Below are 43,400 nucleotides of genomic sequence, written 5' to 3'. Positions count from 1 at the left end.
CCGGCGACTGTCTAACAGGAAAAGTGTAAGACTAAATGCTGCATTTGTGGAAGTGGAAATAGATGTAAGACTAAAATCCACTTTCCCTCCTTCAAAGTGGAAATAAACTTTTCACTTCAGTACCTGTATAATATTTATATACCTCAAAAAAGCTTCTTTCCAAATACTTTATATTGGTATAAAATGTAAATAGGGACAGGGGATTTTTAATTTGGGACGGAGGATTTTTAAAAATTCCCCGTCCCAAATTAAAAATCCCCTGTCCCCAAGGAGGTTAATATGACAACAAATATCAATATGGAACAATTACAAAAGGATGCAGTAGATATTTTTAATCAGGGTTTTGCCTGTTCCGAATCTGTCATCTATGCGATCCGCAAGAACTTTGAACTTGAGATGTCTGATGATGCGATTGCGATGAGTTCTGGTTTTCCGTGGGGACTTGGCGGAGGCGGATGTATCTGTGGTGCTCTTGCCGGCGGTACCATGTGCATCGGATACTTCTTCGGACGCTCTACTCCGGGTGATGCAAAGGTAACACGTTGCTTTGCTCTGACGAATGAATTACATGATTTCTTTAAAGAAAATTGCGGTGCAACCTGCTGTCGTGTTCTGACTAAGGGTAAAGAAAAAAATTCTCCGGAAAGAAAAGCGCAGTGTACTGAATTTGTTGCACTTACTGTGAAAAAAGTCGCAGAAATTATCATTCGTGAATTAGAAAAGGATAATTCTTAGGATAAACCACAATACCGATTCATAACGACAGAATATTATCTCAATACATAAAAAGACTGATATATGACGGAAAATATCGTCGTCATATATCAGTCCTTTTTATTACTTTACTACTTTACTCTTATTCTACGTCCTGTCCTTCTTCCTAATCTGTTTCTTCCGGTGTTTCCAAAGTTTCCAAAGCTTCTTCCACTTCTTCGCTCTCGTCACCTTTTCTTACTTTCGCAATACTTGCGACTACTTCTGTGTCCTTCAGATTAATGAGCTTCACACCCGAGGTTACTCGTCCCAGTACGGAGATTCCATCACATTTCATTCGGATGATGATTCCTCCGGTATTGATGATCATAATCTCATTATCTTCATTTACAGCTTTTACACCTACTACGTTGCCGGTTTTTTCGGTAATCTTATAACATTTCACACCTTTTCCGCCACGGTTCTGTACAGTGAATTCATTGATAGATGTACGTTTTCCCATACCTTTTTCAGATACAATCAGAAGATCACTTCCCTGAGAATTAATCTGCATTCCGATTACTTCATCACGGTCTGTGAGATTCATACCCCGAACACCCATAGAAGTTCTTCCTGTCGGACGAACGTCTCTTTCATCAAAGCGAATACACTGTCCGTATTTTGTTACCATAAATACATCTTTATCATTATCCGTATATTTAACTTCAATCAACTCATCATCTTCCCTGAGCGTGATTGCTGCCAGTCCTGTTTTTCGAACATTTGCATATTCTTTAATCGGTGTCTTTTTGATCAATCCCTTCTTGGTTGCCATCAGAAGATATTCTCCTTCTCGATATTCTTCGATCGGAATCACTGCACTGATCTTTTCTCCCGGCATCATCTGAAGAAGATTCACGATTGCGGTTCCTCTTGATGTACGGCTTGACTCCGGAATCTCATATGCTTTCATACGATATACACGCCCGGTATTCGTAAAGAACATCAGATAATGATGTGTATTCGTCATGAAGAGCTCCTCTACATAATCTTCATCCAGCGTCTGCATGCCCTTAATTCCTTTGCCGCCCCGCTTTTGAGATTTGAATGTATCATTGGACATTCTCTTAATATATCCGAGCTTTGTCATTGTGATCACAACATCTTCTCTCGGAATCAGATCTTCCATGGATATATCAAATTCATCAAAACCGATAGAAGTTCTTCTTTCGTCTCCATACTTATCACGAATTACAAGAATCTCTTCTTTGATGACTCCAAGTAAGAGCTTTCTGTCTGCAAGAATTGCTTTCAGGTGTTCGATCTGTTTCATCAGTTCCTGATATTCTGCTTCCAGTTTCTCTCTTTCCAATCCGGTCAGAGCACGAAGTCTCATATCCACAATTGCCTGTGCCTGTACTTCGGTAAGACCGAATCGTTCCATTAATTCTGTTTTGGCAATCTGAACCGTCTGAGAGCCTCTGATAATCTTGATCACTTCATCGATATTATCAAGCGCAATTAACAGTCCTTTTAAAATATGTGCTCTTTCTTCTGCTTTATTCAGCTCGTACTTTGTACGTCTTGTGACAACTTCCTCCTGATGCAGAAGATAATACTTCAGCATTTCCATCAGATTCATAACCTTTGGCTGGTTATCTACCAGTGCAAGCATAATAACACCAAAAGTATCCTGAAGCTGTGTATGTTTGTACAGCTGATTCAATATTACATTGGCATTAGCATCTCTTCGAAGCTCAATGACCACTCTCATACCTTCACGGCTTGACTGATCACTTAAGTCTGTGATTCCATCTATCTTTTTATCTCTGACAAGTTCTGCAATTTTCTCGATCAGGCGTGCTTTATTTACCATAAATGGAAGTTCTGTAACTATAATTCTGCTCTTCCCATTTGGCATGGTTTCAATATCCGTCACTGCACGCACACGAATCTTCCCACGTCCGGTACGGTATGCTTCTTCAATTCCTCTTGTTCCGAGAATCATACCTCCTGTCGGAAAATCCGGTCCTTTTACGATCTTCAGAATCTCTTCTATCGTTGTCTCTTCCTTATCTTCCACCTGATCATCAATAATCTTTACAACTGCATTGATAACCTCCCTGAGATTATGAGGCGGAATATTGGTTGCCATACCAACCGCAATTCCGGAAGTACCATTGACCAGAAGATTAGGAAATCTTGCCGGAAGTACCGTCGGTTCTTTTTCTGTCTCATCAAAGTTCGGAACAAAATCAACGGTATTTTTATTGATATCGGCAGTTAACTCCATGGATATCTTACTCAGTCTTGCTTCTGTATATCGCATTGCGGCTGCGCCGTCACCATCTACAGAACCAAAGTTTCCGTGGCCGTCAACAAGTGGATACCTGGTAGACCATTCCTGTGCCATATTTACCAGTGCACCGTAGATCGAGCTGTCACCATGCGGATGGTATTTACCCATGGTATCACCGACAATACGCGCACATTTTCTGTGCGGCTTGTCAGGACCATTATTCAGTTCGATCATAGAGTACAGAATTCTTCTTTGTACTGGTTTCAGACCGTCTCTTACATCCGGCAATGCTCTGGAAGCAATCACACTCATCGCATAGTCGATATAGGAGGTTTCCATTGTTTTTTTCAGATCCACTTCGTGGACTTTGTCAAATATATTATCTTCCATTTTTTATCCTCCTACACATCCAGATTCTTCACGTATTTTGCATTTTCTTCTATAAATTCACGTCTTGGTTCTACTTTATCACCCATCAGAGTCGTGAATGTCAGATCCAGCTCACTGGTGGATTCTTCATCCATCTTTACGCGAAGCAGAATTCTGTGTTCCGGATCCATGGTTGTCTCCCACAGCTGTTCTGCATCCATCTCACCAAGACCTTTGTAACGCTGAATCTTGTTATTTCCATCTCTTCCGACTTCCTTCAGAATCTGATCCAGTTCTTCATCGCTGTATGCATACCACACTTTTTTGTTCTTCTCGAGCTTATAAAGCGGTGGCTGTGCCAGATATACATATCCTTCTTTAATCAGATCCGGCATAAAACGATACAGGAATGTAAGAAGCAGAGTACTGATATGTGCTCCGTCGACGTCGGCATCTGTCATAATGATAATCTTGTGATATCTGAGTTTTGAGATATCAAAATCATCATGGATCCCTGTTCCGAATGCTGTGATCATAGCCTTGATCTCAGCATTTCCATATATCTTATCAAGTCTTGCTTTTTCTACGTTCAATATCTTTCCGCGGAGAGGAAGGATCGCCTGTGTTGCACGGTCTCTTGCAGTCTTTGCAGAACCGCCGGCAGAATCTCCCTCTACAATATAGATCTCGCAGTTTTCTGGATTCTTATCTGAACAATCTGCAAGCTTTCCGGGAAGAGACATACTGTCAAGCGCTGATTTTCTTCTGGTAAGATCTCTTGCTTTTCTCGCTGCCTCTCTCGCACGCTGAGACATGACTGATTTTTCCACAATCACTTTTCCGACAGAAGGATTCTGTTCCAGGAATATCTCAAGCTGTTTACTTACAATATTATCTACAGCTCCTCTTGCTTCACTGTTTCCAAGCTTCTGCTTGGTCTGTCCTTCAAACTGAGGATCTTCGATCTTAACACTGATGATCGCAGTAAGTCCCTCTCTGATATCCTCACCGGACAGATTCGGCTCACTGTCTTTTAATAATTTATTTTTTCTTGCATAATCATTAAATGTTTTTGTAAGGGCATTACGAAATCCTACTACATGTGTTCCACCTTCCGGAGTCGTAATGTTATTGACAAAACCATACGTATTATCACTGTATGCATCATTATGCTGCATGGCAACTTCTACAGTCACATTATTAACTACACCTTCACAATAGATAATATCCTCATAAAGAGCTGTATTACTTCTGTTCAGGTATTGTACGAATTCCTTGATTCCACCTTCATAATGGAATGTCTTTTCAACCGGCTCTTCCGGCCTCTCATCCCTGAGGATGATCTTAAGTCCCCTTGTAAGAAATGCCATTTCCCGGAAACGCTGTTTCAGTACATTATAATCAAATACGGTATCTTCAAAGATCGTATCATCCGGAAGAAATGTTACTTTTGTTCCTGTTTTATCCGGTGCACAATCCCCGATTACCGTTAACTTTTCCACAACTTTTCCACGCTCATAGCGCTGCTTATATATTTTTCCTTCGTGACAGATCTCTACTTCCAGCCAGTTGGATAACGCATTTACAACAGAAGCGCCAACACCATGAAGTCCTCCGGATACCTTGTATCCTCCACCACCAAACTTTCCGCCTGCATGAAGAACCGTAAATACGACTTCTACTGCAGGAAGTCCCGCTTTATGGTTAATACCTATCGGAATTCCACGTCCATTATCCACAACTGTCACTGAATTATCTTGATTAATATTTACATGGATTGTATCACAGAATCCTGCGAGCGCCTCATCCACAGAATTATCCACAATCTCATATACCAGATGATGCAGACCCCTTGATGAAGTGCTGCCTATATACATACCAGGGCGTTTTCTTACGGCTTCAAGTCCTTCCAGTATCTGAATTTCATCGGCACCATATTCGTGCTGTACTTTTTCTGTACCCATTCTAATCCTCCTAGTTTTCTCCTGTTACCTGTCCATTCTGGACATGGAACACTTTGTTTATAGAAAAACGATGATTTACAAAATCCTCTACACCTGTACATGTAATGAGCGTCTGTATATCATGTATACTGTCTAACAGATAGTTTTGCCTGTGTTTATCAAGTTCAGACAATACATCGTCAAGTAATAATACAGGTGTGTCATGAATCATTTGTTTTACTAACTCTATCTCGGAAAGCTTCAGCGAAAGTGCAGCTGTTCTCTGCTGTCCCTGAGATCCATATTTTCTGATATCCATATCTCCTATCATAAAACAGATATCATCTCTGTGCGGTCCTACAGACGTGCTTTTGATCCGAATGTCTCTCTCCCGGCTTCTGTTCAATGCCTGTTCCAGTGTCATTTCTCCATTGCTGGGTTCATATATAACACGAAGTTCTTCTTTTCCTCCTGTCAACTTTTTATGTATAGAAGAAATTATTTTATTAATATCTTCTACGAACCCTTTTCTTCTTTCAATAATTTTATCTCCATACTGTATCAACTGCATTTCCCATATATCAAGCATATCTCTCAGATTATCCTGATTGTTGAACCCGATCTCTTTTAATAAATGATTTCTCTGATTCACAATCCGATTATAGTTAGACAGATCATTCAGATATACTTTGTCCAGCTGTGAAAGCTCAAGATCAATGAATCTTCTTCTTTCTGCAGGTCCATTTTTTATGATATTCAGATCTTCCGGAGAAAAAAATACAAGATTTACAATACCAAACAGTTCACTTGCTTTTCGAATCGGAATCTTGTTAACAGCAATCCCTTTTGGACTGTTCTTTTTCAAATGCATATCCAGTTGATAACTGATACCATTTTTTTCTACGATCATCTCAATATGAGATTCATCATGCTTAAATTGTATAATATCTCTGTCTTTTGCTCCCCTGTGCGACTTTGTAGTCCCGGAAAGATATACTGCTTCCAGTATATTTGTCTTTCCCTGCGCATTATTTCCGTAAAAAATATTAGTAGAACCGTCAAAGTCTAATTTCAAAAGATCATAATTCCTGAAATTTTTTAATTTCAAAGACTTAATCTTCAATTCTTATTTCTTCTCCGTCAAATATTACAATATCTCCACCATACAGTTTACGGCCTCGTCTGGTATCTGTCTCCCCATTGACCATAACCAGCCCTTCCTGAATCACTTCTTTCGCTTCAACTCCGGATTCTACCAGACCGGCAGCCTTAAGAGCCTGCCCAAGTTTAATATAATCTTCTCTCAGTCTTATTGTTTCCATCTCTTATCCTCCATCTGACTCTTAAGCAACTGCATTAAAGTTTACAGGCAGTATCAGATATATATAACTTTCATCATCATCTCTGATAAAGCATGGTGCTTTTGCATTCATCAGATAAAGTGTTACTTCTTCATCATCAATCACACGAAGCGCATCGATCAGGAACTTTGGATTAAATCCGATCAGAAGGTCTTTTCCCTCTTTTGTGATCATGATTTCTTCATTCATGGAACCAATCTGTGACTTTATCTTAAGCTCCATCAATTCATCTCCGATATTGATTATAATCGGTTTTTTATCTCCTTCTTTCACCAGAAGAGTCGCACGGTCAATACAGCTTAACAATTCTTTTTTATTAATTCTTACCTTGGTCTCATAATCATTGGACAGCATCTGATCGATCCTGAAATATTCTCCTTCGATCAGTCTGGATACCACAATCGTATGATCGAACTCAAATACTATATGATTGTTGGTATAAGAAATCTCAACCACACTGTCTGCTTCACCGGATAAGATCTTACTGATCTCAATCAGTGTCTTTCCGGGAACCACAAGTTTTTTGTCAGCTACATCATCCTTCAGATCAATACGACGTATGGAAATACGGTGTCCATCCAGGGAAATGACTCTCAGTCTGTTATCCTTAATTTCAAATAATTCACCAGTCATTAATTTGTTGCTTTCGCTGTCTGATATTGAAAATATCGTCTGGCGGATAATTTCTTTTAATGTAAACTGAGAAATTCTGATAGAATCCTCTTTTTCGATAACAGGAAGATAGGAAAATTCATCTCCCGGCTTACCTGCAATATCAAATTTTGCTTTTTCACAGGTAATCACTGTCTGAAGATTTTCTTTTGTTTCAATAACAACTTCACTGTCAGGAAGCTTACGTACAATTTCAGAAAAAATTCTTGCATCAATGGCAATCATTCCTCTGTCAACGATCTGTCCATCAATCTCTGTCTGGATACCAAGTTCCATATCATTGGCAGTTAATCTGATGATATCAGTTGTTGCATCAATAAGGATACACTCAAGGATCGGCATTGTTGTTTTGGAAGGTACTGCCTTGGATACAATGCTGACTCCTTTGACAAGATTTGATTTATTGCAGATTATTTTCATGTGTATAACTCCTTTCGCGCGGTGTGTATGTATAAAATATATAAAATAATTACGTCTTCTTATTATTAGGGCATGTGGAAAAGAGGAAAAGTACCTCCAGCCCTCTGAATATCAGCCTTCCGGCTTTTGATATCTTTGTGGAACAAGAAAGAATTTTGTGTGGATATGCTGTTGAAAACTTTGACTTATCCATATTATTGTTTCCGAAGAAAAAGTTTTCCAATAGTTTTCCATAACTTATCCTGAACTTGTCCACATAGTTATTCACATTATGCCGGATTGATTTTTTTCTTTATAATACCGATAGTATTCGATAATGTTTCATCGGTTGAAAGTTCTGAATCAATCTTCTCTATTCCATGCTTGATCGTAGAGTGATCTTTTCCACCAAGCATGACACCGATTGCCTTCAGAGAAGTATCTGTCATACTGCGGATCAGATACATGGCTATCTGACGTGGATATACAATCTCTGCATTTCTTTTATTGCTTTTTAAATCAGATAAAGATACTCCAAAATGTTCGGATACGATATCCAGTATTAATTCAGGAGTGACTTCTCTCTTATTTTCAGAAGAAATAATGTCTTTTAGGGCTTCTGCAGCAAGCGTGATGTCAATTGGCCCGTTATTATTCAGTTTAAATAACGCAATCAGCTTGTTCAGGGATCCTTCAAGCTCACGGATGTTGGTTTTTACATTCGTGGCAATGTATTCCAGAACATCATTCGGAATATTATATTTTTCAAGATTGTCAAGTTCGATCTTCTTCTGAAGAATCGCCATACGAGTCTCATAATTAGGAGAAGAGATATCTGCAATGAGTCCCCACTCGAAACGGGTTCGAAGTCTGGCTTCGAGCGTTTCGATGTCCTTTGGAGGCTTATCACTGGAGATAATGATCTGTTTTCCTGATGTATGCAGGTGATTAAACGTATGGAAGAACTCTTCCTGTGTACTTTCTTTTCCTATTATAAACTGTATATCATCAATCAACAGTACATCGTTGTTTCGATATTTATCACGAAATTTCGACATCGCAGATTCATTTCCTGCGGTTTTACCGTTCTTCAATGCTTCAATCAGTTCATTGGTGAATGTCTCACTGGTAACGTAGAGAACATTCTTTTTTGGATTCTTGTCCAATATGAAATGAGCGATGGAATGCATCAGATGCGTTTTTCCAAGTCCAACTCCTCCATATAAGAAAAGGGGGTTGTATACTTCCCCGGGAGATTCGGCAACGGCCAGCGAAGCTGCGTGAGCGAAGTTATTATTTCCGCCTACTACAAAAGTGTCAAATGTGTACTTTGGATTCAATCCTGCTTTTTCTGCAGCAGATTTGGTACGTTTCTTTTGAGTGGCTTCAATGGCCATATTCTGAATTTCGTTTATCTTGTCATCATCTTCAGATATAAATACAACTTCATATTCAATACCTGTTATTTCAGCAATGCATACCTTTAATGGAAGAAGATATTTTTTTTCAATATATTCGACGCTGGCATTCATATTTACTAATATAAATACGGTATTATCTATGACATCGTATACTTTTAAAGGCTGTATCCATGTATTAAAAGATACATTGGATAATTCATGTTCTACCCTGAGATGCTCTATGATTTCTGGCCATTTTTCCTTCACTATATTCATTACAACAAACTCCTAATCTATCTGATTCATGGATTTTTACATATAAACCCACTCTTCTTTATTCTACATCAAAATGGTAATTTAAGCAATCTTTAATCCTTGTGGATAACTTTATACACAGGATGAAAGTGCCTGTATTAAAGAAAAAAATGAAAAAATATTATGATATCCACATGTTTTCCACTTAAATCCCGCATGTTATCCACATTTTGTGGATAAATTAATTTATAAAAATCCAGGTTTTGCTTGACGTACGGGCTTTTTTTGCATATAATCAGAATTGATGTCTTAAGAAAAAATCGGGATATAATCCCTTGAAAAATATGAGGAGGTGGATATCTATGAAAATGACATTCCAGCCAAAAAAGAGACAGAGAGCTAAAGTACATGGCTTTAGATCAAGAATGAGCACAGCAGGTGGAAGAAAAGTACTTGCAAGCAGAAGAGCAAAGGGAAGAAAGAGATTATCAGCGTAGGCCGCATGTATGTGGCCTTTTCTTCTCTGAAAATTAGGAGAAACAGGCAATGAAATATTCCGAATCACTGAAAAAAAATAAGGATTTTCAGAATGTATATAAGAAGGGAAAGTCTTATGCCAATAAGTATCTTGTCATGTATATATTGGAAAATCAGACAGATCAGAACAGATTGGGAATATCTGTAAGCAAAAAAGTAGGAAACAGTATAGTACGTCACAGATTGACAAGATTAATCAGAGAAAGCTATAGATTACAAGAAGAACGATTCAGATGTGGATATGATATAGTTGTGATAGCAAGAATAGGCGCTAAAGGAAAAGGTTATAAAGATATTGTCAGCGCAATGCTCCATCTGGGTCATCTTCATGAAATTATAGATTAAGTGGTAATGTATTATGAAAAGAATTCTGTTAAAAGGCATCAGATTCTATCAAAAATATCTTTCTCCATTAAAAGGAGGATCCACCTGTAAGTTTTACCCTACCTGTTCACAGTATGCAATAGAAGCAATTGAAAAGTACGGTGCAATGAAAGGCGGATATCTTGCAGTGAGAAGGATATTGCGTTGTAATCCGTTTACCATGGGAGGGTACGACCCTGTTCCTTAAAAGATTTACAACTACATATGGAGGAAAAAAGCTATGGTACCAAGTTTATTGACTGCCGCTAACTGGCCGATTGTAGGACAGATTTGCTGGCTGTTAGGTAAAGTAATGAACTTTATCTACAACTTTCTGGACAAAGTGTTGCCAAGTGATGTTGGACTGGTAGGATTATCTATCATTTTATATACATTTTTTGTATATACTTTGATGCTTCCGCTTACTTTAAAGCAACAGAGAACATCAAAAATGTCTTCTGTTATGAATCCGGAGATCCAGGCAATTCAGAAGAAGTACAAGAATAAGCGTGACGAGGCTTCTATGATGAAGCAGCAGGAAGAGATTCAGCAGGTATATGATAAGTATGGAACTTCCATGACTGCAGGATGTCTGCCAATGCTGATTCAGATGCCATTGTTGTTTGCGTTATATCCGGTTATTTATAGTATCAAAGATTACGTTCCGGCAATCAAGACAGCTCCGGATGCTGTAAATACATTCCTTACCATTCCTGATCTTACGATCGCGCCTATTGCGATGATCAAGAACAGTGGAGATTATGGATTTGCTCCTGTAATTATCATAATTACAGCAATCGTTCTTCCGGTTCTTTCAGGTTTGACACAGTATCTGAGTATCAAGCTGTCACAGGCTGTATCCGGACAGCAGATGGATAAAGATAATCCGATGGCAAGCACGATGAATACGATGAATGTAACAATGCCGTTATTCTCTGTATTCATGGTATTTACACTTCCAACAGGTATTGGTCTGTACTGGATTGTCAGTGCTCTTGTAAGATGTTTCCAGCAGGTACTGATCAACAGACATCTCAAGAGTATCTCTGTAGAAGAAATTCTTGAAAAGAATAAAGAAAAAGCTGCTGAAAAGCGTCAGAAACGTGGAGAAAAAGCCGAAAGAATCAATGCAATGGCTCAGGCAAATGCAAAGAGTATCAAAGATTCTGCAAGAAGCGGAAAGTCAGCCATGTCTGATAAAGAGAGAGAAGCAAAAGTAGAACAGGCTAAGAAAAAAGCAGAAAATGCAAAGGCCGGAAGCCTTGCTTCAAAAGCAAATATGGTTAAGAAGTTTAATGAAAATAATTAGGGGGCGTCTGTTATGGAAGAGTACATTACTGTATCGGCAAAGAATTTAGACGATGCAATTACAGAAGCATTGGTCCAGTTAGGTGTAACGAGTGATCGCCTGGATTATATAGTGGTTGAAAAAGGCAGTGCCGGATTTCTTGGAATCGGAATGAAACAGGCAGTAATAAAGGCTCGCAGAAAAGTAGAGGAAAAGCCGGTAGAAGAGATCGTAAAAGAGGAGCCGGTCAAAGAAGTAAAGAAAGAAAAAGCTCCTGCAAAACCTGCCAGAGAATGGAAAGAAAAGAAGAAAAAACCGGAAAGAAAGGCTGAAAAGCCCGTAAAAGAAGAACCGGTAAAACCTGTAAAAGAAGAAAAAGCAAAGGTTGCGGAAGAGCCGGTAAAAGAGGCAGAAGTTCCTGAGAAAAAAGAGCCTGAGCTTGTAAAAGTTGAACAGCAGACAATTGAAACCTGTGAGAAATTCATCTATGATGTATTGAATGCAATGGATATGACGGATGTAAAAGTTACATCTACGATAGATGAAGAAGGTGCTCTTTCTATTGATATGGAAGGAAGCAATATGGGTATTTTGATTGGAAAACGTGGACAGACACTGGATTCACTTCAGTATCTTACCAACAGAGTAGCTAATAAGATGCAGGATGGTTATGTAAGAGTAAAATTAGATACGGAAGATTATCGTAGAAGAAGAAAAGAGACTCTTGAGAATCTTGCGAAAAATATTGCTGCCAAGGTAAAGAGAACAAGAAGAACCGTATCTCTGGAACCTATGAATCCATATGAAAGAAGAATTATTCACTCAGCACTTCAGGCAGATCCTGCAGTGTCCACACACAGTGAAGGAGAAGAGCCATACAGAAGAGTTGTTGTAACTCTGGTTCGCAACAGAAATAATCGTTAATGAGTAAAATGGACTGTTACATAATACAGATAGACAACTGATTATTATGAAACAGTTCATTTTTTTTCTGAAAGGAGCATGATATGAGGAATCATTATAATTCTACGATTGCTGCGATATCTACAGCCATGAGTAATTCCGGAATTGGAATTGTAAGAATGAGTGGCCCGGATTCTTTTGAGATTGCTGACAGAATATACAAAGGAAAAAAAGAAAAAAAATTATCAGATCAGAAATCACATACCATTCACTATGGATATATTACAGACCATGAAGAGACGATAGATGAGGTTCTGGTGATGCTGATGCGTGGTCCGCACAGTTATACAGGAGAGGATACGGTAGAAATCAACTGTCATGGCGGTGTATATATTGTTAAGCGTATTCTGGAAATCTTAATAAAAAATGGAGCTGTTCCGGCGGAACCGGGTGAATTTACCAAAAGAGCGTTTTTAAATGGAAGGATCGATTTATCCCAAGCGGAAGCAGTTGGAGATATGATCATGTCCCAGAACGAATATGCATTGCAAAGTTCTGTAAATCAGTTAAAAGGCAATATCAAGTCAAAAATTAGTGAAATTAGAAATAAAATAATTTACCACACAGCATTTATAGAAACTGCTTTGGATGATCCGGAGCATATCAGTGTAGATGGATATGGGGAAGAACTTCAGATCGTGGTAAATGAGCTAATTGCTGAAATAAAAAAATTGCTCAGTACATGTGATAATGGAAGAATCATAAAAGAAGGTATTCAGACTGTAATCGTAGGAAAACCAAATGCGGGAAAATCTTCTATATTAAATGTATTATTGGGAGAAGAAAGAGCAATCGTGACAGATATTGCAGGTACTACCAGAGATGTACTGGAAGAACACATCAATCTGCAGGGAATATCTCTCAATATTATGGATACGGCAGGAATCAGAAATACAACGGATGTTGTGGAAAAGATAGGCGTGGATAAGGCAAAGAATTATGCAGATACTGCAGATCTGATCATCTATGTTATAGATGCTTCCTCCCCTCTTGATGAAAATGATTATGAGATATTCCATATGATTGAAGGAAAAGAATCAATTATCTTGCTAAATAAGTCAGATTTAGATATGATAGTAACTGAGAAAGATGTAGAAAAAGCATATTTTGCAAGTAATCCTTCATGTAATCGTAATCAGAAAATAGTTAAAAACCTTGAAATTATTGAGGTTTCAGCTAAAAAAAGAGATGGAATCGAAAAAATTGAAGAAGCAATAAAAAATATGTTTTTTGCAGGAAATCTTTCATTTAACGATGAAATATATATTACAAACATACGGCACAAAACTGCATTGCAGGATGCCTGTGAGGCATTAAATCGTGTAAATGAAAGTATCGATGCCGGAATGCCGGAAGACTTCTATTCCATCGATCTTATGGATGCGTATGAGGCACTTGGAAGTATCACCGGTGAAACGATAGGAGAAGATTTGGTCAATGAGATATTCAGCAAATTCTGTATGGGAAAATAGTGATAAGTACGATGTGGCTGTCATAGGTGCCGGACATGCGGGCTGTGAAGCTGCACTTGCAACAGCAAGACTCGGATTTCGAACGATCATGTTTACCGTAAGTGTAGACAGTATTGCATTGATGCCGTGTAATCCGAATATAGGAGGAAGTTCAAAGGGGCATCTTGTCCGTGAACTGGATGCTCTTGGAGGAGAGATGGGAAAAGTAATTGACCGTACATTTATTCAGTCAAAAATGCTGAATAAGTCGAAAGGTCCTGCTGTTCACTCTCTTCGCGCACAGGCAGATAAGGCAAGATACAGCAGAACCATGAGGCAGGTACTGGAAAGTGAAGAAAATCTGGAGATCAAGCAGGCAGAAGTTGCCAATATTATGACAGAAAACGGTCAGGTGACAGGTGTGCAGACTTATTCCGGTGGGATCTATCATTGTCGTGCAGTCATACTCTGTACGGGTACTTATCTGAAAGCCCGTTGTATATACGGAGATGTCAGCACTTACACCGGTCCGAACGGACTTCAGGCTGCAAATCATCTGACAGACTGCCTGAAAGAGCTTGGAATAAAAATGTACCGGTTTAAAACAGGAACACCGGCAAGGATAGACAGAAAGACGGTTGATTTCAGCAAGATGGAAGAACAGTTTGGTGATGAAAGAGTCGTTCCATTTTCCTTTACTACGAATCCCGAAGATGTTCAGATCGATCAGGCGTCCTGCTGGTTAACTTATACGAATGAGACGACACATGATATCATCAGAGCCAATCTTGACAGGTCACCTTTATTTTCTGGAATGATTGAAGGTACCGGACCAAGATACTGTCCTTCAATCGAAGATAAGGTGGTAAAATTCAGTGATAAAAAAAGACATCAGGTATTCATTGAACCGGAAGGACTTGAGACAGATGAGATGTATATCGGAGGTATGTCAAGTTCACTCCCGGAAGATGTACAATATGCAATGTACCGTTCTGTGCCTGGACTTGAACATGTTAAAATCGTCCGGAATGCTTATGCAATTGAATATGACTGTATCGATGCAAGACAGTTAAAGCCATCTCTGGAATTTCGTAATATCAGTGGGTTGTTCAGTGCAGGACAGTTTAATGGAAGTTCCGGATATGAAGAAGCAGCTGCACAGGGGCTGGTAGCGGGAATTAACGCAGCCAGAAAGCTTGAAGGAAAAGAACCTATGATCATCGACAGATCAGAAGCATATATAGGTGTATTGATCGATGATCTGGTCACAAAAGAGAGTCATGAGCCTTATCGTATGATGACTTCCAGAGCAGAATATCGGCTGCTTTTAAGACAGGATAATGCAGATCAGAGATTAACAAAAAAGGGGTATGAAGTAGGACTGATATCGGAAGAACGATATCAGAGACTTCTGAAAAAAGAAGAATTCATACAGTCTGAAATTGAGAGGCTCAGTCATGCACATGTAGGAAATACGGAATCTGTGCAGAAGTTACTTGATTCATATGGGAGTACACCTCTGAATTCAGGAACCAGCATTGCTGAGCTGATCAGACGTCCGGAATTATCTTATCTTGCTGTAAAAGACATTGACAGTTCCAGGCCTGAATTACCGGAAGAACTTGAGACAGAAGTTATAGAACAGATAGATATTTCTCTTAAGTATGAGGGATATATTAAACGTCAGAAAAAGCAGGTAGAGCAATTTAAAAAGCTTGAAAATAAAAAAATTCCGGATGATATTGATTATGATGATGTAAAGAGTCTTCGCATAGAAGCAGTTCAGAAGCTGAAAGAATATCGCCCGATTTCGATTGGCCAGGCTTCCAGAATATCCGGAGTATCCCCTGCAGATATATCTGTTTTACTTGTATATTTGAGCAGTGCTGCTCATCACTCATAAATAGTTAATATTATCATATCGACGGAGAATATTATGAATCAGAATATTGTTGAAAAACTTGAACACCTGGGTGTAGTTCTTGACCAGAATCAGATCCGGCAATTTGATACTTATTTTAATCTTCTGGTTGAATGGAATAAGGTTATGAATCTCACAGGAATTACTGAGTATAATGAAGTGTGGGAAAAGCATTACATTGACAGCCTTTCAATTATTAAAGTTATGAATATGAAACAGATCGGAACCGTAATTGATATTGGAACAGGCGCAGGGTTTCCTGGACTTCCGTTAAAGATTGCCTTTCCTCATCTGAAGGTTACATTATTGGATTCTCTGAATAAAAGAATTAAGTTCTTAGATACTGTGATTGATTCTTTGGAATTAAAAGATGTTTACACAATCCATGGCCGTGCGGAAGACTTTGCAAAACAGGCAACATACAGAGAGCAGTATGATCTGTGTGTATCAAGGGCAGTAGCAAACCTTGCAACTCTGAGCGAATATTGTATTCCGTATGTAAAAGAAGGTGGATACTTCATTCCTTATAAATCAGGAGAAATTGATGAAGAAATAGATCTTTCAAAAAAGGCTGTTCAGGTACTCGGTGGAAAGATCAGAAAGATTGAAAAATTTGAACTACCAGGAACGGATATTGGCAGATCATTGGTTCAAATTGAAAAGATCAAAAGTACCGGAAAAAAATATCCGAGAAAAGCGGGCCTGCCATCGAAAGAACCTATAAAATAAAGGGATTATTGGAAATTCTTTTGTTATCCTCCTGACGTATGTAATGATTACAAGAACGCTTCGACGCTCATTCGCTTACCTCAGCTTTTCTTGTAATCATTGCATACTGACAGGGTGATATGAATATATTTTCAATAATCCCTTTATTATGATTCGTTTAGTAAAATATCAATCTGTTCCATGAATTCTTCTGGATTCTCTAATTGTGGCAGATGATTGGTGTCATCTATTCCTATTATCTCTATCGCAGGAACAAGTATCTTGTATTCATCTGCAATAATCTCATTTTCATAATTTCCTTTACCAATAATCATATAAATACTATTATTCAATGATTTCAGACAATGTGATATATTAATCGTTGTGTATCTTCCAATCATACTGGAATACAGATACTTGCAGTCGGCATGTGATGTATGAGCATTGCTGTAGTACTGATCAACGAGCTTATTATCAATGTTATTTTCTTTGTAATAGTATTGTTCACGAAAGAGTTTATTTACCTGTTCTTTTTTGGTTACTGTGTTATAGAGGAAAGTTCCGAATACAGGAATATTAATTAAAGCAGCTCTTGTTTTTGATAATCTGGTTGGGATTTTTGATAATTCATGCTTACTTTCCGGATTAATCCATATAATACGGTCAATATTGGAAGGATTATTCTGACATGCAGACGCAGTAAAAGTTCCGGAAATACCGGTTGTAATTATATCAGTTTTCTCTTTGATTACATCTTTTATAAAATCGTTAATCAGCTGAACATACATGTAGCATGTATATGTAATGTTAGGCTTGTCTGATTCTCCACATCCTAAAAGATCAATTGCATATACAGTATGTGTGGATGAAAGTTCATCAATTATCTTATTCCATTCTATGTGAGAACTATAACAGGATAAGTCATGAATCAATAATACAGGACTACCTGTTCCCTGTTTTAAATAAAATATATTTCCAAATTTCCATTTGTAATTATTTCCTGTAAGATCAGTTTCTTTATCAGATGCTTTATTATATATAAACTTATTTATCATATGTAATGTGAGTGTGGTGATACCGATTGCTGCGCCAGCAATAGTCAATTTTTTCTTCCAGCTCATAATGTAACCTCACTTTCTTTATTTGTTATAATTATACTATATCTAAAAAATTATGTAAATGTTTCACGTGAAACATTTACTACACTGAAAATATGGAGATAAGTTCGTCTGGTTAGAGTTAGTATCACAATGTTATGTGTTGAGAATGAGTATAGATAATTTACACATTGCCATATATTATAATCCAATACATAACAATAATGTTTCACGTGAAACATTTATAGAAGTAGTAATATAAAATAAGAACTAAATATCTATGAGAATATGGAATATATAAGTATCGTATATATAAGTGTGTAATATAGATAAGGTAGCCTTAAATGTGAATAATTGAAAATCGAAAATGTTTGTAAAAATAATAGAATGTTTCACGTGAAACATCTTGTATATCAGCACTATAAAATGATAAAAAAACAAAAATATATTATGTAAAACAGAAAATATATGTTTCACGTGAAACATTATGTAGATAACTAAATTAAAAAGTGATATACTAATATCATGCTAAAAAAGAAAGGTGATAGATAAATGGGAAGAATTATAGCCATTGCGAATCAAAAAGGCGGGGTAGGAAAAACGACCACAGCAATTAATTTATCTGCATGTCTCGCTGAAAAAGGGCAGAAAGTTCTTGCTATTGATATGGATCCACAGGGCAATATGACAAGTGGATTAGGTCTGGACAAAGATTCAATTGAAAAAAATATTTATGATCTGATGATTGGGGAATCTGATGTAAAAGAAGTACTTCAAAAAGATGCACTTGATAATCTGGATGTAATCCCGACAAGTATTGATCTATCAGCAGCGGAAATTGAGTTGATTGGTGTAGAAGATAAGGAATATATCATTAAGAATGCTATTGAGAAAATAAAAGATAATTATGATTATGTGATTATTGATTGTCCTCCGTCACTGAATATGCTTACAATTAATGCTATGACAACTGCTGACTCTGTATTAGTACCAATTCAATGTGAATATTATGCTTTGGAAGGATTAAGTCAATTAATACATACGGTGGAACTGGTAAAAGAACGCTTAAATCCAGTACTTGAAATAGAAGGCGTTGTATTTACCATGTATGATGCGAGAACAAATCTGTCATTACAGGTTGTAGAAAATGTAAAAGATAATTTACAACAAAATATTTATAAGACAATTATTCCAAGAAATATCCGCCTTGCAGAGGCACCAAGTTATGGAATGCCGATTAATCTGTATGATTCTAAATCTGCCGGAGCGGACAGTTATATGCGTCTGGCTGATGAAGTTATGAACAGGGAATAGGAGAATATTATGGCGGTAAAAAAGAAGGGGTTAGGGAAAGGACTGGATAGTCTGATTCCCGATAATAAAAATATAAAGACAATTACATCAGAAAAGGCGGCAGAAGAAAAAAAAGAAGATCAAGTGAAATCTGGCGTACAGATGCTGAAGATTAATATGGTAGAACCCAATAGGGACCAGCCACGTAAGAGCTTTGAAGAAGATGCACTTCTTGAGCTGGCAGATTCTATCAAACAGTTTGGAATTCTTCAACCATTGATTGTTAGAAAAAGAAAAGACTATTATGAGATTATCGCTGGTGAAAGAAGATGGAGAGCAGCAAAGATTGCCGGGATCAAGGAAGTACCTGTCATTATCAAGGAATATACCGATCAGGAAATTGTAGAAATAGGACTGATTGAGAATATTCAAAGAGAAAACCTGAATCCGATTGAAGAAGCAATGGCTTACAAAAGGCTTCTGGAGGAGTTCAATCTGAAACAGGATGAAGTGGCAGAAAGAGTATCAAAGAGCAGAACAGCTGTAACAAATTCAATGAGACTTTTGAAATTGGATTCAAAAGTACAGCAGATGATTATAGACGATATGATCACTACAGGACATGCAAGAGCATTACTTGCGATTGATGATCCGGAACTTCAGTATACACTTGCCAGTCAGATTTTTGATGAAAAACTGAGCGTAAGAGAAACGGAAAAACTCGTAAAAGAAATTAAAAATCCGAAGAAGCCAAAAGAGAAGAAAGTAGTTGAAAATTCGTTTATATATCGGGACCTTGAAAACAAAATGAAAGATATATTTGGTACAAAAGTAAGTATATCATCAAAGGGAAAAGGCAAAGGTAAGATTGAAATAGAATATTATTCAGATGATGAATTAGAACAAATGTTCGAAATGATAATGAGCATTAAAAGAGGAGAGTAAAAATAATGGATAGTAAGATACTTAAGGCACTGGGAATCGATCCGGCGTTTATATTCATATTTCTGTTAATATTAATCATAGTACTGTTTGTGTTATATGTAAATGTAACCATGAAATATAATCGTTTGAAAAGCAGTTATATGACGTTTATGCGTGGAAAAGATGGAAAAACTCTGGAAGAGAGCATGAAGGAAAGATTTGCTGAGGTAGAGGCGATTTTGAAATATACAAAACAGAATCGTCTGGATATTCAGAAAATCAATAAAAGACTGGAAAGCACCTATCAGAAAATAGGAATTGTAAAATATGATGCCTTTAATGAGATGGGAGGAAAACTCAGTTTTGCGCTTGCAATGCTCGACAATAACAACAATGGTTGGATAATCAATGCAATGCACAGCAGAGAAGGCTGTTACACATATGTAAAAGAGATTGTGAAGGGAGAAAGCTATGTAGAACTGGCCGAAGAAGAAGCTGAAGCATTGGATCGGGCTATCTTTCATGATGCTTATAACATGGAGACTGAGAAAAAGTAATAAAGGATAACATGAGGAGGATAAAAAATGTTAGATATTAAATTTGTAAGAAATAATCCGGATGTAGTAAAAGAGAATATTAAGAAAAAATTTCAGGATGAAAAATTGCCACTGGTAGATGAAGTATTAGAATTAGATAAAAAGAACAGAGATATCAAGCAGGAAGTAGAAGCACTCCGTGCAGATAGAAACAAAATATCAAAACAGATCGGTGCATGTATGGCACAGGGTAAAAAAGAGGAAGCAGAAGAATTAAAGAAAAAAGTTCAGGAAAATGCAGAAAGAGTAGAGTCATTATCTGCTGAAGAAAAAGAAGTAGAAGCAAACATTAAGAAGATCATGATGACAATTCCTAATATCATCGATCCTTCTGTTCCAATTGGAAAAGATGACAGTGAGAACGTAGAAATCCAAAAATATGGTGATCCGGTTGTTCCTGATTATGAAATTCCATACCATACAGAGATTATGGAATCTTTTAATGGAATTGATCTTGAGAGTGCCGGAAAAGTAGCCGGAAACGGCTTCTATTATCTGATGGGAGATATTGCAAGACTTCATTCGGCAGTTATTTCCTATGCACGTGACTTCATGATTAATCGTGGATTTACTTACTGCATTCCTCCATTCATGATCAGAAGTAATGTAGTAACCGGTGTTATGAGCTTTGCAGAAATGGATTCTATGATGTACAAGATCGAAGGAGAAGATCTTTATCTGATCGGAACCAGTGAACACTCTATGATCGGTAAATTCATCGATACCATGCTGGAAGAAGAAAAACTTCCACAGACGTTGACCAGTTATTCTCCATGCTTCCGCAAAGAAAAAGGGGCACATGGTATTGAAGAACGTGGAGTATATAGAATTCATCAGTTTGAAAAACAGGAAATGATTGTTGTATGCAAACCAGAAGAAAGCAAGATCTGGTATGATAAATTATGGCAGAACACAGTAGACCTGTTCCGCTCTATGGATATACCTGTTCGTACACTGGAATGCTGCTCCGGTGACCTTGCAGACCTGAAAGTAAAATCATGTGACGTAGAAGCATGGTCTCCAAGACAGAAAAAATACTTTGAAGTAGGAAGCTGTTCAAATCTTGGTGATGCTCAGGCAAGAAGACTTGGTATTCGTGTGAAAGGTGCTGATGGAAGTAAATATTTTGCACACACACTGAATAATACAGTCGTTGCACCTCCGAGAATGCTGATCGCATTCCTGGAAAATAATCTTCAGGAAGATGGAACTGTAAGAATTCCGGAAGTTCTTCAGCCATACATGGGTGGAACAACAAAGCTTGTACCTAATAAATAAACGGGGTTTTCATATAAGGAATATGCGATGCATCAATATCTGAAATCAATTGGATTTGGCAATATAAATAATAAACGGGAATTACATGGAATATTGTATCAGGTTGAAGAATCGTACACAGAGCATCATCTGATAACTCTGGATGAAGAAACAGATTTCTGTGAGTATGTAAAAGAGTACGGTGCCGGGATAGGAATTGCCGTATTCGGAGATATGGATATCCATGAAAAATTTACCCAACGTTATTATCTACCTTATTTTTTAGGAACCGGAATTACTTCATATGCAGACGTATATGTAGAGAGGCGGATAGACCGTGAAGCCTATGTGGGAATCTGCGAAGATCTGAAAATAGGAATCAGCCTTATCTTCCATCTGCAGAATGTGTCTGAATATCTGAAAGAAAAACAGTTATATAAGAATTCTGTAAAATATACCTCCATTACACTGGCTGGCCTCTGTAATGGAGGGACCATATTATTGCCGGTACAAAAAAATAAAGAACAGGAAAAGAAGCAGCAGGAAACAGCGCAAAACAGAATGATGCTGATGAGCGCCGCAAAATCCGGTGATCCTGCAGCAATAGAAAGCCTGACACTGGAAGATATTGATACATATTCTGAAGTATCCAGAAGACTGATCACAGAAGATGTATTCAGTATCGTGGATACCTATATCATGCCGTATGGAGTAGAATGTGACCGATATTCGATCATGGGTGAGATACTGGAATATCAGAAGATGGAAAATGAATATACAAAGGAAATGCTGTATATCATGAAGCTGGAAGTAAACGAACTTACCTTTGATATCTGTGTTCCGGTAAAAGAAGTTATGGGAGAACCGGCTGTAGGAAGAAGATTCCGGGGAGAAGTATGGATGCAGGGCAGGATTAATTTTTAAAATTAACCCTGCCCTCTATTGATTTTCATATGATGAAATGATAGAATAGAAAAGCGTGATAAACAGGTTCCCTTAGTTAAATGGATATAACAATAGCCTCCTAAGAAGGAGCCGCGGCTGAACCCTGAAGGAAAAATGAAAAAAGAACTTGGAGTTCGAATCTATTCTGGAAGAGACAAAATTAACAACGAAGCTTTCCCCATTTTGGCGGATGCTCTGCTGTTAATAAAATGAATAATCTGATGATATCCAGCTAATCAAAATTAGCTGAAAATCATAAAACGGTTACCGAACCAAAGTGGCAAAAACCCAGTGTTTAAGCCAAAAATCGGTAATGTCCTCTTAGTTTAACGGATAAAACAAGCGCCTCCTAAGGTTCAACCATGGTTGACACCTTTGGAATTTAAGAAGTGATAAGTCAGAGTTCGATTCCAGTAAGGATTGACCTGGATGTCAAAGTAAGTTACAATAGAAATTCATCACGAAAGTGATTGGATTCATAGATATGGCGACCGTAGCCAAAAGGCTGAAAAAGCCCGAAAATACGGCATTTGTTCCCTTAGTTAAATGGATATAACGGGGTCCTCCTAAGACTCTATTGTAGGTTCGATTCCTATAGGGAACGCTCATTTAAGCAGTAATGACTAGAAAATCATTGCTGCTTTTTTCATGTAAAAATGGCAGTTTCGGTGACAAATTTGTCAGCGAAATATGGTATGGAGAACTGATTTTGTCAGCGAAAATGATTTCTTGTCACCAATCCATATTTTTCAAAACTGTCATCCGTAGGGATTAAGTATAAAGTAGGATGAGGTTTGGGTTGTAAATCTAAGAAAAGATGGAAAGAAAAACATTATATTCTTGCCAAAAAAGGCCTGTCGGAAGAGTCCGTTCAGATTAGATGAAAAATAATCTATTCTGGACGGACTTTTTTGCGTTAGTGAGTGTGTTCAGGGAAAGGAAGTTGCCTATGGCAGAAAAGAAAAAATTAGCTGTAACAGAGGAAAAGGTCGTTGAGATTGAAATGGAGAGACTGAGATCTTTTGAAAATCATCCATTCAAGGTAAAGGCAGACAGTCAGATGATTGAATTACAGGAAAGCGTGAAAAAGTATGGGATTCTTAATCCGCTGATTGTAAGACCGAGAAAAGATGGTACCTATGAAATCATATCAGGGCACAGAAGAAAATTTGCTGCTGAGAAGATTGGATATCGGAAAGTGCCTGTGATCATTAGGGTACTTAAGGATGATGATGCAGTAGTTTCAATGGTTGATTCCAATTTACAGCGAGAAATGATCAGCCCCAGTGAAAAGGCATTTGCTTACAAGATGAAGTACGAAGTAATCAAAAGAAGAGCTGGGAGAAGAAAATGTGGTCAGGTGGACCACAATTTAGGCAAGAAGAGCATTGAGCTGATTGGCGAAGAATGTGGAGACAGTCCAAAGCAGGTTCAGAGGTATATCAAGATAACAGATCTGATACCGGAGATGCTTGAAAAGGTTGATGACGGAAGCATGGGATTTACGCCGGCTGTGCAGCTGTCTTACCTGAATAAGAAGGAACAGAAGGAAATGTTGGAAGCAATGGAGTTTGCACAGTGTACGCCTTCATTATCACAAGCACTTCGGATAAAGAAGCTTAGTACGGAAGGAAAACTGACGGTACAGGATATGGAAGATATCCTAAGTGAAATCAAACAGAAAGACATTGACCGTGTTGTCTTTAAGAATGAGCAGCTTCACAGATTCTTTCCTACCAGCTATACAGCGGAACAGATGAGGCGGGAAATACTGGAAATGCTGAAAATGAACATGAACAAATATTGGGATGAATAAAGGAGAAAAAGCTTATGTGTAAGGTAATTGCAGTATCAAATCAAAAAGGTGGAGTCGGAAAGACCGTATCGTGTGTAAATCTTGGAATTGGATTAGCAAAAGAAGGAAAGAAAGTGCTTCTGATTGACGGGGATCCTCAGGGAAGTCTTACTATCAGCCTTGGTTATGAGGAACCGGATGAAATGGAATATTCTCTTGCAACGTTGATGATGAACATTGTAAATGATGAAAAGTTGAATATGGAGAAGACAATCCTTCATCATAGGGAAGGAGTAGATTTGATTCCGGCTAACATTGAATTGTCAGCTATAGAAGTATCTTTGGTAAATGCGATGAGCAGAGAATTGATTATAAAATCAATGATGGAAAAGCTGAGAGAGTTCTATGATTTCATTATTATAGATTGTATGCCTTCTCTGGGAATGATAACAATTAACGCTCTGGCTTGTGCGGATTCTGTACTTATACCGGTTCAGGCGGCATACCTTCCGGTCAAAGGTTTACAGCAGCTGATTAAGACAATCGGCAGAGTTAAGAAACAGTTGAATCCAAAATTGAAAATAGAAGGTATCTTATTAACAATGGTAGATAACAGAACAAATTATGCGAGGGATATTTCATTGATGGTGTATGATACTTATTCTGCATCTATCAAGGTATTTGGAACAGAAATTCCAATGTCAGTCAGGGCATCAGAGGTCAGTGTAGAGGGAGGAAGTATCTATTCTTATGATCCGAAGGGCAAAGCGGCGTTTGCATATATGGCATTAACAAAGGAAGTGTTAAAGGAGGCATAGAAAATGGGAAGCAGAGTTGCAGGAAAAATCAAATTACAATCAGTAGATGAATTATTAGGAGTACCGGAGATTGCCGGTACTCAGGAAATAGAATTAGGAAGAATTCATTCATTTCCAAATCATCCATTTAAGGTTCTTGATGATGAAAAAATGGATACTCTGGTAGAAAGTATCAGGGAAAATGGTATTTTGAACCCTGTAATTGTAAGACCAGATCAGAACGGTGATTATGAAATGATTTCCGGTCACAGGAGATTACATGCGGCGGGTATTGTAGGACTGAATAAGGTTCCTGCTATAGTAAACGAAATGTCTGATGATGAAGCCATAATAAAAATGGTGGACGCGAATATTCAGAGAGAAGAGATACTTCCTAGTGAAAAGGCTTATGCTTACAAAATGAAACTTGAAGCAATGAAGCGTTCCGCAGGAAGACCAACGAAAGAAAATGCGTGCCAAAGTGGCACACATTTAAGATCAGATCAGGAGCTGGCGTCACAAGTAGGAGAAAGTGCTAGAAGTATTCAGAGATATATTAGATTAACTTATTTAGTACCTGAGTTATTAGAAATGATTGATTTGAAGAAATTGCAATTTGTGATGGCAGTTGATATTTCATATTTTGATGAACAAATTCAAAACTGGATTTGTGAATATATCAAAGACAATGGTTTCATCAAGCCTGTACAGATATCAGCATTAAAGAATTATCCAAACTTATCCAAAGCAAATCAGTTCAGTGTTATTTCTATAATGAATGATGCATTGCCAAAGAAGAGTTCATCTGCTAAGGTATCACTTTCAGAAAAGAAACTTGATAAATATTTTCCGTCACACTTCACAGCCAAAGAACGTGAAAATGTAATTATTCAGCTTTTAGAACAGTGGAGTGCGGAACAGAAACAGACAGAATAAATATAAGAAGATTGTTTCAGAAGTGTAGAAAATGCACTTCTGGAACAGGAAGGAGTATCGAATGGACGATAGAATAAAGCTGTCCTATTTCTATGGAAAGGAAGCGGATCAGTATTCATTTTATAAGATACCGAAGTTGTTATTTACAGAGGAGTATTTTAAAAAGATATCAGTGGAGGCAAAGGTTCTGTATGGACTGATGTTGGATAGAATGTCATTATCCATGAAAAATCAGTGGTTGGATGATGAAGGGAGAGCATACATATATTACTCTCTGGATGATATTATGGATGCCCTGGGATGTAGTAACAAAAAAGCTATCTCTATTATGAAGGAACTAGATACAGAAGATGGCATAGGTCTGATAGAGAAGAAGCGTCAGGGACAAGGAAAACCAACCATGATTTATCTGAAACAGTTTATGGTTCAGGATGTTCAGAAGTGTAAAAATAACACTTCTGATAAAAAAACGGTATTTCCAGAAGTGAAGAAATTACACGTCTTGAAGTGTAATTCGGACATGTCTAGAAGTGAAGAAATTACACTTCCAGAAGTGAAAAAAATTCACACGAATAAGAATAATATAAATAATACTGAACTGAGTAATACTGAATCTAATCTTATCGTATCTGGAAATGATGGGATGCGAAGAGAAATAGAAGCATATTCAGAAATCATCAGAGAAAATATTGAGATTGATATTTTGAGAGAACGTTATCCGTATGAAAAGGAATTGATTGATGGTATTTATGACCTGATACTGGAGACGGTGCTTTGTAAGAATGACGTAATCATTGTTGCATCCAACAGATATCCGGCTGAACTTGTGAGAAGTAAGTTTCTGAAACTGAACAGTTCACATATCGAGTATGCAATTGATTGTTTTAAGAGCAATACAACAAAAGTGCGCAATATCAAGAAATATTTGCTTACCACATTGTTTAATGCGCCGAGTACCATCAGCGGTTATTATCAGGCAGAGGTTAACCATGATTTTCCGCAGTATGCTGTAATTGACAAATAATGACTTGACGTGTAGTCAATGCGTGCGTATAATATTTCTTATAGATACACGCATTGACTACATGAAAGGAGCCATTATGGAAGAAAAGAAATATACAGCAGATGGGATGAATATTGAAGTGGATAAGTATGAAGATAAAAAAATAAGGGAGCGTAGAATAATGGCATATGCTTTCAAAATGATTCGCGAAGAATCAGGAATGAATAGAAAAGACTTTGCTGAGTGGCTCGGAATTCCATACCGGACAATGCAGGAATGGGAATTAGGACGAAGAGCCATGCCAAAGTATGTATTGGATCTAATATCTTACAAGGTTCAGAATGAGAAGAAGGAAGGGAGAATCTGATTATGTTTGCGGTAAAAGTGTTGGGAAAAATAATTGCTATACCTATGATTCTAGTTATGACAGTTTTGTTTTATATCGTGACCATTTTTTCAAGAATCTATGGTTTGGCAGCTACGGTATTCAATCTTGTTATTATGCTATGTGCGATTATTGCCCTTGTATTACAGCAGTGGAATAACCTCGGAATTGCTGTTGCTATACTTGTAATCAGTTATTTATTGATGGGTGCTTGGGATATTGTGGCAGCATTCTTTGCAAGTGCTAAGGAGTTCTTTACAGGAGTATTATTTGCATAGTATGCAAATTAAATTGATGATATTATAATGGAAGTACAAATTGTTGTTTGGCGATTTGGTGAATCCCGATAGATTAATTTTATAGGGAACAGAAAATTTTAATTTGCACTTCCATAAGGTGAAATGTATTGACACAAAAAATACAGTATGATAGTATTGCCATTAGAAGAAAGAAAGGCACATTTTGTGTAAGGTGAGGAAATGATTAATAGATAATTTGATTTAAGTAAGACACATATAGTTATTGAGCCTGTAGAGAATAGGTTTGTTTTGTGTACGCTTAAGTTGGATTATCGCAAGAGGCATTTCCTTTGTTTTCCTTTTGGAAAAGAAATAAGGGTCTATTTAGCGAGTCTATTTTTGCGTATGCAAAAAAGACTCGTTTTTGTGTGTTCAAAATAATAATTGGCTCAGACTTCGAAAAGGAGAAACTTTAATGTTGCAGATAAAAAAATTAAATTTAACACATAAAAAAGACCTGAGAATAATTCTTAATGATTTCAACCTTGTGCTAAATGATGGAGATAAGGCAGTTATTATTGGAGAAGAGGGAAATGGGAAATCGACATTAATGAAGTGGATATACAATCCGTCGCTTGTAGAAAACTATATAGAAGCAGATGGGGAAAGGATAATGGGACACGAACGTCTTGGTTATCTTCCGCAGGAGATGCTCGATGAAGATAAGGAAAAAACAATATACGAATATTTTTCTGAAGAGGAAATATTCTGGGAGAAAACGCCTAAAGAATTGTCTGTTATTGCGGGAAAATTTGGAATGAAAAATGATTTTTTCTACAGTAACCAGACAATGGGTAGTCTTTCAGGAGGCGAAAAAGTCAAGACACAACTTATGAGGCTTTTCATTCGCGATGTTTCTGTGCTGTTGTTGGACGAACCTTCCAATGACATCGACATTGCGACGCTTACATTACTGGAAAAAATCATAAATGACTGGAAGCACATTGTGCTTTTTATTTCACACGATGAAACGCTGATAGAGCGTACTGCCAACATGGTGATACATATCGAGCAGATTATACGAAAAACAAAGGCGAGATATACCGTGGCAAAGCTTCCCTATAGACGCTATGTGGAAGAACGGCTTCATAAATTTGAAATCCAAAAACAGCGGGCACTGAGTGACCGTAGGGAGAAAAAGATTCGCGATGAAAAATATCAAAGAGTTATGCAGAGTGTACAAGGTGCATTAAGAAGTTGTACCAGACAAGCACCGTCTGTTGCCAAAAACTTAAAGGACAAAATGCATACGGTTAAGGCAATGGAACGAAGATTTGAAAAAGAAGATGAAAATATGACTCAGATGCCGGAACAGGAAGAAGCAATCTTTGTCAAATTAGGGGATGAAAACTCACACATTCCCGCAGGAAAAACGGTCATAGAATATGAACTTTCAAAGCTTGTGACTCCGGATGGCAAAAGAATTTTAGCAGAAGGAATTCATTTAAAAATAAAAGGTTCAGAAAAAATCTGTATGATAGGAGCCAACGGGGCAGGAAAAACGACTCTTCTAAAAAAGATAGCGGAAGAACTCCTAAATCGGAATGACATTAAAGCAGAATATATGCCTCAAACTTATGAAGACCTGCTGGATTTGGATGTTACACCGGTTGATTACCTTGATAAAACAGGAGATAAAGAAGAGCGTACAAGAATTAGAACATACCTTGGTTCACTTAAATACACACCAGATGAAATGGAGCATCCGATTCGGGAGTTATCAGGCGGACAAAAGGCGAAAGTGCTTCTCTTGAGGATGAGCTTAAGTGGTGCAAATGTTCTTATTCTGGATGAACCGACAAGAAATTTTTCACCATTGTCCGGTCCGGTAATAAGAAAAATGCTCCGAGAATTTCCGGGGGCTGTCATTAGCATTTCTCACGATAGAAAGTATATTGAAGAGGTGTGCGATAAAATATATCAGCTAAATCCTAATGGATTACAGCTAATTGGTGATTGATAACAAAAAGGATGAAAGACTGACAAATTTCAGGCTTTTAGTGAGTTGGAAAGCATACAAAGATTTGAATTTGGAGGATAGATTATGGTACGTACAGAAGATGCATGTGAAATTATAAAATATGCTTTGCAAAACGAAATTAAAGTATATTTAGATGGCGGATGGGGTGTTGATGCACTTCTTAAAAGAGAATCAAGAATACACAATGATATTGATTTGTTTGTTGAACTGAAACATTATCATGATTATATTTATGTGATTAAGCAGCATGGATTTGAGGAAGTAAATACTGATTATACAACGGATGGTCATACTGTCTGGAAAGATGATAAACAAAGAATCATTGATTTACATTGTTTTGAATTTACAGATGACGGAATTGTTTATGAGGGAGATATATTTCCATCAAAAACTTTTTCCGGTATTGGAAAAGTTGGAGATATAACTGTTTCTTGTATTGAACCATTGAGTCAGGTAATGCTTCATTTGGGATATGAACACGATAAAAATGATGTGCATGATGTGATGCTGTTGTGTGAAACATTTCAAATAGCAATACCAGATGAATATAAGGAAAAGTAAAATTTCAGTCTTCCGGTGAGATTGAAAGCGCGCATGAATTTGAATTTGTAGATATGGGTAGAGTGTATAGGAGGATTTATCATGATAGAGACAAAACGTATAAAAATGTATCCTGCATCGAGAGAACAAATGGAAGAAATTATTGCTTTAGAACCATGTGAGGAACTCAAAGTTGCTTATTCGGAAATGTTAGAAGGTTGTCTACAGCATATCGATGAATGGGAATGGTATGCAATGTGGAATATTGAATTAAATAATGGAACTCGCGTGGGTGATTTATGCTTTAAAGGACTCGATTCAAAAGGTGTTGTAGAAATCGGATATGGTATTTTAGAAGAATATCAAGGTCAAGGTTATGCAACTGAAGCAGTAAAAGCAGTAACTGAGTGGGCACTTCAAAAGAATAATGTAACAGCAATTGAAGCAGAAACAGATGTAGATAATATAATTTCTCAAAAAGTGCTTGCAAAATGCGGTTTTATTGCAAATGGAGTAATAGGTGAAGAGGGGCCACGTTTCGTACTAACGCGAGGATAAATTCCAAGCTTACAAAGAGTTTGAAAGCAACAGAAGATTGATTAGAAACCAATCGAAGTTGGTGTAAACGATAAAGCAGCTTACAATATTTGATAAACTGCCCTATCGTTTACATCAATTTCGATTTTTCTATAGTGAACAAAGTCGCGTCACCGGAGCCGATATGTATGGACTTTCAATCTTTACACTTTATTATAAGATAAAGGTTGTGCCATTGTGGCAGATGACTCGTTTCTGAATCTAAGCACGACAAATAGACCTCATTTCTGAGGCTTTTCAAAAAATATGAATATCAAGCTTTAAATACGTAGTGGTATCCGCTGTTGTGGTTTTCCAAGGTGTCCGCCACAGCATTTACAGACAGTAACCTTAATACCGTAGAGGGTTTCGAGCATCTGTGGAGTATCCAGGTCTTTCAGCCGGGAAAGATACTGTTTGCAGCCAAGGAGATTCCGACATAATGTCAGATGTTTGGTTTTGGTTCTGGTACATAGTAACCCATAATGCCTGATTCTGACAAAGCGTTTAGGAGGCACATGCATAAGAAAACGGCGAATAAATTCAACACCGGAAATGGTAAATTCCTTCCATTTGCCTTCTTCTCGGTAGTCTTTGACATAGTAAGTAACTGTATCTTCATCCATGCGGATGATACGATGGTTGCTGATGGCAATACGGTGGGTGTATTTCCCAAGGTAGTTAATAACGGACTGTGCACCGTTGAAGGTTTTCTTGCAGTGGGGAACCCAATCCTTTTCATAGCAAGTATTTAGGAGTTCCTTGAAAGCATAATGGTTACGATACTTTTCACTGCTTCCGTGAAACTGAAGCTTTCTCTCTTCCCAGAGGTTTTTCAGTTCATCCAGATATTTGCCACGGAACAGCTTTGAAAGTACCTTTACAGGAAGAAAGAATTCTTCGCCCTTATCACGCCATTGATTTTCGGCTGTCAGACCGCCGCCAAGAAGAATGACATGGATGTGAGGATGGAAATTCATTTCAGAACCCCAGGTATGTAACACACAAATATATCCAACCTTTGCACCAAGATGTTTTGTGTCGGAAGTCAGTTCTTCAATAGTTGCTGAAACGCAGTGATACATGGCGTCATAGAGAAACTGCTGGTTACTGTAGATTAAAGGATTCAACTCCTGTGGTACAGTAAACACAACGTGAAAGTAAGGAGCTTCCAGCACATCCTCACGTCGCTTGTCCATCCACTTTTCCTTAGGCAAAGCCTGACACATGGGACAGCATCTGTTTCGGCAGGAGTTATAATGGATTTGCAGATGCCCACAGTCCTCACACATGCTTACGTTGGCACCATAAGCACCGGTCTTGCAGTTGATGATGCAGTTTGCAACTTTGGATTGCTGGGAAGAAGGTGTGTATTTATCAAGGTATTCAGGATAAAACCGTAGAAATATATCCTGTACAGTAAGATGCTTCATTATGAATCCTCCTGTATATCAAAAGGGCTTTTAATGCCAAGTAAAGTTTTGTTACTGACATGAAGATAAATCTCGGTAGACTTAGGATCCAAGTGACCTAACAATGCCTGAATATATTTAATATCACATCCGGCTTCCAGAAGATGACTGGCGAAGCTGTGCCTGAATGCGTGTGAAGTGACATGCTTAGGGATTCTGGCTCGTTCGGAGCTTCTTCTTAATACTTGATTTACCGCAGAGATATCCAGATATTCTCCGGTTGTCTGACTTGGAAAGAGGATATTTCTGGGTCTTCCGCACTGAAACCAGTACTGAGTCAGAATGTCGAGAGTGCGGTCAGCTAGAATGGTGTATCGGTCCATTCTGTTTTTGGTATTGCGGATGTGAATGGAGTGATTGCTTCGGGAAATGTCTTCATAATGCAAATGAGTTGTTTCAGACACCCGAAGACCGCCGGAGTACATAACAGCAAAGATGGCTTTGTATTTCAGGTTTGTGGTGACATCAAGGATTGCATTCACTTCTTCTCTTGAGAGAACAGTAGGCAGGGAGCGGTCACGTTTCATTCTGGGAATTTCATCTTCGTCCCAGTTGAGTTTGAGAACACGCTTGTACATGAAGCGTAAAGCACCATAGTAGTGGTTGTAGGTTTCAGGTAAAATGCCCATCAGTCTTTTGGTGGTCAGGTAATCATCCACATCAGCTATAGTAAGTTCTTGCCAGGGTTTACCGGTAGCATTCAGGAAAGGGCTAAGGGCGTGACAATACGCCTTTGTAGTGGATTCCTTTAGATTCCTTTTCTGTGCAGCAATAGTTACTAATTCAAAAATATCTTCGTACATAAAATAACCTCCATGAAATAAAAGTAGTAATAACAACAGTAACTACCCATCATGGAGGAGCATTTGCAAAATAAAACTGCTTGTGAAAGCAGCCTGAAGGTGGTATCATTTTCATAGGCAGTTGTCGGGACTAAGCCCGTGTTTGAAGTTTGTTATTGGTCGTACTTTAACAATACTATCTTGGGACAATCCTGTCACTGCCTTTTTTAGAAAAAGAAAAAAACTGCACCACAGCCTTGGTAGGCCATCGCGCAGCGATTTTGTTCAATTGGAATTTGCGGAGGATAATATTCACAGAATGAAAGGCAAATAATATGGAATTAAAATTTTGTGCAAGAATTCTTCAAAATGAGAATATGGATGCCGCCTATGTAGAGGTTCCTTACGATATCAAAGAGCTTTTTGGAAAAGGGCGTTTGTTGGTAAATGCTACATTTGATGGTATTCCGTATCGTGGGCAAGTGGTAAAAATGGGAACTCCGTGTTACATTATCGGCGTTACAAAACAGATACGCAAGCAGATTGGCAAGAGCTTTGGTGATATGGTTGAAGTGGTTCTTCATGAAAGAGACAGTGAGAAAATCCCAAGGCAATGGAGAAAATATTGAGGGAATAGAAAGCGTTAATCCGATGGGATATACAATGGAGAAACTGAAAGAACTTCATTAATGGTACGGAAGAGAGTGATGTAAATGGATTTAAATAAAACAAGTAGATTTATCAGTTTGATTCTCCGACACAGGCCAGATACTATCGGAATCTCGTTAGATGAACATGGATGGGCAAGTGTTGAAGAACTTTTGGCCGGTATCTCAAAGACACAGTACATTGATATGGCAATGCTTGAGAAGATTGTGGAAACAGATAGCAAGCAGAGATATTCTTTTAATGAAGAAAAAACTTTGATCAGAGCAAATCAAGGACATTCCATTGACGTGGATGTAGAACTTCCGAAGAAGCAGCCGCCGGTAATCTTATATCACGGAACGGGAGAAAAATATGTGGCCTCGATTGATGAACAAGGACTTATTCCAAAGAGCCGTCTCTATGTTCATTTATCTGGTGATGAAGCAACTGCAACTATTGTCGGCTCACGACATGGGAGACCTGTGGTGTATGAAGTACTTGCAAGTCAGATGTACCATGACGGTTATGAATTCTTTCAATCTGTAAATGAAGTATGGCTCACGAAGGCAGTACCGGTACAGTATTTGAAGAAACTTAAATAAACAGAGGGAGAAGGTTAGCTCTTCTTCACTCTACAAATTATTTAGGAGGAAAACAAGATGGAAAAATTTGTTCCGATCAATAAGAAATCGAAGAAGGCACAGAAAGAGTATTACGCGAAGAAGCGAAATACTTGGGGAGAACTAAATCCCATGACGCGCACGATGGCAAATGGCAAAGGCTATAACCGTAAAAAATTGAAACAGGAAGATCGAAGGAACGGCAGTTTTTCTCAAAAAAATAGAGAGACTGCCGTTTTTGGTTGTGAGGATTTTTGTACTTCCATTTGTAGTAGAATGGTAATATCAAAACAGAACCAGACCAGACCCAGATAGATTAATCACAGATTGGAAGGATGATCAATATGAGCAGAGGAATAGGTGGATATATGAACCTGATAGCTGCGGATGATACCATGCTCATTTACAGTTATTGTTGTTATAACGTAAATAATGATGACTGGCGAGAAATGCAAAAAATGGAAGATGACGAAATATTTATCGATAGAGCTGCGTTGGTTGAACCAGAAATTCATCGGAAAATGAAACGGATGCCTAGTGGAAGGAAGATGCTGATTGAGAAGAGAGTACCAAGAGATTATTCTTTTTCAGACATGTTGGGAGCCGGACAAGTCACTATTAAAAATGCAAGTGGAACATGGATGAAAAGTCCAGATGGCATTGATCTGATGGTATGTAAGATGCTTTATAAATTCTTTCGAGAATATCAGGAAACAGGTGTTATTCAGGAACATATAGGTTATTTTTGTTAAGTGATGGATTGGAGAAAGAAAAAGATGAGTTCCAAATGAAATATAAACATAGACGTTAATATTCTTTATTTCTATACAGTGTAGGACTGTGGTGATATAATAAAGTTGTCTTTTAGATAAGCCGGCAGTCATGATTGGCAGTCGGTTTTCTCTATATATTGAGTAATAAGAATATGTGAGAGTTTTATTCACATTATAAAATAAAGAGTATGGGGAGGGATTTCGATGATTAGCGCAGAACTGAATCATAATCCGTATTTACTTAGTACGGCGGTAAAGTTTAATGGACAGGATCCCAAAATTAATAGTCAGATTGAAAAATATGAAAAGTTACCTTTAAAAGATTGGGTTCATCTTGTGCCGGAAATCTTTTATAACGAGATGAATGGCTATGATTTCAACTTATATTTTATTGGTACTAAGCCAGACTATGAAGATGTCAAGAGAGCCTTTGCGGCAAGAGGGATTAGTGAAGAAAATGTTAGGATATCTCATAAGAATGAGATTGAAGATGCTGATACTAAGAGTAAAGAAGTTGATGCATTAGTTTCATGGTTAAAGAATACGCCGAACCGCAAGTTTGATTTTGAAGATTTTTGGAAAAAAACATCAGAAATTTTTGAAGGATCATATCCATATGTCATGATTAGAGGTTCTGTTCCATCAGATATTGGATCACTAATGTCTTTTGAGAGAGTAGAAAATGCAATAGAACTTAAAAATACAGATTTAACAAGTACGCCAATTGTATTTTATATCGATGAAGAAACCAAACCGGAATTTCGCAGAGATCTAGACATCATTCTTAAGAGAAAGGATGTTAGAAAAGAACAACTATTCTTTATGATTAGTCCGATGATGGATCGGGCTCAGGTTACAAGAGTTATCTGTGATTTGGGAGTAGAAAAACCGCAGGTGATTAATAACTATAAAGATGATTCAGTAATGATGTTTATTAGAAACTACCCTATTACGGAATTTATCAGAAGTGCTATTCAAATATTTAGAGATGAAATTGAAAAAATATCAGATGTTTTAGCAATTGAAAACAAAGAGAGTGAAATTACTAACGCTGAAATCCATAAAGAAATCGATGCATTGGAATCTTCTTTGAATTCTCTCAAGGAAGCCGATGAATACTTTGTGCAGCGAGATAATTTTGAAGTTCCATATTCCTTTAAGGAAATTACGCAGATACTTATTGAACAGATTTCAAAGTGGAAAAACAGAAAAACAAAAATCACTGGAGATAGTGAAATTGAAGCGGCCACTCATGATTATATCTACTTAGTTCAGAATGGAATCGACCGTTTCCTTTCATCGGTTGAGACAACGTATAAGGAAACAGCAGAAAAGATTGACAAAGAATTTTCTGAAGTATATGCAACTCCGGGAATAGATAAGGAATATTCTCCAACTAATAATATTCTTCCGAAACTTCCGGCAATGACCATCCCTGAAATCAATGCGAAATTACTGGACTTAATAACATATGAAGAATCAAAAAATGATTTCTTTGGTTTCTTTAAAAAACCGGATGATACGAGTGAACCTGTTATGGTTGCTACTTGTTATTTAGAACAGTGGAGAAGTACGGTTCAAAATATTATTAAGCCTGTATTAGATAAACACATTAATCAGTGTATTCAGAATCTGTCAGAGTATTATGATTTTATGGCTGAGTCCTATCACCAGCATTTATCGCAGTTGATTAACGAGAAGACAAAAGATAAGGAAATAGTATCGGCTCAATTATCTGATGAGGAAAGAAAACTTCAGGAAGATAATGACTGGTTATCTCAATTTAGAGAACAACTGCAGACGATAGAGAGGGATTAGTTATGGAGACTGGAATAATTAGTATGCCTATAAATGAAATAGATTTGAAAGACATGCCATTGTCTACCAGATTAAGTGTAATTGATGATGGTATTAGAAAAAAATATCTCACACGTCTTTCAGAAATGCAAATTGCACCGATAATGGATCTTCCACCTTTAGAGAACGATTTGATCAGTAATGTCAGACTATATCATATAAAGGAAATGGTCTATCAGAAAGGTGAATCTGTTACTGATAAATTCACAACTGTGTTTAACACATTAGCGACATACAATGCATCTGTGTTTATTTTAATTGATTCAGATGGGAAAACCGCAAATTATTATCTGGGTGTACGCAATAATGAATCTGATGAATCATCTAAGAAGAGATCTACTGTAACATTGGGAGATACTTTAAAACAGACATTGATTGGTCATTTCCCAGGTGTGAAGATTGAAAATGAGGATAGAAAGAAAATAAAAGAACTTTCAGACAAGATATCGTCAGCAACAAATGTAGCATCCGTAAGTGTAGTGGGGAATACTAAATCTGAAAAAGATATGTCAAACGAACAGTTTGTACAGGGGCTTGAAAAATTATCCTTAGCAATGAGTGGACGTGCATTTACAGGATTGATTATTGCAGATAACCAGATGCCACAGAGCATTCATGAATTGCGGGAGTTTTATCAGGAATTATATAGCAAGCTTTCACCATATCAAAAAGTGCAGATTTCTGAAAATGAATCCACATCCACATCAAAAACTAAATCACTTAAAGAAATGAATGGTAAACAAAGAGCTGCAATGGGAGCAAGTACGGCAGTTTCTTTGGCAGGTGTAATAGGCGGAGCGGTTCTCGGTGGATATAGTGGAGCAATGGTTGGTGGTCAGATTACAGGACAGTTTAATGGATTTATAAATTCACTGGCACCGAATGAGCAGATTACAACTGGAAGTTCAACAACAACTTCTTCTACCTATGAAAATAAGGCAATTACAGAAATGATGTCATTACTTGATCAGTTGTTGAAAAAGACTAATGAGTATGACAGTTATGGTATGTGGAATGTTGCCGGATATTTTGTATCAGATGATATGTCTACGGCAGAGATTGCGGCAAGTAACTATCGTTCGCTTATGAATGGAGAGAATACCGGACGTGAGGTATCAGCAGTCAATTCATGGAGAATTAACAATGATGCGTATTTATTAGAGGAATTCCATACCCTTACGACATATCTCTCAAGATATGCACACCCACAATTTGTATATTATAATGATGCAACTGTATCTGCAGCAACAGCGGTAAGTGGAAAAGAACTTGGTCTTCATCTGGGTCTTCCGAGATCCTCTGTGCCAGGATTACCAGTGATTGAACATGCAGAATTTGGAAAAGAAGTAACTACTTATCAACTGTTTCCTCAGAATGTGTCATTGCGTCCTGAAGATCGTATGACACTTGGTAAGGTGTTTGATCTGGGACAGATTACAAACAAAGTAGTTGAACTTGATAATAAGAGTTTGAATATGCACACGTTTATTACCGGATCGACTGGTTCAGGTAAGAGTAATACAGTATATCAGATGCTTAGCGAGATGCATCAGGACAGAATACCTTTCTTGGTAGTTGAGCCTGCTAAAGGTGAATATAAAGATGTTTTTGGAAACTGGGACGACGTAAGAGTTTATTCAACGAACCCTAAGGTGGCTGAATTAATTAATCTGAATCCATTTAAATTTCCGGATTCTATCCACGTTCTGGAGCATGTTGATGGACTTGTAGAAATTTTCAGTGTTTGTTGGCCAATGTATGATGCAATGCCGGCATTCTTGAAAGATGCAATCTTGAAATCTTATGAATTAGTCGGATGGGATCTTGGTTCATCAACTTTTGAAGGTGATGAAGTGGAATATCCGGATTTTGAAATTCTGGCAGAGCAGTTGGAACGCCTGATTGATGATACAGAATATTCTGCAGAGGTAAAAGGAAATTATACTGGTGCATTGGTTACAAGAGTGAAATCTCTCACTGTTGGACTGAATAAGTTTATCTTTACAACACAGCAAACGCCATACGAGTATCTGTTTGATCAGAATTGTATCTTGGATATTAGCCGCGTGAAGTCCGGCGAGACAAAAGCGTTGATCATGGGTCTTATGGTTTATATTCTTAATGAATACAGAGTGGATCAGAAGACATCTAACAACAGCGGTCTTAAGCATGTGACTGTACTGGAAGAAGCTCATAATCTGTTAAAGAATACTGCAGGTGGTGGAGAATCAGAGCTTGTTGGAAAATCAGTTGAAATGCTTACCCAGACCATTGCAGAAATCAGAACTTATGGAGAAGGATTTATTATCGTAGATCAGTCACCGTCATCTGTAGATATTGCTGCGATTAAAAATACCAATACTAAGATCGTGCTTCGTACACCAGAAGCAAACGACCGTGAAGCAGTAGGTCGTTCTATGGGATTAACACCAAATCAGGTAAATGAAATCGCAAAACTGCCAAGCGGAGTTGCAGTCGTATATCAGAATAATTGGGTTAATCCGGTATTGACAATGATAGATAAGGCTAATGTCACAGAAAAAGCGTATGTTAATGATGCTCCGATTATGATTAAGAGCATTAGAGAATCAAGGACGAACATCATTCGGGCAATTATGGAGCCATGGTTGCCAGGAGATATGATTGAATTCTCGGAATTAGCGCGATCAATTAATAGTTTGGAAGTATCCAGATCAAACAGAAAGTTATTATCAGTCATGGCATGCACGTATAGAGATCATAATGGACATATGATATGGAATGAAAATTCACTTGCATTGTTAAAACAATTATTGTTTGATATCTTGGGCATTTCACAAAAAACTATAGAGAATGTTATTAAAGCTGGAAATCCTGACTTATTGAGAAGAGAAGTAATGCTGAAAACAATCAACCTTACATATGAGCAAGTAGAGGAAATTTGTCATATCTTGACGATGGAGGTTTAGCTATGGATTTTAATTTAGGAAAAACATTTGATTCCATAGTAGATGGAACAAAAGAAGTAGCAGAGGTTACTCATGAAAAGACTAGTGCGTTTCACGAAGCATATGTATCGAAGGTGTTGCCTGATTGTGGAAAATATGGAGATGTGGCAAAATTTGCGGCTGAAATGGCGCCTGGTGTTGCAGAATATAATGCAATCGTAGATGGTGACTGGATGAGCTTTGCCATTGCAGCAGGAATTGATATTGGTGCTGTTGCGATTGGGGCATTTACTGCTGGTGCAGGATATGCTGTTGTTAAAGGTGGAAGTACAGTTGCAAAAACTGGTGCCAAAGTTGCAGCAAAAGAAGTTGCAGAAGCAGGTGCAAAAAAAACAGTGAAGGAAGTAGCTGGAGCCGGAGCCGAGAAAGTGGTGAAAGAAATGGCTGAAGCTGGAACCGAAAAAATAGTGAAGGAAATAGCTGAGGCTGGAGCCGAGAAAGCAGTGAAGGAAGTAGCTGAAACAGGCGTTGAGAAAGCAGCAAAAGAGGTAGTTGAAACAGGAGTTGAAAAGACTGCGAAAGAAGTAGCTGAAACAAGCGCTGAGAAAACTGTAAAAGAAATTACAGAGGCTGGAGCTGAAAGAACAGATAATGTGATTTATAGATATATGGAATGCAGAAACCAGGGGCTTGAAGGTACGAGACATCCAGAAACTGGCGTTGAGTTTGCAAGAAAATCTGTTGATAATGGAGCTAGTGAAATAGTAGAGGGAGTATTTCCGAAATTTGAATCAGGATTCGATGCAAAAATCCCAAAAGAATTATTTGAAGAAAGCAACTTTAAACAGTTTAAGGAGGCCAATAAACAGTTGCTTGATAGTATCGATAGTCACCCTTCATTACGTGAATTGTTTTCTGCTGAGCAGATTGAACAGATTCAAGATGGAATTATTACTGGTATGGCACCTGATGGATTTACATGGCATCACAATGAAGAAGCAGGAGTATTACAACTTGTTGATCAAGAAATACATGCTATAACTGGACATACTGGCGGACGTTCAATTTGGGGTGGTGGGTATTAATAGATGCGAAAGGAGAATTTTATGAATAAAATAACATGGAAGTATGTTAAGCCGTTAAAAGACAAATCCGCGGTGACATCATTTTTACAGGAACACAACGTGAATCTGCCAGACTCTTTGGTTAATTGTCTAATAGAAAATAACGGCGGAAGGCCCTCAACATTTATTTTTAACACTAGTAAAGCAAAGGAATATGTTTTTCAATCCTTGTTTTCATATAATCATGATGATAAGAATAACATTTATAGAATTTATTCAAGTATGTTTGAAAATAGTGTAATATATCCAATTGGTATTGATGCAGCTGGAAACATTATTTGCTATCATCAAAAAAGAAAAAGATATATGTTATGGAATCATGAAAACGATAAATATGAGGATATTTATATTGATGATTTATAATGACTAACGTTTGAATTTTTGTTAATATCAAAAGATTTATTGTCTTAGATTATTATAAGAACTTCATAAAGATAAAACAGGGTGATTTTATGGAAAAGAAACTACTATATGGAAGTTTGCGTGCTATACTTGGACAGTTTACGCCGTCAAGCATGGGAACTAGGGTATTTGTTGAAAAAGATGATTTAGCAGAACCTAATCATTTCTTGGTATTATTTCATGAGAGATTTCATTATTTTCAGATGATTTTTACTCCATACGGACATTTAAAATGGTCTGCTTATCGTACCAATACAATAGAAATTATTGAAATATGGAAAAAATTAACAGAACAATTTGGGATTCCTAAAAAAATTCCGATAAAAGAATATTTGCAAGATGAAAATCTTGAAGGATTAAAAATCGCTTATAATGTAGCAGTAAAAGATTTAATGTATGGAATATATAGGGCAATTGAGTATGATTCAAATACTGCTGAAAGCAAGTTTTTCACTAGTTTGAAAGAATCTGATAGGTGTCCAGTAGTATTTATAGGTGGAAATAAACACAGATTTAGAGTAATTGATATTCTTGAAAGCTTTGCAAAATTTGAAGAAGCCATGTTAGGAGAATTGATTTTTGAAAAAAATTTGGATGAGTTGATTGATCCAAATAAACTAAAACCAGAATATTATATTGCACTATATTATTTTATTGAACAGGTTGGGGTTGAACGATTAGTAGAATTTCCTATTGTCTGTGAGTTATCACTTTTGTGTGCACATATTCCTTCACCGACTTCAGTTGAATTGTTAAAAAAGTATTCTCCAAACTGGCGTTTTATTAAAATTATCGAATCAATAAAGGATGATTCTAATATACCTGAAATAGATTTATATGATGATAAGACATTTTGGAAGTATTGTGAATATGTTTTGAAAAAGTGTAATTATGAAGATATATATGCTTCTTGGAAATCAGCTTTAGAGTATGCTGATTCATCTGACTTATCAATGGCAAAAGAGATGAAAAGAGCCATTGAATATAAAATAGCTCATCCATGGATGTTAGTATATTCTATGAGGAACCCAGAGGATTTTATGTCTAATGATTTTAATTCATTTCAGTCATATTTTACGATAACAAACGATGGTGTGTTTTATAACGCTGCAAATATCCAAAATGAAGAGATAATATTCGAAAATCATTTGCAAGCACTTTCCCAACAGATATGTGGTTATACTTCGAACTATTGCCAAGATTCTTTTAAAATGATGTGTGGGTATTCATATACTGGAGCATTGACATGTCCGCATTACTTAAATGGAGAATGTGAAGGATATATTGATGCGGAAACTGATATACCAGAAATAGTTCTGGATGAAAAATCGAATATTATAAGTGGATGCACTTTTGAAATGGCCCTGAATCTACAAGGATTAACTGCTAAAGATATTGATATAGGAATGATTTCTCATGTAGATTTTAACAAGATTATTGAGATTACAAAAAAATTTCGAAAATAATTAAATTAATGCATGGCTCTACCGGCTTGAACCCCCGGTAGGGCTATTTTTTTTACCCTTCTTTCGGCCACTTTCCTGGCCATTTTCCCCAAAATAAAAATTTCAAAAAATTTTTCAAATATTCCTAAACTTTTTCCAACTTTTTTGTATTTAGAAGCTGATGGATATTCCGTTGCGGCGGAGCCGCCAGTCCGGCGTGGCGAGAGCCACCTGTCCGGACTAACGGAGCCACATTTGTTTAGTGTTTATAGTTACTGTGCCTGAGACGGATCCAGGCCATAAA

General features: G+C 37.4%; 41 protein-coding genes and 1 tRNA gene. 33 read left to right on the top strand and 9 right to left on the bottom strand.

The window, feature by feature from the left end; genetic code table 11:
- Positions 1 to 279: 279 nt before the first annotated feature.
- Complete coding sequence (locus ABE547_RS13040) at positions 280 to 735, top strand: C-GCAxxG-C-C family protein (protein WP_347379194.1); 456 nt, start codon at positions 280 to 282, stop codon at positions 733 to 735.
- 145 nt (positions 736 to 880) lie between these two features.
- Here the strand turns inward: ABE547_RS13040 and gyrA are convergent, their stop codons facing one another.
- The 6 genes from gyrA to dnaA all read right to left on the bottom strand — a co-directional run bounded on the left by gyrA (position 881) and on the right by dnaA (position 9,412).
- Positions 881 to 3,382, bottom strand: a complete 2,502-nt coding sequence (gene gyrA / locus ABE547_RS13035; protein ID WP_347379193.1) for a DNA gyrase subunit A — start codon at positions 3,380 to 3,382, stop codon at positions 881 to 883.
- 11 nt (positions 3,383 to 3,393) lie between these two features.
- Positions 3,394 to 5,325, bottom strand: a complete 1,932-nt coding sequence (gyrB, locus tag ABE547_RS13030; protein WP_347379192.1) for a DNA topoisomerase (ATP-hydrolyzing) subunit B — start codon at positions 5,323 to 5,325, stop codon at positions 3,394 to 3,396.
- 10 nt (positions 5,326 to 5,335) lie between these two features.
- The gene (recF, locus tag ABE547_RS13025; RefSeq protein WP_347379191.1) at positions 5,336 to 6,427 is read right to left on the bottom strand and encodes a DNA replication/repair protein RecF; all 1,092 of its coding nucleotides are present in this window, start codon (positions 6,425 to 6,427) and stop codon (positions 5,336 to 5,338) included.
- Positions 6,417 to 6,626 (bottom strand): RNA-binding S4 domain-containing protein, encoded by a 210-nt coding sequence (locus tag ABE547_RS13020; protein WP_235250485.1) that lies wholly within the window; start codon positions 6,624 to 6,626, stop codon positions 6,417 to 6,419. Before ABE547_RS13020 ends, recF begins: the two co-directional genes overlap by 11 nt.
- A gap of 21 nt (positions 6,627 to 6,647) precedes the next feature.
- Entirely contained in the window at positions 6,648 to 7,757 is a 1,110-nt protein-coding gene (gene dnaN / locus ABE547_RS13015) for a DNA polymerase III subunit beta (protein ID WP_347379190.1), read from the bottom strand.
- A gap of 269 nt (positions 7,758 to 8,026) precedes the next feature.
- On the bottom strand, positions 8,027 to 9,412 hold the full coding sequence (dnaA, locus tag ABE547_RS13010) for a chromosomal replication initiator protein DnaA (RefSeq protein WP_347379189.1): 1,386 nt from the start codon (positions 9,410 to 9,412) through the stop codon (positions 8,027 to 8,029).
- Between the two features lie 341 nt (positions 9,413 to 9,753).
- On the opposite strand from dnaA, the gene rpmH reads away from it, so the two are divergent.
- The 8 genes from rpmH to rsmG all read left to right on the top strand — a co-directional run bounded on the left by rpmH (position 9,754) and on the right by rsmG (position 16,643).
- Positions 9,754 to 9,888, top strand: coding sequence for a 50S ribosomal protein L34 (gene rpmH / locus ABE547_RS13005; protein WP_004607108.1), 135 nt, complete (start codon positions 9,754 to 9,756; stop codon positions 9,886 to 9,888).
- A gap of 49 nt (positions 9,889 to 9,937) precedes the next feature.
- Entirely contained in the window at positions 9,938 to 10,273 is a 336-nt protein-coding gene (gene rnpA / locus ABE547_RS13000) for a ribonuclease P protein component (protein ID WP_347379188.1), read from the top strand.
- 13 nt (positions 10,274 to 10,286) lie between these two features.
- On the top strand, positions 10,287 to 10,499 hold the full coding sequence (gene yidD / locus ABE547_RS12995) for a membrane protein insertion efficiency factor YidD (RefSeq protein ID WP_347379187.1): 213 nt from the start codon (positions 10,287 to 10,289) through the stop codon (positions 10,497 to 10,499).
- 33 nt (positions 10,500 to 10,532) lie between these two features.
- On the top strand, positions 10,533 to 11,600 hold the full coding sequence (yidC, locus tag ABE547_RS12990) for a membrane protein insertase YidC (RefSeq protein ID WP_347379186.1): 1,068 nt from the start codon (positions 10,533 to 10,535) through the stop codon (positions 11,598 to 11,600).
- A gap of 12 nt (positions 11,601 to 11,612) precedes the next feature.
- Positions 11,613 to 12,503: an RNA-binding cell elongation regulator Jag/EloR gene (jag, locus tag ABE547_RS12985; protein ID WP_347379185.1), complete on the top strand. Its 891-nt coding sequence runs from the start codon at positions 11,613 to 11,615 to the stop codon at positions 12,501 to 12,503.
- A gap of 83 nt (positions 12,504 to 12,586) precedes the next feature.
- Positions 12,587 to 14,014, top strand: coding sequence for a tRNA uridine-5-carboxymethylaminomethyl(34) synthesis GTPase MnmE (mnmE, locus tag ABE547_RS12980; RefSeq protein ID WP_347379184.1), 1,428 nt, complete (start codon positions 12,587 to 12,589; stop codon positions 14,012 to 14,014).
- Entirely contained in the window at positions 13,980 to 15,896 is a 1,917-nt protein-coding gene (gene mnmG, locus ABE547_RS12975) for a tRNA uridine-5-carboxymethylaminomethyl(34) synthesis enzyme MnmG (protein WP_347379183.1), read from the top strand. Before mnmE ends, mnmG begins: the two co-directional genes overlap by 35 nt.
- A 33-nt stretch (positions 15,897 to 15,929) precedes the next feature.
- Entirely contained in the window at positions 15,930 to 16,643 is a 714-nt protein-coding gene (gene rsmG, locus ABE547_RS12970) for a 16S rRNA (guanine(527)-N(7))-methyltransferase RsmG (RefSeq protein ID WP_347379182.1), read from the top strand.
- 146 nt (positions 16,644 to 16,789) lie between these two features.
- Here rsmG and ABE547_RS12965 read toward each other — a convergent pair whose 3' ends face one another.
- Positions 16,790 to 17,743: an alpha/beta fold hydrolase gene (locus ABE547_RS12965; protein WP_347379181.1), complete on the bottom strand. Its 954-nt coding sequence runs from the start codon at positions 17,741 to 17,743 to the stop codon at positions 16,790 to 16,792.
- A gap of 528 nt (positions 17,744 to 18,271) precedes the next feature.
- Here ABE547_RS12965 and ABE547_RS12960 point away from each other — a divergent pair.
- The 15 genes from ABE547_RS12960 (at position 18,272) to ABE547_RS12890 (ending at position 31,028) form a co-directional block, all read left to right on the top strand.
- The gene (locus ABE547_RS12960) at positions 18,272 to 19,033 is read left to right on the top strand and encodes an AAA family ATPase (protein ID WP_347379180.1); all 762 of its coding nucleotides are present in this window, start codon (positions 18,272 to 18,274) and stop codon (positions 19,031 to 19,033) included.
- A gap of 9 nt (positions 19,034 to 19,042) precedes the next feature.
- Positions 19,043 to 19,957 carry a ParB/RepB/Spo0J family partition protein gene (locus ABE547_RS12955; protein ID WP_347379179.1) on the top strand — a complete coding sequence of 305 codons (915 nt, stop codon included), beginning with the start codon at positions 19,043 to 19,045 and terminating at the stop codon, positions 19,955 to 19,957.
- Positions 19,958 to 19,962: 5 nt separating this feature from the next.
- Complete coding sequence (locus ABE547_RS12950; protein ID WP_347379178.1) at positions 19,963 to 20,493, top strand: DUF4446 family protein; 531 nt, start codon at positions 19,963 to 19,965, stop codon at positions 20,491 to 20,493.
- 27 nt (positions 20,494 to 20,520) lie between these two features.
- On the top strand, positions 20,521 to 21,810 hold the full coding sequence (serS, locus tag ABE547_RS12945) for a serine--tRNA ligase (protein ID WP_347379177.1): 1,290 nt from the start codon (positions 20,521 to 20,523) through the stop codon (positions 21,808 to 21,810).
- Between the two features lie 27 nt (positions 21,811 to 21,837).
- Positions 21,838 to 22,713, top strand: coding sequence for a DUF3881 family protein (locus ABE547_RS12940; RefSeq protein ID WP_347379176.1), 876 nt, complete (start codon positions 21,838 to 21,840; stop codon positions 22,711 to 22,713).
- A gap of 553 nt (positions 22,714 to 23,266) precedes the next feature.
- Positions 23,267 to 23,338, top strand: a tRNA-Arg gene (locus ABE547_RS12935).
- A 345-nt stretch (positions 23,339 to 23,683) separates the two neighbouring features.
- Positions 23,684 to 24,550, top strand: coding sequence for a ParB/RepB/Spo0J family partition protein (locus ABE547_RS12930; RefSeq protein WP_347379175.1), 867 nt, complete (start codon positions 23,684 to 23,686; stop codon positions 24,548 to 24,550).
- A 14-nt stretch (positions 24,551 to 24,564) separates the two neighbouring features.
- Entirely contained in the window at positions 24,565 to 25,347 is a 783-nt protein-coding gene (locus ABE547_RS12925) for an AAA family ATPase (protein WP_347379174.1), read from the top strand.
- A 3-nt stretch (positions 25,348 to 25,350) separates the two neighbouring features.
- A complete protein-coding gene (locus ABE547_RS12920) occupies positions 25,351 to 26,262 on the top strand; it encodes a ParB/RepB/Spo0J family partition protein (RefSeq protein WP_347379173.1) in 912 nt (303 codons plus the stop codon).
- A gap of 61 nt (positions 26,263 to 26,323) precedes the next feature.
- Positions 26,324 to 27,286: a DUF6017 domain-containing protein gene (locus tag ABE547_RS12915; protein ID WP_347379172.1), complete on the top strand. Its 963-nt coding sequence runs from the start codon at positions 26,324 to 26,326 to the stop codon at positions 27,284 to 27,286.
- Positions 27,287 to 27,362: 76 nt separating this feature from the next.
- Entirely contained in the window at positions 27,363 to 27,632 is a 270-nt protein-coding gene (locus tag ABE547_RS12910) for an XRE family transcriptional regulator (protein WP_347379171.1), read from the top strand.
- Positions 27,633 to 27,634: 2 nt separating this feature from the next.
- Positions 27,635 to 27,928, top strand: coding sequence for a hypothetical protein (locus tag ABE547_RS12905; RefSeq protein WP_347379170.1), 294 nt, complete (start codon positions 27,635 to 27,637; stop codon positions 27,926 to 27,928).
- 436 nt (positions 27,929 to 28,364) lie between these two features.
- Positions 28,365 to 29,909 (top strand): ATP-binding cassette domain-containing protein, encoded by a 1,545-nt coding sequence (locus ABE547_RS12900; protein ID WP_009247522.1) that lies wholly within the window; start codon positions 28,365 to 28,367, stop codon positions 29,907 to 29,909.
- An 84-nt stretch (positions 29,910 to 29,993) separates the two neighbouring features.
- Positions 29,994 to 30,491, top strand: coding sequence for an aminoglycoside nucleotidyltransferase (locus ABE547_RS12895; protein WP_009247521.1), 498 nt, complete (start codon positions 29,994 to 29,996; stop codon positions 30,489 to 30,491).
- Between the two features lie 81 nt (positions 30,492 to 30,572).
- Positions 30,573 to 31,028: a GNAT family N-acetyltransferase gene (locus ABE547_RS12890; protein WP_342981455.1), complete on the top strand. Its 456-nt coding sequence runs from the start codon at positions 30,573 to 30,575 to the stop codon at positions 31,026 to 31,028.
- Between the two features lie 299 nt (positions 31,029 to 31,327).
- Here ABE547_RS12890 and ABE547_RS12885 read toward each other — a convergent pair whose 3' ends face one another.
- Positions 31,328 to 32,479 (bottom strand): IS91 family transposase, encoded by a 1,152-nt coding sequence (locus ABE547_RS12885; RefSeq protein WP_347379169.1) that lies wholly within the window; start codon positions 32,477 to 32,479, stop codon positions 31,328 to 31,330.
- Positions 32,479 to 33,321, bottom strand: coding sequence for a tyrosine-type recombinase/integrase (locus ABE547_RS12880; protein WP_347379168.1), 843 nt, complete (start codon positions 33,319 to 33,321; stop codon positions 32,479 to 32,481). Before ABE547_RS12880 ends, ABE547_RS12885 begins: the two co-directional genes overlap by 1 nt.
- Positions 33,322 to 33,635: 314 nt before the next feature.
- Between ABE547_RS12880 and ABE547_RS12875 the strand changes: the two genes are divergently transcribed.
- From ABE547_RS12875 to ABE547_RS12835, 9 genes are all read left to right on the top strand, one after another.
- Entirely contained in the window at positions 33,636 to 33,929 is a 294-nt protein-coding gene (locus tag ABE547_RS12875) for a DUF1905 domain-containing protein (protein WP_347379167.1), read from the top strand.
- Between the two features lie 84 nt (positions 33,930 to 34,013).
- The gene (locus ABE547_RS12870) at positions 34,014 to 34,550 is read left to right on the top strand and encodes an RNA 2'-phosphotransferase (protein ID WP_347379166.1); all 537 of its coding nucleotides are present in this window, start codon (positions 34,014 to 34,016) and stop codon (positions 34,548 to 34,550) included.
- 57 nt (positions 34,551 to 34,607) lie between these two features.
- Positions 34,608 to 34,883 (top strand): hypothetical protein, encoded by a 276-nt coding sequence (locus ABE547_RS12865; RefSeq protein WP_347379165.1) that lies wholly within the window; start codon positions 34,608 to 34,610, stop codon positions 34,881 to 34,883.
- A gap of 29 nt (positions 34,884 to 34,912) precedes the next feature.
- Complete coding sequence (locus tag ABE547_RS12860) at positions 34,913 to 35,320, top strand: hypothetical protein (RefSeq protein ID WP_347379164.1); 408 nt, start codon at positions 34,913 to 34,915, stop codon at positions 35,318 to 35,320.
- Positions 35,321 to 35,545: 225 nt separating this feature from the next.
- Positions 35,546 to 37,159, top strand: a complete 1,614-nt coding sequence (locus ABE547_RS12855; RefSeq protein WP_347379163.1) for a hypothetical protein — start codon at positions 35,546 to 35,548, stop codon at positions 37,157 to 37,159.
- Between the two features lie 2 nt (positions 37,160 to 37,161).
- Positions 37,162 to 40,146, top strand: a complete 2,985-nt coding sequence (locus tag ABE547_RS12850) for a DUF87 domain-containing protein (protein ID WP_347379162.1) — start codon at positions 37,162 to 37,164, stop codon at positions 40,144 to 40,146.
- A 2-nt stretch (positions 40,147 to 40,148) separates the two neighbouring features.
- Positions 40,149 to 41,210 carry an HNH endonuclease gene (locus tag ABE547_RS12845; RefSeq protein ID WP_347379161.1) on the top strand — a complete coding sequence of 354 codons (1,062 nt, stop codon included), beginning with the start codon at positions 40,149 to 40,151 and terminating at the stop codon, positions 41,208 to 41,210.
- A 21-nt stretch (positions 41,211 to 41,231) separates the two neighbouring features.
- Positions 41,232 to 41,612, top strand: a complete 381-nt coding sequence (locus ABE547_RS12840; RefSeq protein ID WP_347379160.1) for an SMI1/KNR4 family protein — start codon at positions 41,232 to 41,234, stop codon at positions 41,610 to 41,612.
- An 89-nt stretch (positions 41,613 to 41,701) separates the two neighbouring features.
- Positions 41,702 to 43,117: a hypothetical protein gene (locus tag ABE547_RS12835; protein ID WP_347379159.1), complete on the top strand. Its 1,416-nt coding sequence runs from the start codon at positions 41,702 to 41,704 to the stop codon at positions 43,115 to 43,117.
- Positions 43,118 to 43,400: the final 283 nt, after the last annotated feature.

The organism is Dorea sp. YH-dor226 (assembly GCF_039832105.1).
Taxonomy (GTDB): Bacteria; Bacillota; Clostridia; order Lachnospirales; family Lachnospiraceae; genus Dorea_A.
Note: the sequence above shows the minus strand (reverse complement) of the source record. Positions and strands in the feature narration are given on the sequence as shown.

What these genes read in the sequence shown, in the direction of transcription:
- ABE547_RS13040 (WP_347379194.1), top strand. Translation starts at nt 280, where the DNA reads ATGACAACAAATATCAATATGGAACAATTACAAAAGGATGCAGTAGAT.
- gyrA (WP_347379193.1), bottom strand. Translation starts at nt 3,382, where the DNA reads ATGGAAGATAATATATTTGACAAAGTCCACGAAGTGGATCTGAAAAAA.
- gyrB (WP_347379192.1), bottom strand. Translation starts at nt 5,325, where the DNA reads ATGGGTACAGAAAAAGTACAGCACGAATATGGTGCCGATGAAATTCAG.
- ABE547_RS13020 (WP_235250485.1), bottom strand. Translation starts at nt 6,626, where the DNA reads ATGGAAACAATAAGACTGAGAGAAGATTATATTAAACTTGGGCAGGCT.
- dnaN (WP_347379190.1), bottom strand. Translation starts at nt 7,757, where the DNA reads ATGAAAATAATCTGCAATAAATCAAATCTTGTCAAAGGAGTCAGCATT.
- dnaA (WP_347379189.1), bottom strand. Translation starts at nt 9,412, where the DNA reads ATGAATATAGTGAAGGAAAAATGGCCAGAAATCATAGAGCATCTCAGG.
- rpmH (WP_004607108.1), top strand. Translation starts at nt 9,754, where the DNA reads ATGAAAATGACATTCCAGCCAAAAAAGAGACAGAGAGCTAAAGTACAT.
- rnpA (WP_347379188.1), top strand. Translation starts at nt 9,938, where the DNA reads ATGAAATATTCCGAATCACTGAAAAAAAATAAGGATTTTCAGAATGTA.
- yidD (WP_347379187.1), top strand. Translation starts at nt 10,287, where the DNA reads ATGAAAAGAATTCTGTTAAAAGGCATCAGATTCTATCAAAAATATCTT.
- yidC (WP_347379186.1), top strand. Translation starts at nt 10,533, where the DNA reads ATGGTACCAAGTTTATTGACTGCCGCTAACTGGCCGATTGTAGGACAG.
- jag (WP_347379185.1), top strand. Translation starts at nt 11,613, where the DNA reads ATGGAAGAGTACATTACTGTATCGGCAAAGAATTTAGACGATGCAATT.
- mnmE (WP_347379184.1), top strand. Translation starts at nt 12,587, where the DNA reads ATGAGGAATCATTATAATTCTACGATTGCTGCGATATCTACAGCCATG.
- mnmG (WP_347379183.1), top strand. Translation starts at nt 13,980, where the DNA reads ATGAGATATTCAGCAAATTCTGTATGGGAAAATAGTGATAAGTACGAT.
- rsmG (WP_347379182.1), top strand. Translation starts at nt 15,930, where the DNA reads ATGAATCAGAATATTGTTGAAAAACTTGAACACCTGGGTGTAGTTCTT.
- ABE547_RS12965 (WP_347379181.1), bottom strand. Translation starts at nt 17,743, where the DNA reads ATGAGCTGGAAGAAAAAATTGACTATTGCTGGCGCAGCAATCGGTATC.
- ABE547_RS12960 (WP_347379180.1), top strand. Translation starts at nt 18,272, where the DNA reads ATGGGAAGAATTATAGCCATTGCGAATCAAAAAGGCGGGGTAGGAAAA.
- ABE547_RS12955 (WP_347379179.1), top strand. Translation starts at nt 19,043, where the DNA reads ATGGCGGTAAAAAAGAAGGGGTTAGGGAAAGGACTGGATAGTCTGATT.
- ABE547_RS12950 (WP_347379178.1), top strand. Translation starts at nt 19,963, where the DNA reads ATGGATAGTAAGATACTTAAGGCACTGGGAATCGATCCGGCGTTTATA.
- serS (WP_347379177.1), top strand. Translation starts at nt 20,521, where the DNA reads ATGTTAGATATTAAATTTGTAAGAAATAATCCGGATGTAGTAAAAGAG.
- ABE547_RS12940 (WP_347379176.1), top strand. Translation starts at nt 21,838, where the DNA reads ATGCATCAATATCTGAAATCAATTGGATTTGGCAATATAAATAATAAA.
- ABE547_RS12930 (WP_347379175.1), top strand. Translation starts at nt 23,684, where the DNA reads ATGGCAGAAAAGAAAAAATTAGCTGTAACAGAGGAAAAGGTCGTTGAG.
- ABE547_RS12925 (WP_347379174.1), top strand. Translation starts at nt 24,565, where the DNA reads ATGTGTAAGGTAATTGCAGTATCAAATCAAAAAGGTGGAGTCGGAAAG.
- ABE547_RS12920 (WP_347379173.1), top strand. Translation starts at nt 25,351, where the DNA reads ATGGGAAGCAGAGTTGCAGGAAAAATCAAATTACAATCAGTAGATGAA.
- ABE547_RS12915 (WP_347379172.1), top strand. Translation starts at nt 26,324, where the DNA reads ATGGACGATAGAATAAAGCTGTCCTATTTCTATGGAAAGGAAGCGGAT.
- ABE547_RS12910 (WP_347379171.1), top strand. Translation starts at nt 27,363, where the DNA reads ATGGAAGAAAAGAAATATACAGCAGATGGGATGAATATTGAAGTGGAT.
- ABE547_RS12905 (WP_347379170.1), top strand. Translation starts at nt 27,635, where the DNA reads ATGTTTGCGGTAAAAGTGTTGGGAAAAATAATTGCTATACCTATGATT.
- ABE547_RS12900 (WP_009247522.1), top strand. Translation starts at nt 28,365, where the DNA reads ATGTTGCAGATAAAAAAATTAAATTTAACACATAAAAAAGACCTGAGA.
- ABE547_RS12895 (WP_009247521.1), top strand. Translation starts at nt 29,994, where the DNA reads ATGGTACGTACAGAAGATGCATGTGAAATTATAAAATATGCTTTGCAA.
- ABE547_RS12890 (WP_342981455.1), top strand. Translation starts at nt 30,573, where the DNA reads ATGATAGAGACAAAACGTATAAAAATGTATCCTGCATCGAGAGAACAA.
- ABE547_RS12885 (WP_347379169.1), bottom strand. Translation starts at nt 32,479, where the DNA reads ATGAAGCATCTTACTGTACAGGATATATTTCTACGGTTTTATCCTGAA.
- ABE547_RS12880 (WP_347379168.1), bottom strand. Translation starts at nt 33,321, where the DNA reads ATGTACGAAGATATTTTTGAATTAGTAACTATTGCTGCACAGAAAAGG.
- ABE547_RS12875 (WP_347379167.1), top strand. Translation starts at nt 33,636, where the DNA reads ATGGAATTAAAATTTTGTGCAAGAATTCTTCAAAATGAGAATATGGAT.
- ABE547_RS12870 (WP_347379166.1), top strand. Translation starts at nt 34,014, where the DNA reads ATGGATTTAAATAAAACAAGTAGATTTATCAGTTTGATTCTCCGACAC.
- ABE547_RS12865 (WP_347379165.1), top strand. Translation starts at nt 34,608, where the DNA reads ATGGAAAAATTTGTTCCGATCAATAAGAAATCGAAGAAGGCACAGAAA.
- ABE547_RS12860 (WP_347379164.1), top strand. Translation starts at nt 34,913, where the DNA reads ATGAGCAGAGGAATAGGTGGATATATGAACCTGATAGCTGCGGATGAT.
- ABE547_RS12855 (WP_347379163.1), top strand. Translation starts at nt 35,546, where the DNA reads ATGATTAGCGCAGAACTGAATCATAATCCGTATTTACTTAGTACGGCG.
- ABE547_RS12850 (WP_347379162.1), top strand. Translation starts at nt 37,162, where the DNA reads ATGGAGACTGGAATAATTAGTATGCCTATAAATGAAATAGATTTGAAA.
- ABE547_RS12845 (WP_347379161.1), top strand. Translation starts at nt 40,149, where the DNA reads ATGGATTTTAATTTAGGAAAAACATTTGATTCCATAGTAGATGGAACA.
- ABE547_RS12840 (WP_347379160.1), top strand. Translation starts at nt 41,232, where the DNA reads ATGAATAAAATAACATGGAAGTATGTTAAGCCGTTAAAAGACAAATCC.
- ABE547_RS12835 (WP_347379159.1), top strand. Translation starts at nt 41,702, where the DNA reads ATGGAAAAGAAACTACTATATGGAAGTTTGCGTGCTATACTTGGACAG.